At 39.8% G+C, this 57,671-nt stretch carries 56 protein-coding genes, 1 pseudogene and 2 riboswitches (2 of these 59 only partly in view); of the genes and pseudogenes, 42 read left to right on the forward strand and 15 right to left on the reverse strand.

Going from position 1 to position 57,671, the window contains the following annotated elements; all coding sequences use genetic code 11:
• The 8 genes from MHH87_RS01040 to MHH87_RS01075 all read left to right on the forward strand — a co-directional run.
• Window positions 1-466: the 3' portion of a putative hydro-lyase gene (locus MHH87_RS01040; protein ID WP_340747496.1), read on the forward strand. It extends 320 nt beyond the left edge of the window; only the last 466 of its 786 coding nucleotides appear in the window; its start codon lies beyond the left edge, outside the window; its stop codon occupies window positions 464-466.
• A 232-nt stretch (window positions 467-698) separates the two neighbouring features.
• Window positions 699-2,360, forward strand: coding sequence for a urocanate hydratase (gene hutU / locus MHH87_RS01045; protein ID WP_340747497.1), 1,662 nt, complete (start codon window positions 699-701; stop codon window positions 2,358-2,360).
• 5 nt (window positions 2,361-2,365) lie between these two features.
• Window positions 2,366-3,634, forward strand: a complete 1,269-nt coding sequence (hutI, locus tag MHH87_RS01050) for an imidazolonepropionase (protein WP_340747498.1) — start codon at window positions 2,366-2,368, stop codon at window positions 3,632-3,634.
• Window positions 3,631-4,596: an agmatinase family protein gene (locus tag MHH87_RS01055; protein ID WP_340747499.1), complete on the forward strand. Its 966-nt coding sequence runs from the start codon at window positions 3,631-3,633 to the stop codon at window positions 4,594-4,596. Before hutI ends, MHH87_RS01055 begins: the two co-directional genes overlap by 4 nt.
• Window positions 4,597-4,704: 108 nt before the next feature.
• Window positions 4,705-5,463: a hypothetical protein gene (locus MHH87_RS01060; RefSeq protein WP_340747500.1), complete on the forward strand. Its 759-nt coding sequence runs from the start codon at window positions 4,705-4,707 to the stop codon at window positions 5,461-5,463.
• Window positions 5,464-5,599: 136 nt separating this feature from the next.
• The gene (locus tag MHH87_RS01065; protein ID WP_340747501.1) at window positions 5,600-6,268 is read left to right on the forward strand and encodes a response regulator transcription factor; all 669 of its coding nucleotides are present in this window, start codon (window positions 5,600-5,602) and stop codon (window positions 6,266-6,268) included.
• Window positions 6,265-7,659, forward strand: a complete 1,395-nt coding sequence (locus tag MHH87_RS01070; protein ID WP_340747502.1) for a sensor histidine kinase — start codon at window positions 6,265-6,267, stop codon at window positions 7,657-7,659. The genes MHH87_RS01065 and MHH87_RS01070 overlap by 4 nt, the downstream gene beginning before the upstream one ends.
• Before the next feature lie 58 nt (window positions 7,660-7,717).
• Window positions 7,718-8,113 (forward strand): hypothetical protein, encoded by a 396-nt coding sequence (locus MHH87_RS01075; protein WP_340747503.1) that lies wholly within the window; start codon window positions 7,718-7,720, stop codon window positions 8,111-8,113.
• A gap of 403 nt (window positions 8,114-8,516) precedes the next feature.
• Here the strand turns inward: MHH87_RS01075 and MHH87_RS01080 are convergent, their stop codons facing one another.
• Window positions 8,517-8,885, reverse strand: a complete 369-nt coding sequence (locus tag MHH87_RS01080; protein ID WP_340747504.1) for a rhodanese-like domain-containing protein — start codon at window positions 8,883-8,885, stop codon at window positions 8,517-8,519.
• Window positions 8,886-8,993: 108 nt separating this feature from the next.
• Here MHH87_RS01080 and MHH87_RS01085 point away from each other — a divergent pair, with 108 nt between their 5' ends.
• From MHH87_RS01085 to MHH87_RS01135, 11 genes are all read left to right on the forward strand, one after another.
• Window positions 8,994-9,254 (forward strand): metal-sensitive transcriptional regulator, encoded by a 261-nt coding sequence (locus MHH87_RS01085; RefSeq protein ID WP_340747505.1) that lies wholly within the window; start codon window positions 8,994-8,996, stop codon window positions 9,252-9,254.
• A 60-nt stretch (window positions 9,255-9,314) separates the two neighbouring features.
• On the forward strand, window positions 9,315-9,791 hold the full coding sequence (locus tag MHH87_RS01090; RefSeq protein WP_340747506.1) for a DsrE/DsrF/DrsH-like family protein: 477 nt from the start codon (window positions 9,315-9,317) through the stop codon (window positions 9,789-9,791).
• A 10-nt stretch (window positions 9,792-9,801) separates the two neighbouring features.
• Entirely contained in the window at window positions 9,802-10,143 is a 342-nt protein-coding gene (locus MHH87_RS01095) for a rhodanese-like domain-containing protein (RefSeq protein WP_340747507.1), read from the forward strand.
• A gap of 14 nt (window positions 10,144-10,157) precedes the next feature.
• Window positions 10,158-10,454 carry a rhodanese-like domain-containing protein gene (locus tag MHH87_RS01100; RefSeq protein ID WP_340747508.1) on the forward strand — a complete coding sequence of 99 codons (297 nt, stop codon included), beginning with the start codon at window positions 10,158-10,160 and terminating at the stop codon, window positions 10,452-10,454.
• A 52-nt stretch (window positions 10,455-10,506) separates the two neighbouring features.
• Window positions 10,507-11,067 (forward strand): sulfurtransferase TusA family protein, encoded by a 561-nt coding sequence (locus MHH87_RS01105; RefSeq protein ID WP_340747509.1) that lies wholly within the window; start codon window positions 10,507-10,509, stop codon window positions 11,065-11,067.
• A gap of 25 nt (window positions 11,068-11,092) precedes the next feature.
• Complete coding sequence (locus MHH87_RS01110; RefSeq protein WP_340747510.1) at window positions 11,093-11,488, forward strand: DsrE/DsrF/DrsH-like family protein; 396 nt, start codon at window positions 11,093-11,095, stop codon at window positions 11,486-11,488.
• Window positions 11,489-11,576: 88 nt separating this feature from the next.
• A complete protein-coding gene (locus MHH87_RS01115) occupies window positions 11,577-12,704 on the forward strand; it encodes an MBL fold metallo-hydrolase (RefSeq protein WP_340747511.1) in 1,128 nt (375 codons plus the stop codon).
• Window positions 12,705-12,859: 155 nt separating this feature from the next.
• Complete coding sequence (locus tag MHH87_RS01120; RefSeq protein WP_340747512.1) at window positions 12,860-13,087, forward strand: sulfurtransferase TusA family protein; 228 nt, start codon at window positions 12,860-12,862, stop codon at window positions 13,085-13,087.
• A 210-nt stretch (window positions 13,088-13,297) separates the two neighbouring features.
• On the forward strand, window positions 13,298-14,077 hold the full coding sequence (locus MHH87_RS01125; protein WP_340747513.1) for a sulfite exporter TauE/SafE family protein: 780 nt from the start codon (window positions 13,298-13,300) through the stop codon (window positions 14,075-14,077).
• A 17-nt stretch (window positions 14,078-14,094) separates the two neighbouring features.
• Window positions 14,095-15,786, forward strand: a complete 1,692-nt coding sequence (locus tag MHH87_RS01130; protein WP_340747514.1) for an FAD-dependent oxidoreductase — start codon at window positions 14,095-14,097, stop codon at window positions 15,784-15,786.
• Between the two features lie 57 nt (window positions 15,787-15,843).
• The gene (locus tag MHH87_RS01135; RefSeq protein WP_340747515.1) at window positions 15,844-16,920 is read left to right on the forward strand and encodes a TlpA family protein disulfide reductase; all 1,077 of its coding nucleotides are present in this window, start codon (window positions 15,844-15,846) and stop codon (window positions 16,918-16,920) included.
• 402 nt (window positions 16,921-17,322) lie between these two features.
• Here MHH87_RS01135 and MHH87_RS01140 read toward each other — a convergent pair whose 3' ends face one another.
• Window positions 17,323-18,027: a DUF421 domain-containing protein gene (locus MHH87_RS01140; protein WP_445683067.1), complete on the reverse strand. Its 705-nt coding sequence runs from the start codon at window positions 18,025-18,027 to the stop codon at window positions 17,323-17,325.
• 1 nt (window position 18,028) lies between these two features.
• Here MHH87_RS01140 and MHH87_RS01145 point away from each other — a divergent pair, with 1 nt between their 5' ends.
• The 4 genes from MHH87_RS01145 (at window position 18,029) to MHH87_RS01160 (ending at window position 21,985) form a co-directional block, all read left to right on the forward strand.
• Window positions 18,029-18,451, forward strand: coding sequence for a hypothetical protein (locus MHH87_RS01145; protein ID WP_340747517.1), 423 nt, complete (start codon window positions 18,029-18,031; stop codon window positions 18,449-18,451).
• A 114-nt stretch (window positions 18,452-18,565) separates the two neighbouring features.
• A complete protein-coding gene (locus tag MHH87_RS01150; protein WP_340747518.1) occupies window positions 18,566-19,126 on the forward strand; it encodes an RNA polymerase sigma factor in 561 nt (186 codons plus the stop codon).
• Entirely contained in the window at window positions 19,104-20,708 is a 1,605-nt protein-coding gene (locus MHH87_RS01155) for a DUF4179 domain-containing protein (protein ID WP_340747519.1), read from the forward strand. Before MHH87_RS01150 ends, MHH87_RS01155 begins: the two co-directional genes overlap by 23 nt.
• Before the next feature lie 233 nt (window positions 20,709-20,941).
• Entirely contained in the window at window positions 20,942-21,985 is a 1,044-nt protein-coding gene (locus MHH87_RS01160) for a nitric oxide synthase oxygenase (RefSeq protein ID WP_340747520.1), read from the forward strand.
• Between the two features lie 210 nt (window positions 21,986-22,195).
• Here MHH87_RS01160 and MHH87_RS01165 read toward each other — a convergent pair whose 3' ends face one another.
• Both MHH87_RS01165 and MHH87_RS01170 read right to left on the reverse strand, forming a co-directional pair.
• Window positions 22,196-22,750, reverse strand: a complete 555-nt coding sequence (locus MHH87_RS01165; protein ID WP_340747521.1) for a restriction endonuclease — start codon at window positions 22,748-22,750, stop codon at window positions 22,196-22,198.
• A 126-nt stretch (window positions 22,751-22,876) separates the two neighbouring features.
• Window positions 22,877-24,079, reverse strand: coding sequence for a CynX/NimT family MFS transporter (locus MHH87_RS01170; RefSeq protein ID WP_340747522.1), 1,203 nt, complete (start codon window positions 24,077-24,079; stop codon window positions 22,877-22,879).
• A 154-nt stretch (window positions 24,080-24,233) separates the two neighbouring features.
• Window positions 24,234-24,415: riboswitch (Lysine riboswitch) on the forward strand.
• Between the two features lie 97 nt (window positions 24,416-24,512).
• On the opposite strand from MHH87_RS01170, the gene MHH87_RS01175 reads away from it, so the two are divergent.
• The 5 genes from MHH87_RS01175 to MHH87_RS01195 all read left to right on the forward strand — a co-directional run bounded on the left by MHH87_RS01175 (window position 24,513) and on the right by MHH87_RS01195 (window position 29,914).
• The gene (locus tag MHH87_RS01175) at window positions 24,513-25,970 is read left to right on the forward strand and encodes an amino acid permease (protein WP_340747523.1); all 1,458 of its coding nucleotides are present in this window, start codon (window positions 24,513-24,515) and stop codon (window positions 25,968-25,970) included.
• A gap of 203 nt (window positions 25,971-26,173) precedes the next feature.
• Window positions 26,174-26,737, forward strand: a complete 564-nt coding sequence (locus MHH87_RS01180; RefSeq protein ID WP_340747524.1) for an HD domain-containing protein — start codon at window positions 26,174-26,176, stop codon at window positions 26,735-26,737.
• Window positions 26,738-26,739: 2 nt separating this feature from the next.
• Window positions 26,740-27,441 (forward strand): RNA 2'-phosphotransferase, encoded by a 702-nt coding sequence (locus tag MHH87_RS01185; RefSeq protein ID WP_340747525.1) that lies wholly within the window; start codon window positions 26,740-26,742, stop codon window positions 27,439-27,441.
• Window positions 27,442-27,572: 131 nt separating this feature from the next.
• A riboswitch (purine riboswitch) is annotated at window positions 27,573-27,674 on the forward strand.
• 148 nt (window positions 27,675-27,822) lie between these two features.
• The gene (locus MHH87_RS01190; RefSeq protein ID WP_340747526.1) at window positions 27,823-28,395 is read left to right on the forward strand and encodes a xanthine phosphoribosyltransferase; all 573 of its coding nucleotides are present in this window, start codon (window positions 27,823-27,825) and stop codon (window positions 28,393-28,395) included.
• A gap of 232 nt (window positions 28,396-28,627) precedes the next feature.
• Window positions 28,628-29,914: a nucleobase:cation symporter-2 family protein gene (locus MHH87_RS01195; protein WP_340747527.1), complete on the forward strand. Its 1,287-nt coding sequence runs from the start codon at window positions 28,628-28,630 to the stop codon at window positions 29,912-29,914.
• 522 nt (window positions 29,915-30,436) lie between these two features.
• Here the strand turns inward: MHH87_RS01195 and MHH87_RS01200 are convergent.
• Window positions 30,437-30,655: a hypothetical protein gene (locus tag MHH87_RS01200; RefSeq protein ID WP_340747528.1), complete on the reverse strand. Its 219-nt coding sequence runs from the start codon at window positions 30,653-30,655 to the stop codon at window positions 30,437-30,439.
• Window positions 30,656-30,795: 140 nt separating this feature from the next.
• Here MHH87_RS01200 and MHH87_RS01205 point away from each other — a divergent pair, with 140 nt between their 5' ends.
• On the forward strand, window positions 30,796-30,987 hold the full coding sequence (locus tag MHH87_RS01205; protein ID WP_340747529.1) for an ABC transporter permease: 192 nt from the start codon (window positions 30,796-30,798) through the stop codon (window positions 30,985-30,987).
• A 227-nt stretch (window positions 30,988-31,214) separates the two neighbouring features.
• Here the strand turns inward: MHH87_RS01205 and fumC are convergent, their stop codons facing one another.
• On the reverse strand, window positions 31,215-32,606 hold the full coding sequence (gene fumC, locus MHH87_RS01210; protein WP_340747530.1) for a class II fumarate hydratase: 1,392 nt from the start codon (window positions 32,604-32,606) through the stop codon (window positions 31,215-31,217).
• 472 nt (window positions 32,607-33,078) lie between these two features.
• Here fumC and MHH87_RS01215 point away from each other — a divergent pair, with 472 nt between their 5' ends.
• Both MHH87_RS01215 and MHH87_RS01220 read left to right on the forward strand, forming a co-directional pair.
• Window positions 33,079-34,146, forward strand: coding sequence for a YeeE/YedE family protein (locus tag MHH87_RS01215; RefSeq protein ID WP_340747531.1), 1,068 nt, complete (start codon window positions 33,079-33,081; stop codon window positions 34,144-34,146).
• A gap of 18 nt (window positions 34,147-34,164) precedes the next feature.
• Window positions 34,165-34,389 carry a sulfurtransferase TusA family protein gene (locus MHH87_RS01220; protein WP_340747532.1) on the forward strand — a complete coding sequence of 75 codons (225 nt, stop codon included), beginning with the start codon at window positions 34,165-34,167 and terminating at the stop codon, window positions 34,387-34,389.
• Window positions 34,390-34,496: 107 nt separating this feature from the next.
• Here the strand turns inward: MHH87_RS01220 and MHH87_RS01225 are convergent, their stop codons facing one another.
• The 4 genes from MHH87_RS01225 to pruA all read right to left on the reverse strand — a co-directional run bounded on the left by MHH87_RS01225 (window position 34,497) and on the right by pruA (window position 38,699).
• The gene (locus tag MHH87_RS01225; RefSeq protein ID WP_340747533.1) at window positions 34,497-34,808 is read right to left on the reverse strand and encodes a hypothetical protein; all 312 of its coding nucleotides are present in this window, start codon (window positions 34,806-34,808) and stop codon (window positions 34,497-34,499) included.
• Between the two features lie 132 nt (window positions 34,809-34,940).
• Window positions 34,941-35,495: a DUF1273 domain-containing protein gene (locus MHH87_RS01230; protein WP_340747534.1), complete on the reverse strand. Its 555-nt coding sequence runs from the start codon at window positions 35,493-35,495 to the stop codon at window positions 34,941-34,943.
• A 425-nt stretch (window positions 35,496-35,920) separates the two neighbouring features.
• A complete protein-coding gene (locus MHH87_RS01235; protein WP_340747535.1) occupies window positions 35,921-37,123 on the reverse strand; it encodes an ornithine--oxo-acid transaminase in 1,203 nt (400 codons plus the stop codon).
• 25 nt (window positions 37,124-37,148) lie between these two features.
• Complete coding sequence (gene pruA / locus MHH87_RS01240; RefSeq protein WP_340747536.1) at window positions 37,149-38,699, reverse strand: L-glutamate gamma-semialdehyde dehydrogenase; 1,551 nt, start codon at window positions 38,697-38,699, stop codon at window positions 37,149-37,151.
• Window positions 38,700-38,897: 198 nt separating this feature from the next.
• Here pruA and MHH87_RS01245 point away from each other — a divergent pair, with 198 nt between their 5' ends.
• The 6 genes from MHH87_RS01245 (at window position 38,898) to MHH87_RS01270 (ending at window position 47,129) form a co-directional block, all read left to right on the forward strand.
• Window positions 38,898-40,253, forward strand: coding sequence for a sigma-54 interaction domain-containing protein (locus tag MHH87_RS01245; protein ID WP_340750844.1), 1,356 nt, complete (start codon window positions 38,898-38,900; stop codon window positions 40,251-40,253).
• Window positions 40,254-40,546: 293 nt separating this feature from the next.
• Window positions 40,547-41,884: an RNA polymerase factor sigma-54 gene (gene rpoN / locus MHH87_RS01250; protein ID WP_340747537.1), complete on the forward strand. Its 1,338-nt coding sequence runs from the start codon at window positions 40,547-40,549 to the stop codon at window positions 41,882-41,884.
• Window positions 41,884-43,257, forward strand: coding sequence for a sigma-54 interaction domain-containing protein (locus MHH87_RS01255; RefSeq protein ID WP_340747538.1), 1,374 nt, complete (start codon window positions 41,884-41,886; stop codon window positions 43,255-43,257). Before rpoN ends, MHH87_RS01255 begins: the two co-directional genes overlap by 1 nt.
• 421 nt (window positions 43,258-43,678) lie before the next feature.
• Complete coding sequence (locus tag MHH87_RS01260) at window positions 43,679-44,854, forward strand: amidohydrolase (RefSeq protein WP_340747539.1); 1,176 nt, start codon at window positions 43,679-43,681, stop codon at window positions 44,852-44,854.
• 118 nt (window positions 44,855-44,972) lie between these two features.
• Window positions 44,973-45,107, forward strand: a complete 135-nt coding sequence (locus tag MHH87_RS01265; protein ID WP_340747540.1) for a hypothetical protein — start codon at window positions 44,973-44,975, stop codon at window positions 45,105-45,107.
• A gap of 561 nt (window positions 45,108-45,668) precedes the next feature.
• Window positions 45,669-47,129: an IS1182 family transposase gene (locus MHH87_RS01270; protein ID WP_340747541.1), complete on the forward strand. Its 1,461-nt coding sequence runs from the start codon at window positions 45,669-45,671 to the stop codon at window positions 47,127-47,129.
• Between the two features lie 189 nt (window positions 47,130-47,318).
• On the opposite strand, the gene MHH87_RS01275 is transcribed toward MHH87_RS01270, so the two are convergent.
• A complete protein-coding gene (locus tag MHH87_RS01275; RefSeq protein ID WP_340747542.1) occupies window positions 47,319-48,488 on the reverse strand; it encodes an MFS transporter in 1,170 nt (389 codons plus the stop codon).
• 229 nt (window positions 48,489-48,717) lie between these two features.
• Window positions 48,718-49,548 carry a MerR family transcriptional regulator gene (locus MHH87_RS01280; protein WP_340747543.1) on the reverse strand — a complete coding sequence of 277 codons (831 nt, stop codon included), beginning with the start codon at window positions 49,546-49,548 and terminating at the stop codon, window positions 48,718-48,720.
• A 277-nt stretch (window positions 49,549-49,825) separates the two neighbouring features.
• Between MHH87_RS01280 and MHH87_RS01285 the strand changes: the two genes are divergently transcribed.
• Complete coding sequence (locus MHH87_RS01285) at window positions 49,826-50,251, forward strand: VOC family protein (protein ID WP_340747544.1); 426 nt, start codon at window positions 49,826-49,828, stop codon at window positions 50,249-50,251.
• A 325-nt stretch (window positions 50,252-50,576) separates the two neighbouring features.
• Here the strand turns inward: MHH87_RS01285 and MHH87_RS01290 are convergent, their stop codons facing one another.
• Window positions 50,577-51,764, reverse strand: coding sequence for a YbfB/YjiJ family MFS transporter (locus MHH87_RS01290; RefSeq protein WP_340747545.1), 1,188 nt, complete (start codon window positions 51,762-51,764; stop codon window positions 50,577-50,579).
• A 98-nt stretch (window positions 51,765-51,862) separates the two neighbouring features.
• Here MHH87_RS01290 and MHH87_RS01295 point away from each other — a divergent pair, with 98 nt between their 5' ends.
• On the forward strand, window positions 51,863-52,045 hold the full coding sequence (locus MHH87_RS01295; RefSeq protein ID WP_340747546.1) for a hypothetical protein: 183 nt from the start codon (window positions 51,863-51,865) through the stop codon (window positions 52,043-52,045).
• Between the two features lie 199 nt (window positions 52,046-52,244).
• Here MHH87_RS01295 and MHH87_RS01300 read toward each other — a convergent pair whose 3' ends face one another.
• Complete coding sequence (locus tag MHH87_RS01300) at window positions 52,245-52,682, reverse strand: DUF2269 family protein (RefSeq protein ID WP_340747547.1); 438 nt, start codon at window positions 52,680-52,682, stop codon at window positions 52,245-52,247.
• 376 nt (window positions 52,683-53,058) lie between these two features.
• On the reverse strand, window positions 53,059-54,333 hold the full coding sequence (locus MHH87_RS01305; protein WP_340747548.1) for an L-lactate MFS transporter: 1,275 nt from the start codon (window positions 54,331-54,333) through the stop codon (window positions 53,059-53,061).
• A 958-nt stretch (window positions 54,334-55,291) separates the two neighbouring features.
• Here MHH87_RS01305 and MHH87_RS01310 point away from each other — a divergent pair.
• The 3 genes and pseudogenes from MHH87_RS01310 to MHH87_RS01320 form a co-directional block, all read left to right on the forward strand.
• Complete coding sequence (locus tag MHH87_RS01310) at window positions 55,292-55,900, forward strand: flavin reductase family protein (protein WP_340747549.1); 609 nt, start codon at window positions 55,292-55,294, stop codon at window positions 55,898-55,900.
• Window positions 55,901-56,066: 166 nt separating this feature from the next.
• A pseudogene (locus tag MHH87_RS01315) lies at window positions 56,067-56,682 on the forward strand (transposase); the annotation flags it as partial.
• A gap of 267 nt (window positions 56,683-56,949) precedes the next feature.
• Window positions 56,950-57,671, forward strand: the 5' end (the start) of a protein-coding gene (locus MHH87_RS01320) for a methyl-accepting chemotaxis protein (RefSeq protein WP_340747550.1). The gene runs 1,384 nt beyond the window's last position; only the first 722 of its 2,106 coding nucleotides appear in the window; its start codon is at window positions 56,950-56,952; its stop codon lies off the right edge, out of view.

The raw sequence follows: 57,671 nt of genomic DNA on the forward strand, positions 1-57,671 counted from the left end.
TGATTTTGTCAGCTTCTTAATTGGCTGTAGTTTCACATTCGAAACGCCCTTATTAGAAAATGGTATTCCAATTCGTCATATTGAAGAAGGATGCAATGTCCCAATGTATAAAACATCGATTGAAACAACACCTGCTGGTAAGTTTTCTGGACCGCTTGTAGTCAGCATGCGTCCTATGACAGCAGAGGATGCGATTCGAGCGGTACAAATTACATCGCGCTATCCGGGTGTACACGGTGCACCGGTTCATATTGGTGACCCTGCACTAATCGGTATTCAAGATGTGCATAAGCCTGATTTTGGGGATGCCGTGACGATTAAAGATGGTGAAGTTCCTGTTTTCTGGGCATGTGGAGTAACACCGCAAGCAGTTGCTATGCAAAGTAAGCCGGCCATTATGATTACACACGCACCGGGACATATGTTTGTCAGTGATCAAAAGGATATTCAATTAAGCGTATTATAAATATGTTGTCTAAAAAAAACCTGTACCGCAAAATTGCGTTGCAGGTTTTTTTTGTGGATATGAAAGTATATCCTTCCCAACTAGATAAGTAAGGACATCAACTCGCCCTGTTATGGGCGAGTTGTGTCTTGTAATCTCTAAAATTAGTCGTAAATACATAAATTTACTATAATAAACGTAATAATTCTTTTTTTAGAAAAAAGATTATTCAAGAGGAAAAGGAGAGGGTCACATGGTTTTTAAAACAAATATTAAAGCACCAACAGGCAATAAACTTACGTGTAAAGGGTGGACACAGGAAGCTGCTATGCGTATGTTGATGAATAATTTAGACCCAGAAGTTGCAGAAAATCCAGATGAGCTTGTGGTATACGGCGGCATTGGCAAAGCAGCGCGTAACTGGGAAAGCTATGAAAAAATTATTGAAACGTTGAAAGTGCTAGAAAACGATGAAACAATGCTTGTGCAATCCGGTAAGCCGGTTGCTGTATTCCGCACACATGAACATGCACCGCGCATCCTCATTGCGAACTCCAACTTAGTACCAGCCTGGGCAAATTGGGACCATTTCTATGAATTAGAAGAACGCAATTTAATGATGTACGGTCAAATGACAGCGGGTAGCTGGATTTATATTGGCGCACAAGGCATTTTACAAGGGACATATTTAAGCTTTGTGGAAGCAGGGAAAAAAGTGTTCGGCTCACCAGACTTACGCGGCAAATTTATTTTAACTGGTGGTATGGGTGGTATGAGTGGTGCGCAGCCTCTTGCAGGAAAAATGGCCGGTGCGGTTATCCTTGTTGTGGAAGTAGACCGTGCGAAAATTGAACGCAAAATGAACGAAGGCTATTGTGATTATGTGTGTGACACTGTGGACGAGGCAATGGAGCTTGTCAATAAACTAACAGCAGCAAAAGAACCCGCATCAATTGGGGTTGTTGGCAACTGTGCGGACGTCAACCGCGAGCTGTTAAACCGCGGAATTACTCCAGATTTCGTGACAGACCAAACGAGTGCGCATGACCCGGTTAACGGCTATATTCCAAATGGCATGACACTTTCAGAAGCACTAGATTTGCGAAAATCAGATGTGAAAACATATGAGCGTCGTGCAAAAGAAACGATGGCTGAGCATGTGGGTACAATGCTAGAGTTCCAAGAGCGTGGAGCTGAAGTGTTCGATTACGGCAATAATATACGTGCTTATGCAAAAGAAATGGGCGTAGAAAATGCCTTTGATTTCCCGGGCTTTGTTCCAGCGTATATCCGACCATTATTCTGCGAGGGGAAAGGACCATTCCGCTGGGCAGCACTATCGGGGGACCCGGAGGATATTTATAAAACAGACGCACTAGCAAAGGAAATGTTTGCAGAAGATGTGAGTCTAGTAAACTGGATCGATATGGCGCAAAAAATGGTGAAGTGGCAAGGCTTACCGGCGCGTATTTGCTGGCTTGGCTACGGTGACCGTCACCGCTTTGCACATAAAGTTAACGAAATGGTTGCAAGCGGCCAACTAAAAGCACCCATCGTATTCGGGCGTGACCATTTAGATTCAGGCTCTGTTGCGTCACCAAATCGCGAAACAGAGGGCATGATGGATGGCTCGGATGCAGTATCAGATTGGCCATTACTCAATGCATTAGTCAATACGGCAGGCGGAGCGAGCTGGGTCAGTATTCATCACGGGGGCGGTGTCGGCATAGGATTCTCGCAGCATTCAGGTCAAGTTCTCGTTGCGGATGGCACACAGCTGGCGGCAGATAAAATTAATCGCGTCCTTATTTCAGATCCAGGGCTTGGCGTTGTTCGTCATGCGGATGCTGGCTATGATATTGCAATCCGCACAGCAAAAGAAAAAGGCGTTCATATGCCGATGCTAAAAGGATGAGTGCGATGACAATTTTAATTATTAACGCAAATGAAATCATTACGCTTAAAAGTGAAGTGAAAGGTCCGCGTATAAAAGAAGCGATGAGTGAGCTAGCCATTCTGAAGGGTGTGAGCGTTCTTTTAGAAGGTGACCGCATTGCCAGGATAGCTCCACTTGCAGACATTGAAGCGGAATGCCCAGAGTTAGTTGAACAGGCACAGGTCATTGATGCGACGGGTAAAATTGTGATGCCAGGGCTTGTTGATTGTCATACGCATTTAGTGCACGGCGGGACGCGGGAGCATGAGTTGAACATGCGCTTATCTGGTTTAACGTATATGGAAATTATGAACGCGGGTGGCGGCATTCACTACACCACAACGAAAACCCGCGAGGCGAGCTATGAAAAGCTGTACGAGAAAACATATGCGCATTTGAACGATTTTCTGCGCTACGGTGTGACAACAGTCGAAGCAAAATCCGGCTACGGCCTAGATTGGCAAACAGAGCGCAAGCAGCTAGAGGTGGCCAAAACTTTGCATAAAAATCATCACGTTGATATTGTTTCTACGTTTATGGGCGCTCATGCCGTTCCGAAAGAATACAAAGACAATGAAGATGCATTCGTGGATTTAGTTGTGGAGGAAATGTTGCCTAAAGTGGCGGAGCTAGGTCTTGCTGAATTTAATGATGTATTTTGTGAGCACGGCGTTTTTACACCGGAACAGTCGCGCCGCATTTTAGTTGCAGGCAAAAGACTTGGTTTAACACCCAAAATTCATGCAGATGAAATTGAGCCGTATGAAGGGGCAGAGTTAGCTGTAGAAGTGGGTGCTATTTCTGCAGAGCATTTACTTGTGGCATCTGATAAGGGCATTAAAGCAATGGCGAAAGCTGGAACAATTGCTGTGTTACTACCAGGAACCGCTTTCTTTTTACGCGCACCGTTTGCAAGAGGCCGTTTAATGGTCGATTCAGGCGTGCCTGTTGCCGTTTCAACGGACTTTAACCCAGGATCTTCGCCGACAATTAGCGTACCGTTCATACAAAATTTAGCGTGCATGAATATGGGCATGACAATGGAAGAAGTACTATGTGCCACAACAATTAATGCCGCTTACGCAATTAACCGCGGCGACGAAATTGGTTCGCTTGAGGTAGGGAAAAAAGCAGATATTCTTCTATTAAATGTACCGAACTATAAGCAACTGCAATATTTTTACGGCATGAATCATACAGACACCGTCATTAAAGCAGGCAAAGTTGTCGTGAGAGGTGGCATATTACTATGAGTGATTTTCTCGTAAAGCCTGCTACAACCTGGAACCGCGTGGAAGGGCAAGATCTAAAAGTGAAGGACTGGATTGTGCCAAGCTGGGAAGTGTCTGCGGCAACATGGGACGTGGTCATTACCGGCGTCCCACTTTCTCGTTCATCGATTAGTGCATCGGCCGCTTCGGAATTCCCGGAAGCATTTAGACGTAGTTGGTCGCTGTTTTCAACTTATTATTTTGATGAACATGTGGATTTCCGCTCACTTCGTGTAGCCGATTTAGGTGATGTGAAAATGCACGGTACCGATATTGTTCGATGCCATGCCAATATTGAAGCCGCCATGGTGGACGTGCTAAAGGCGCATCCCGATAGCTGTTATGTCAGTATTGGCGGCGATCATTCGATTACAGCGCCGGTTATTCGCGCGTTAGCTATGGAAACGGGTAAGCGTATCGGAATTTTGCAATTTGATACCCATTTAGATTTACGAGACGTCCAGGAGCATGGCCCGTCAAACGGCACGCCGATTCGTCAGCTTCTGGATGGGGGCATTGTGCGCGGTGAGGACGTGTACAACATTGGACTTCATGGTTTTTATAACGCACCAACCCTCATTGAGGCAGCGCGTCATTATGGAGTGAATATGATTTCATTGAAAGAATGTCGCCGCAATGGTGCAACGCGGCAAATTGCCGATGTAATGGCAGCGCTAGGTGAAAAAGTAGATTTTGTTTATGTCACAGTGGATATGGATGTGCTCGACATCGCATATGCACCGGGCGTTCCGGCATCCACTCCAGGCGGTATGCGCACCGATGAATTATTTGATCTTTTATTTGAGGTCGGCAAGTACGACTTTGTGCGCGCGGTGGACTTTGTGTGCATCGACCCACACCGAGATACTCAGGCGCAGACGACCGTAAAAGCCGTAACATACGCGTTTTTAACGATGATGGTTTCGAGGTATATACACTTATAATGAGGAAAGCTGCTGAATAATATTTTCAGTAGCTTTTTTTGTTGTGTTGATATAGTTTACTAATTCCTGCACAATTAATTAAAAGTATAGAGATTGGGGATACTCAAAATGGATCCATCAACACTAATTACAATGTTTTTCTTGGGGATTTTATTACTTATTATCCTTGCGATTGTATCGTATATATTTCGAAAGAATAAAAGAATCGCATTCAGTAGTGCAGCTTTTCTAGGTACTACCTACATACTTTTCTTTGCGTTACAGCCGATTGTTGAACGGCATGAACATGCAAATCGCTATGACACCTTAACGAGTTATTTGCAAAAAACATACCCCACATTGGAGTTTGAAATCCAGTCTAAAACATTAGAAGAAGGAATGTACCCATACGAATATTTCGTTTACGCAAACGATTATCGTTATCGTGGAGAAATATTTCGGGTTGATAGCGACGGAATAATCCATCAAAACTCTTACACGACGGAAAGTTATGCTGGCTATGATGAATTAGACACCCTTATCCAAATGCATGCAGCGAGTGAACCGTTTGATTATCTTTTAAACGTACCTGAATATAAACGAATCGCCTCTTATGAACAGGATGATTTTATTGCTTATGCGGTGGAAATGAATGGTGAAATAATGCTTTGGATAGTTGAAATTATCGACGGTCAATACTTTTTAGCGCAGGGCCTTACTGCGGATAATGGCAACAACTACATCAAAACGACTGTATCCACGAATCACGCCACACGGTATTCCGTTTTGTTGACTTTACCAGGTTTTGATGAAAATTCGTGGCAACAAGATTACGAAGCGGATCTTAATTTCACCCAACCGCCACCAAGTATATATGTTGTGGAATAAATATTCATTCTTATTGCAAATAACGTTGGAAATCAATTTCTCTCTACCTTAATGAAGCTCTAGTTATGTTTACTTTTCTTTTTCCTTTCTGTTGGTATAGGCTTATGAATAGATATTTAGGGAGTAGGTGATTTTTATGCGAACGATTTTAGTTGTCGATGATGATCTTCATATTTTGGAGTTAGTACGCTTACATTTAGTTTCTTGGAGTTATAAGGTGTTGACCGCAAATTCTGGTAAAGTGGCCTTAGCATTAATGGATGAGTCGATTGATTTAGCAATCGTGGATATGATGATGCCGGAATTAGATGGCTTGCAATTAACAACGGAATTAAAATCAGAGTGGGATTTACCGGTATTAATGCTGACGGCTAAAGGGGAATTAGATGATAAGCGAGAAGGGTTTATGGTAGGTGTTGATGATTACGTTGTAAAGCCGTTTGAACCTGAGGAGCTGTTATTTCGTGTACAGGCGATTTTGAGACGGTATGATAAACCAACAGAGCTGAAGATTGAGGTGGGAGATTTAAAGATTGATCGGAAAACGATGCAAATTGTTAAAGGTCAGATGAAATTACTTCTACCATTAAAGGAGTTTGAGTTACTCGCGATATTAGGGTCAAGACCAGGACAGGTTTTCGAACGAGGTTATTTAATGGAACAAGTATGGGGGTTTGAATATGAAAGGGATGAGACACTTAATACACATATTAAGCGTGTTCGAGAGCGTCTCTCTGCTTTACAGTCATCTGTTCAAATTCAAACAGTACGCGGGGTAGGATATCGATTAGAGGTTAAAGTATGAAAATAAAATCCTCTTTATATATAAAATATATTGTTGTTGCATTGTTTATCATGTTAATCAGCTCGATTATTGGATTTTTAGCAACGAATATGTATTACCATCGTATTGTGAAAGAGCAAAATGATTTAAAAAATGTCTCTATTGTAAGTGAAATGGCAGATTATATTACAAATCATTCGGAGCTCAATTTGCAGGAGCATCTAACAATGCTGGGGGATATGGGGTATCAGATCTATATAGTGAGTGAAAATGGGGATTCCAGTTTTTATGGTGGCGATTTTCGTTTAAAAGAGTTAGATAACCAAATAATTGAAGGTGTACTAGCTGGCGAGATTTTTCATGGTATGAGGGATTATCCAAGGCAGCTCTTTATTACAGGTTTTTTTGCGAATGATTTGCAAAACACAGCAGGAGTTTCTTTTTCATTTAAAGGTGTTCAATATGCGATGTTTATTCGACCGAATATTAGTTTCTTGTTTAGTGAAGCGCACATCCTCCTTGGAGGGGTTACGGTATTAGTGGCGATTATTAGTCTGCTTGCAATTTTAGTATCTGCATGGTATTTAGTTCGTCCGATTAAGGCATTAATAGTGGGGACTACTCGTATTGCTGCTGAAGACTATGATATAAGTATTCAAGTTAATCGTTCAGATGAGCTGGGTGCACTGGCGCATAGCTTTAATAAGATGGCGAAGCAACTTCAGGTGAATGAAGAGATACGTAAAACCTTTATTCGAAATGTGTCACATGATTTCCAATCTCCTTTACAAAATATTAGCGGATATGCATCTTTATTAAAAAATGAAAAGCTAGATATAGCCAGTCGTGAGCACTATGCTTCGATCATTGAAATTGAAACATTACGTTTATCTAGTTTAACAAAGCAACTATTATTATTAACTTCGCTCGATCAGTCGGCTACGCATGTCAAAAAGCAACCTGTCGTACTAAATGAGCAAATAGAAAACGCTGTCATGAAATACCAGTGGCTTCTTGAAAAAGAGGAGATTTCGATATGGCTTGATTTAGATGACATATCGGTTATGGGAGATGAGACGTTATTAGAGAATGTATGGGAAAACCTATTGACGAATGCCGTTAAATATAATAAAACTGGTGGCGAAATTCGATTATCCATTAAAACGAAACAAGATTATGTTGAAATAGTATTTGAGGATACTGGAATTGGGATTGCTGAAGAAGATTTATTACATGTATTTGAGCGATTTTATCGAGTAGATGCATCGCGTGCGACAAAAGGTACAGGGTTAGGTTTATCCATTGTAAAAGAAATTGTTACGCTTCATCATGGAGACGTACAAATAACAAGTAGACTTGGTCAGGGAACAAAAGTAATGGTGATGTTACCAAATTCGCCTCCCGTAGTTTAGATTGAGTTTAGATTTGTTTCATATACTGCCTTTATACAAAAGTATGGAGGTATTTTTTATGGAGAAAATTTGGAGTATTCGCCTTATTCGTTTGGCGGCTATCTTTGGTTTGTTAGGGGCAGTATTAGGTTCTGATATGTCGGGTTCAGGAAATTATCAATTTAAAGCAATTCACGCGCATATGTTAGTAGTTGGTTGGCTATCGGTATTTGCTTGGGGACTATTTTATAAAGTATATAAAGTAAAGATGAAAAAGCTTGTATCCTTCCATGGATGGACTGTTGTAATCGGCTCTATTGGTCTAACAGTGGGGATGCTTTTTTACAATATCAATCCATTTAACTTTAGTGAAGTAATAACACTTATTACGTTCATTGTCGGAGGCACTGTGTTACTGGTGAGCTTTGTGTTATTCATTGCCATCACGTTTTTATTAGAAAAGAGCGAGGCATAACGCGAATTGGTTGAAAGAGATAAAATTATGGCTAGGTAGTGTAGTTACCTAATTAGTTGTAACGAGTATTCAATTTGTTGTAGCGATCACATTAAAAGAACAAGCATCGTTAGTTACAAATATCAGTTTCCCACACAATGTACAATCAGTCGAAGGAGAGAAACTAGTTGGTATGTACTTCCCTTCAGATAAAGAAATACCTTTATTTGTCGTATTCTTCAAGGAGACGGCATGCATAAGACTAGTAGATTAAATTGATGTGATGCATTTCGGACTGGTGAAGCTTAAGCGTTTGGGCGAATTCATTTAACATCATTCTCTCAAAATATCCCTAAATTACTAGGCTTGATTCTACTTATTGTAGAGCCAAGCCTATTTTTATTTCCGATTAACTAAGTAAAGCCTAGTTAAAAGACAGCTCACCAGTCCAGGTTGACATACCTTCTGAAACATTCACAACTTTGTAGTCATTGGAGAAAAGGAGCGCGCTTGCTTGTTGGGAGCGATTACCGCTTTGGCAAATGACGAGATAAGGTTGTTCCTGATCGAGCTCGGTAAAATCAGTAGTCGTTAAGGAGGATAACGGTTTGTTTTGTGCGTTTGGAATATGACCTGCGTCAAATTCACTTGGCTCTCGCACATCTAACACAATATATCCTTGCTCTACGTAGTTTTCGATTTCACTAAGAGAAATCGTTTGAAAGGCTTCTTCCGATTGAGCGCAGCCCGTTAAAAATAGGAGTAGTGATAAAGCGATAATTAGGTTTTTCAAAAAAACACTTCCTTTCGAGATTTTTATGTTGACGTTTTACCCATGGGGGTATAATATGATGAGTGTAAGCAAGTTGTCAATGACTTGTGAATAAAGGAGTAAAAGAATATGAACTATGATGCAAAAGTGACGAATCGCTTAAAACGTATTGAGGGTCAACTACGTGCAGTCCTTCGCATGATGGAAGAAGATAAGGATTGTAAAGAGGTTATCACCCAGTTAAGCGCAATACGTTCAGGTGTCGATCGCACAATTGGTGTAATTGTAACAGACAATTTGCTCGAATGTATTAAAGAAGCAGATGGGGACGACCAGAAGATGAATCAAGTGGTTCAAGAAGCAATTAATTTAGTCGTGAAAAGTCGATAAGGCTTGCGACTATTTATTTTTAATTAAAATAATACCCATGCAGGTATAAAGGAGTTTGAAATGGAAAAGAAAAGAACAACGATTGTATTATTTAGTGGTGATTATGATAAGGCGATGGCAGCTTACATTATCGCAAATGGTGCAGCGGCATATGATCATGAGGTAACCATTTTTCATACGTTTTGGGGAATCAACGCATTACGTAAACAAGAGCAAGTACAAGTGAAAAAAGGCTTCCTAGAAAAAATGTTCGGTAAAATGATGCCTCGCGGTGCAGAACAGCTTGGCCTATCAAAAATGCAAATGATGGGCATGGGTCCGAAAATGATTAAGCATGTCATGAACAAGCATAATGCATTAACTTTAACACAGCTTATTGAAATGGCGCAGGAACAAGAAATTAAACTCGTTTCATGTACGATGACAATGGATTTACTTGGCCTTCAACAAGAAGAGTTACTAGACGGAGTTGAATACGCTGGCGTAGCTGCTTACTTAGCAGATGCGGAAAATGGTAACGTTAACTTATTCATATAAGGAGGACACTATGGAAACAGCAATCGTAATTGCGCTAGTCGCAGCATTCATCATTTGGCGCATGAAGCCATCAAAAGGAGTAAATCCTATTTCGACTGCACAACTAAAAAACGTTTTAAATGATAAAGATAAAGTATTTGTAGATGTTCGAACGCCAGGCGAATTCAAAGGGCGCAATATTAAGCAGTTTAAAAACATCCCCCTTGGCTCAGATTTTTCAAAGCTACCAAAGGATAAAGAAATTGTTGTTATTTGCCAAAGTGGTATGCGATCAAGTCAAGCGTGTAAACAATTAAAAAAATTGGGTTATGAAAAAGTGACAAATGTCCGTGGCGGCATGAGCGCGTATTAAAAGGAGAGAACATCATGAAGGAAGTTTCAACAACTGAAGTACAACAACGTCTTGAAAACGGCGAACAATTAAATTTAATTGATGTACGTGAAGTGGCTGAAGTGCAAGCGGGTCATATTCCAGGTATCACGAATATTCCACTAGGCTTAATCGAGTTCCGACTGCACGAATTAGATAAAAACAAACCATATACTATGGTTTGTCGCTCAGGCGGTCGTAGCGGTCAAGCAACAGCATTTCTACAAAGCCAAGGCTTCGACGCAACAAATATGGTTGGCGGTATGCTTGCTTGGGAAGGCGACGTACAGTAAGTCTATATTTTTTTGAATAAAATAATACCCTATACGGTATGGAGGTAAATACATGTTACAATCAGATGTTCAACTGGATGCAAAGGGGTTAGCTTGCCCGATGCCAATCGTGAAAACAAAAAAAGCAATGAATGACTTAGCAGATGGTCAAATTCTTGAAGTGCAAGCAACGGATAAAGGTTCAAAAGCAGATTTAGCTGCATGGGCAAGTACAGTGGGTCATCAATATATTGGCACAACAGAAGATGGGAATGTTCTATATCACTACATTCGTAAATGCGCGAATGATACACATGCGGAAAAAGTGTTTGAACAAACGATTGCTAATGAAGAAATTGCTGAACGCTTAGCGAAAGGTGGTTTACTTTTAGACGTTCGTGAAGCAGCAGAATTCGCTTTTGGTCATATTGAAGGTGCAAAATCGATTCCGATGGGTGATTTAGATGCACGGCTAGCAGAACTGAATAAAGAACAAGAAATCTATGTGGTTTGCCGCACAGGTAATCGTAGTGATTTAGCAGCACAAAAGCTAGCAAATGCTGGATTTACAAACATATATAACGTCCTACCCGGCATGACTGCATGGTCTGGCGAATTAACTAAACACGTATAATTTAAAACAATCGGAGGCAACAAGTATGTCTAATAAAGTAGCAATTATCGCAAGTAACGGTGGGGTATTTGACGCTTATAAAGTATTCAATATCGCAACGGCCGCAGCCGCTTCAGAAAAGGAAGTAGCAATCTTCTTCACATTTGAAGGCTTAAACTTAATTCACAAACAAGCAATGCAAGCATTACCAATGCCTGAAGGAAAAGAATTCATGGCTGAAGGTTTCGCGAAAGCAAACGTACCTGCAATTCCTCAATTAGTGGAAATGGCACAAGAATTAGGTGTGAAATTCATCGGTTGTCAAATGACAATGGACGTAATGGGCCTAACTACAGAGGATTTTGTAGATGGTATTGAAGTAGGTGGCGCTGTCACATTCTTGGAGTTTGCAAAAGATGCAGCGCCAACATTAACATTCTAATTTTTTTTCAAAATGTAAGTAAATGCAGTAGGAGAATTTCCTACTGCATAAAAAATCAAAAAAATAATACCTATGGGGGTAATTTTGTATGGCAATTAGCAAATGGACAGCAGCAGACGTTGCTCGTAAAGTAATCGACAATAAAGAATTATTCATTTTAGACGTACGTAATGCAGATGCATTTGAAGATTGGAAAATTGAAGGACATCAATTCCAGTACTTAAACATTCCGTACTTTGAATTACTTGATGGCGTAGAAGAAATTCTACCAAAAATCCCTACAGATAAAGACATATTAGTGGTCTGTGCTAAAGAAGGCTCATCAATTATGGTCGCAGAAATGCTTTCAGACGAGGGTCGTGAAGTTGGGTACCTTGCTGGTGGGATGAAATCTTGGAGCATGTACTTGGAGCCAATTAAAGTAGGGAACTTACCAGGTGGGGGAGAATTATACCAATTCGTACGTTTAGGTAAAGGTTGTCTTTCGTACATGGCGATTTCAGAAGGTGAGGCAGCACTCATTGATGCGGTTCGTTTCACAGAAGTATTCACAAACTTTGCGAAAGAAAAAGGCGTGGAAATTAAGCATGTATTTGATACACATTTACACGCAGATCATATTTCAGGTGGTCGTCACATTGCAGCAGCAACTGGGGCAACGTATTACTTACCAAAAGAAGATGCAGAAGAGGTTGTATTTGACTACACAGAACTTGCAGACGGTTTAACCGTTCAACTAGGCGCTTCTAAAATCGATGTCGGTGCTCTTTATTCACCAGGTCACACAATTGGTTCAACATCCTTTGTTATTGACGGCAAGTATTTATTAACAGGGGATATTCTTTTCATCGATTCCATTGGACGTCCGGACTTAGCTGGTCTTGCAAGTGACTGGGTTGGGGATTTACGTGAAACACTTTATAGCCGTTACCGCGAGCTTGCAGAAGATTTAATCGTTCTTCCTGCACACTTCATGATCATCGAAGAATTAAACGAAGATGGTACAGTGGCAAAACGTTTAGGTGATCTGTTAAAAGAAAACCACGGTCTAAATATCGAAGACGAAGAAGAATTCCGTTCACTTGTAACAGAAAACTTACCGCCACAGCCAAATGCATACCAAGAAATCCGTCAAGTAAACATGGGGAAAATTTCTCCAGATAATGATGAGCAGACGGAGATGGAGATTGGGCCGAACCGCTGTGCAGTACGCTAGTTAATTAATTGGCGGATAAATTCCTAAGTTTGGCGGATAACTCAATCAATCTGGCGGATATATTCCTAAAACGCGCGGATATATTACAAAATCTAGCGGATATCCCGACCCTAGACCCAGACACAAAAAACAAACATCAAAAGGAGAACAATCAAATGAACATTACAAAAACGTTAGATGCAAAAGGCTTAGCTTGCCCAATGCCAATCGTGAAAACAAAAAAAGCAATCGATACAATTAACTCAGGTGAAATACTGGAAGTTTTAGTAACTGATAAAGGTGCTTTAAATGACTTTAAAGCTTGGGCAAAGGCTGGCGGTCACGAAATTGTAGAACAAAAAGAAGATGCAGGTGTACTTAGCTTCTTTATCGAAAAAGCGTAACACGTAAAAAACGGGTACTCGAGCAATCGATGCTCGTTTTTTAAGATAGGAAAGTATTACTTTTTAAGATGTCTAGGCATTTGCGCCGCATGCTCGAGGTCGCTTCTACGCCTACCTACGTGTGCAAGCACACTTCTCAGGAGGCTCCAGCGCTTGTCGCATACAAACAGGCGCGAATGTGCTTTTCTTAACTAGAAAGAAGGAAAAAAAATGAGTTTATCATTCATCATTGTCTTACTACTAATTGGCTTTGTTGGCTCGTTTATTTCTGGCATGCTCGGCATTGGTGGGGCGATTATTAAGTTCCCGATGCTGTTATATATTCCGGCTTTACTTGGCCTCACAACATTTACTTCTCATCAGGTAGCAGGCATTAGTGCGGTTGAAATTATGGTGACGTCGATTGCCGGTGTATGGGCATATCGCAAAGGTGGTTATTTAAATAAGTCGCTCATTTTAACGATGGGGCTTTCGGTGTTAGCAGGGAGCTTACTTGGTAGTCTTGGTTCAAATGATTTGTCAGCAGAAAGTATTAATATTGTGTACGGCGTCTTTGCATTACTGGCAGCCATTATGATGTTTATCCCGCGTAAACAACTTGAAGATGTCCCAGCAGAGCAAGTTCACTTCAATAAACTACTAGCGGTTAGCTTAGCATTTATCGTCGGAATCGGCTCTGGCATTGTAGGAGCAGGCGGTGGCTTTATTTTAGTACCCATTATGCTCGTCATTTTACGTATTCCAACGCGCATGACAATTGCTTCGAGTTTAGCGATTACGTTTATTTCATCCATTGGCGGTTCAATTGGGAAAATTGCAACGGGTCAAGTAGAATGGGGACCCGTACTAGTATTAATCGTTGCTAGTGTAATCGCAGCGCCACTTGGGGCAAAAGCAGCAAAAGTGATGAATACAAAAGTTTTACAAATAATTTTAGCTGTTCTAATCGGTATAACGGCTGTAAAAATTTGGGTAGATATTTTACTATAAACGAAGGGGTGTCTTGAGTGAAGAAAATTCTAGTAGTAGGTGGCGTAGCAGGTGGAGCATCTGCAGCAGCGCGTATTCGTCGTATTGATGAACAAGCAGAAATAATTATGTTTGAAAAAGGGCCACATGTGTCGTTTTCAAATTGTTCACTCCCGTATCATTTAAGTAGTATCGTGGAAAATAGTAGCCGCTTAGTGTTAATGGATCCCGTCGCGTTTAAAACGAAATACAATATAGATGCTCGAACGAATGCCGAAGTTGTATGTATTAACCGTCAAGAAAAAACGGTAACCGTTCTTAATCATTTAACAAACGAACAATACAATGAACACTATGATGAATTAATTTTATCTCCAGGTGCAAGTCCGATTGTCCCGAATATTGAAGGGGTCAACTTACCACATGTCTTTACTGTGCGTAATGTAGTTGATATTGAAAAACTACAAGCGGCGATTACGACGAAGGATGCGCAAAACATTGCTGTTATCGGCGGTGGCTTTATCGGGGTAGAAGTTGCCGAAAACCTACGTTTAGCAGGGCGCAACGTTTCTCTTGTAGAATTTGCGCCGCAAGTATTAACACCTTTTGATGAAGACATGGTACAAATTTTACACAAGGAAATGCTGGATCACGAAGTAAACCTCATTGTTGGAGACGGCTTAGCGAAAGTGGAGGACACGCAAATTACGTTAAACTCAGGTACAACAGTAGCGGCGGATATTGTCGTTCTTGCGATTGGTGTGCGCCCAGAAACGAGCTTAGCGCGCGAGGTTGGTCTTGAAATTGGTGAGCTTGGTGGCATTAAAGTAAATCAGCATTACCAAACAAATGACCGTCATATCTATGCGGTTGGTGATGCAATCGAAGTGTATCACCGTCTTATGCATAAACCGACACGTCTAGCACTTGCTGGCCCAGCACAACGTCAAGCACGCGCAGTGGCGGACCATATTTACGGCATCCCACATCAAAATAAAGGGGTTATTGGTTCTTCAAGTATTCAGGTGTTTGATTATGCAGCAGCATCAACGGGCTTAAATGAACGTACAGCCAAACAAATCGGCATGGCAGTGGATTCGGTGTACGTTATTGCACTGGATAAAGTAGGATTAATGCCATCAAGTAATCCGCTTCATTTTAAATTAGTATTTGAAGTGCCAACAGGGCGTATTGTTGGGGCGCAAGCGATTGGGAAGGGCAATGCAGATAAACGTATTGATGTCATCGCGACACTTATTTCGATGAATGGTACGTTAGAGGATTTAAAAGAGCTTGAACTTTCGTATTCACCGATGTTTAGTACGGCAAAAGACGTGGTGAACTTAGCCGCACTTGTGGCACTCAATGTACTATATGGCCGTTTCAAACAAGTTCATGTATCAGAAGTACGCGCACTTGTTGAAGCAGACGCCATGATGATCGATGTACGTGAAGAAAATGAATTTGCGAACGGTCATATTGACGGGGCAAAAAACATTCCATTAAGCCAACTGCGTGAGCGTATGAATGAAATTCCGCGTGACGTACCGGTTTATGTACATTGTCGTTCTGCACAACGTAGCTATAATGCTGTCATGGCACTAGAAAACAATGGGTATGACAATGTGTGGAATGTGTCTGGTTCATTCCTTGGCATTTGCTTATACGAATATTTCACAGACGTAAAAACAGGTCGTAAACCAATTGTGACAAGTTATAATTTTAAATAACAGTTGCGCAGGATATGTAACCGTATCCTGCGTTTTTACATAGAACGGGGGAACTATATGGCATCCTTTTCAATTGGATCACTTACAATACCAACTATATGGGCAAGTGTCCTTTTGGCATACATGGTAACGAAATTAATCAATGAACGGATTTTGCATCAGAAAAATGACTGGCTAGGAGATTTTCTGTTTCTTTACATCGTCATTTGGAAACTGAGCTATATTGTAACGGATTGGGCTCAATTCATCCGAGCTCCTCTTTCGCTGTTATATTTTGATGGGGGCATTTTAGGGCATGTTTTAGCAGTAATCGTCGTAACGATCCAACTTTATCGGAAACGTAAAGTAAAACAATCAGAAGGTACAGCGGTTTTCGTGACGTGGTTCAGCTTTTACTTAGTGATGCTATTCAGCTATTTGTTGCTACAAGGAAATGTAGTAGAGGGTTTGGTCCTCGTTGGGCTATGGCTACTATTGTGGAAATCACAGAAAACAATGTCCATTATACTTGCGGTAGTCACGATTTCAAGTTGGTTTGTTTTCGGACAGGCAATAGGCAGCTTCACTTTCTTATGGGGGTTTGTCGTATTGGTGCTAGGTACAGCTCAATCTCACCTCGTTAAACAGTCAATCGGGAAGGCCATCATTGTTAGTATGGTGATGCTAGTCATCATCAATGTTGTAGAAAAGCCTATACGGGAAACAACAACGGACGGTAAAGCACCTTTATTTACTGCCACGACGTTAACGGATGAAGCATGGACGTTAGCCGATTATAAAGGAAAGACGGTCATCCTAAATTTTTGGGCGAGCTGGTGTCCACCCTGCAAAGCAGAAATCCCCCAATTACAGTCTTTTCATGAGGAAATACCAGAGGATATCGTGTTACTTGGCGTGAATTTAACACATAAAGAGCAAGATGAAGGCACGGTTCGCTCGTTCGTGAAAGGGAAAATGGATTTCCCGATTATTCTAGACCCGACAGGCGAAATTAGTAAGCGTTACGGCGTTGTTACAATTCCGACGACGGTCATTATTAACCCAATAGGCGAAATCATCTATGAACATACCGGACCGGTGAATCGCAAGCAACTTGAAAAATTAGTACAGGAAGCGAGGGAGATTGGGAGATAAAGCGTGGACGAAGGAGTTCGATTGCTAGTTTGTAGCTCCAGGAACCTTGTAATGGAGGGGAAAGTTAACACAGACTTCTTTTTTGAGACAAGGTTTCATCTTGAAACGCATAGTGAGGAGCAGTGTGCCCCTCATGACGACAGGTTTCTGAGACATGAACACGACGCCTCATCGAAATGACTTGTAATACTGGAGCGGGGCTGATAAATAGAGTTGAGACCGTTGTCAAAGTTGAATTTCAACCTTCCGATTGGGGCACCCAACTACAACTTACGCATGCTTTTCAGATGAGGAATCAAAAAACTGGCATGAACAGTCATGACCGTTTGTACTCAAACAGCTAAACATACGTATGATGAGACGTTGCTACAGAATGAATTCTTCAATTAACAAAGTGACCTCTTATTTGTACAGGAAAACCTGCAAGCTATCTTTTAAGTCGATTGTCGCTAATAGGACACCTTTAATGTCTACGTTATATGTTGACTGGATTTTATTTTTTAGCCACTCCTCATTAAACTTAGTATTGTTTAACTCATGGTAATCAATTTTCCCCTCTCTAATGAGAACAATAGGAAGAGAAAAAGGTTCAGGTGCTATCTTCATATCTGTTCGCGTTGGTGTTTGATGTTGTGGGTATAAAAAACTTGAAATAGATCCGTCTGCTTCCCATAATGCGAGCGCAATTTTTTGAACATCTTCTACCTTTTCTTTTCTTAATTCCGATATTAAAAAATCGACAGAAATTCTTGCCTTTCGTAAGTTTGCCGAAACAATCTCTCCATTTTTAATAAGTGGAATTGGAGGGGGCTCTATTAAACGTCGAAACGAAACCCATTTAAGGCTTAAGAGTACAACGACTGTATATAAAATAACTAAGGCGGACATGGTAATCATGGAACCCTTCATTCCTAAATTTTCATCTGACAAAGGATGGGCGATGATATTACCAATAGATATTGCCATAGCATAATCGAGTAATCTCAGTTGAGAAATAGAACGCCGCCCCAGAATTTTCGCCGCGAAGAGTAAAAAGAAAAAAGCGATAATTGCTCTTAGAATCCATTGAATTGTGGTAAGTGTTTCTTGTCCATGAAAGAAATCCACCATGACACGTCCTTTGCCCAAAAATGTTGTTATTTTATTGTCTCCAGTAACACCATTTTTATGTGAGCAGTGGGATTATGTCAGAGCGCAATTTAATTACAAAAAAGCGGTAATCGTAGGTGCACTTATAGATGAAATATTTCTCAATGGCAACATCTTGTTTTACATAGTGCGTGCCATCCGTGCATCGAGATTAATGAGTGTGTTGACACAAAAGATCATTATTTATAAAACAAGTAGTATTGGGGAAGAAGCAGAAGAATATTTTGAAGCTTACGAAGAGGTACACCTGATCATGATCGATGAAATTGACCGTTTTGAAACTATAGCTACGAATTCATTCGTTTTTGGCGGCGTAGTACATATTTTTAATGCAAAAGAAGCATGGGTAGAGTTAATCGCCCGTGCTTTTCATTTTATTTAAACACATATTCGCTATATTTTTAGAAAAGTGAGATTTTCCCTATACAACTCTCGTTATGATTAGTGAAGTAGAAAAAACGAACATGCGCATGACTGTTTGAGCGAGGAGGGCATGATGGACGAGCAAACGATTATTAAAGACATTCTTGCAGGGAATAAACAGGCATATGCACACATTATTAATGCCTATAAAAATCCGCTTTACGCCACAATTTTGCGAATGACGAGAAATCCGCAAATCGCACAGGATCTTGTGCAGGAGGCGTTTATTAAAATTTACGAGCAACTGCATAAATACGACGGAAAAGGCGCCTTTAAAAGCTGGCTATACCGCGTCGCAATCAATCATTGTATCGATGAATTCCGTAAAAAAGGCTACCAACTAAATATGACGGAATTACAAGAAGATCAGCTAGTTAACGAAACTCACCCAGAAGTCGTTTTTTTAAAAAAGGAAAAGAGTCGGCAGCTGGAGCGGCTCATTGCTACATTACCTGAAATTGAGCGCATGATTTTGCTATTGCGCTATGTAAATGAACTAAGCTATCTCGAAATAAGCGAGCTTCTGCAAATTCCATTATCCGACGTACGTAATAAACTTCACCGGTCGAAAAAGAAAATGAGAAATCAAGTACAACAGGGGGGCTATTTTGATGAAGTGTCCGAACGCCGATAAATTATCACAGGTACATGATCAATTACTGTCAAACGAGGAAATGGAGCAGCTCCAAGCACATGTGAACAATTGCGCTTCTTGTCAGGTAGTAATAGAGCTTTTTGAAGGTGAAACTGATTTTATGAAAGAAACACTCCAAACACCAACGTTACCAAATGAATTTGCAGGCCATGTACTCGAGCAATTAACGCCATACAAACCATTGAAAAGGCGGAAATCGTACTGGAAACGCGCTCTTTTATCAGCAGCAGGTGTGGCGCTTGCATTTGGCGTAACGGTAGCTGTTAGTCCAAGCTTCGCACAATTAATTGGGGGAATCTTTTCTACCGATAGTGTGGATGAAGGGCTACAAATGGCAATGGATGCAGGATTAGTGGAGCGCGTGGATTTATCCGTGGTGGATAAGGGGATTACATTAAAAGTGGAAGATGTCATGGTCGATTCTTCACGTCTGGTGATTTCATACCAAATCTTAAATTCTTCTGGAAAAGTATTAGACCCATATTTTGATATGCAGGATAAAGACAATCATATATTTTTAGTTGATGCACAAGGCAATGAGTTGGAGCCTTCAATTTCTTCTTGGGGGCGTACGGATGAAGACTACGGATTACTACAATATTCTTTGCGTGAGGGAATCGACGTGGAGAAGTTTACCGTACAAGTGCGCCTACATGAGCTTGCGCGTAAGAAAGGCATGTGGCATCTTGACATTCCAATTGAGTTAAGTGAAATTACCAAATTGACAACAAAAGTGGCACTAAATGATGCGACATTTGAGCATGAAGGTGTGACCGTTACTTTACAAGAAGCACAGTACGCGCCCTCATCAAATGAATTAATTTACACAACGAGTTTCACGAATGAAACGCGTACCGAATTACAAGAAAAGCGCGATGCCTTAACGGAGCAGTACGGTGAGCAATTTAACCCGCTCACAACAGGAGTTGGTTATTATATTGAAAACCAAAGTGGGGAAAGGGTTGCTGCCAATAATATTTTTACAGTCGACCGTGGCCATTCGGTAAGCAACGGAACTTTACAATCGCTCGGGAGCAGGACGGATATTGTTGGGCAGTCCTTATCGATCGATTCATTTGTTCCGCGAAAGGAAAACGATCAACTAACATTTGTCCTCGAGGGCATTTACAAAACAATTCAGTTAGATTACGCTGTTTCATTTCAACCAGATAAAATAGAAAACGAGTCGCCGAGCTTTGACTACGGTGGTAACTATTTAACAATCAAGTCAATTGAAAAGGAAACCGACTATTCCTTGAGAAAATCGTGGCTACCAATTCAAAAAGATTCGTATGTCGTAATTGTTTTAGAAGGTAGCCGTGAAGCAATGGCCGATGATCTGGAAAATTGGGTGCTGCAAGATGACAAAGGCAATTCATATATGGCTTACCGCAGCGGTGGCACATCGGATAATATTGACGAACACGGGCGATTTCTTATGACTGTTGAGTTACGTGTGTACGGTGTCGAAAAAATAACCGATACGATGACGCTACATCTAACACAAGTAAATCGTTATGAGCAGCTAACCGAACCTTGGAGAGTGCCACTATATCAATAAAATTGAAACGCCTACACTGTGAAATCGGTGTAGGTGTTTTTCTTATGGTGACTACTATCTACTTTGTTCTGTATAGAGTGTAAATTGTTACAAATAGAACTTAAATCGGAATAATAAAATAGATTTATGAACACTTTAAGTCATGTATGAAAAATACATCTTTGAATTGGTTAACCTTGCATTGCTTCCTACTAAAAAAAACTTCTACAATGAGATTATTGGGGGTAAGCATGATGAATTTACAAGAAATCGAATCATTTTTAATTTTATATAAAGAAGAGTGTGGCAAAAACGAAGAGTGGTTGGAGTCGCGCCTTGAGCAAGTCCAATGCGAGCAACAGTTTGAGCCAACAACTGAGGAATTAACATTTGCCGCACGTGTCGGCTGGCGCAACAGTAATAAATGCATCGGCCGCCTTTTTTGGCAAAGTTTAACCGTGTTTGATGAGCGTACGTTAACAGATGAAAAGGGAATTTTTGAAGCACTTTTACGTCACATTGAGTTTGCAACGAACGGTGGTAAAATTCGTCCTGCGATTACCGTTTTTGCGAATGACCTTGTGCGTATTTGGAATCACCAACTTATTCGTTATGCAGGGTATGAAACGGCCAACGGAATAATAGGTGATGCACATTCGATTACGTTTACGAAAGTTTGCGAGGATCTTGGCTGGAAGGGAGCGCGCACAAATTTTGATGTGCTACCGCTCGTTATTCAAGTAGGAGACAGAGCTCCGCAAGTGTTCGATATTCCGGGTGAATATGTACTTGAAGTGGACATTTCGCATCCAGAATATGATTTTGAGCGCCTCAATATAAAATGGTATGCCGTGCCAATTATTTCGAGTATGCGCTTTAATTGTGGGGGAATTGATTATCAGGCCGCACCATTTAACGGCTGGTATATGGGGACAGAAATCGGCGCGCGCAATTTAGCTGATACAGATCGCTACAATTGCTTACCAAAAATAGCTGAAATATTAGATTTGGATACGTCGCGGAATGCTTCGTTATGGAAGGACCGCGCGCTTATTGAATTAAACATTGCCGTGCTCCATTCCTACAAGGAAGCGGGTGTCAGCATTGTCGATCATCATACTGCCGCGCAGCAATTTAAATTATTCGAGCAGCAGGAAAGTGACGCCGCGCGTGAAGTAACAGGCAACTGGGCTTGGCTATTGCCACCTGTGTCACCCGCCACAACGCACATTTATCACCAACCGATTGCTAATATCATCAAAAAACCGAATTACTTTTATCAGAAACAGCCTTATTAATGGAGGGAGCTAGAACATGTTCTAGCTCTTTTTAACATGACAGGTATTGTGAACGCCCTAAACTAGTGGTTGAACGAACTAAAAGACATCTTGAACGCACTAAACAAACAGCCGAACGATTTAAAAAGCCCGCAGAACGCACTAAAATTCTCCATATAAAAACCCCCTTTTAAAAGCGATTTTCATCACTTCTAAAAGGGGGTTCCTACATTAGCGCTTATTCAAAATCATATCGATTAATTCATCACGTTCTATTAAATAAACATCGTTAATATCGGCAAGCTTTTCGGCTTGGCGTGTGAAATGGCTGTTTGTGACAACCCAGGCTTCCGTTGCATTATACATTTTGACGGCACCGATAATTTCCTGTACAGCCTTTACGCCAACTGTGCTGGAATAACGCTTTGCTTGTACGGCAATGACGTCCTGGCCATCCTTCAAAATTAAATCGGCTCCGTAGTCACCAGATGTTGCGGTGTAGGAAACTTTAAAGCCGCGGCGTTTAAATAGCTCGCCTAAAAAGCGTTCAAACTCCTCGCCCTTCATGATGTCAACTTCTCGAATACCAGATTTTCGTAATTTTGCAGTGCGGCGCGATTTACGCCAAATTTTGAAGCCGATTAATAAGATGTAGTAAAGAACAATTGATGCAATTACGCCCTCAAGCGACTCCAAGTAATACCAACCAATCGAGCCAGAGAGTGCGATAAAGAACAGTGGCATAAGTGGGATACGTTTTTTTCTTCTTCTGCTACGTTTGCGCAAACTCGATGTTCTCCTTTATACATGTAATCACCTAGTAGTATAACATAAAACGGGCACATACGTTTGGGTTGGACTACATGAATCTTCGCCAGTGCTTAAAAGATAGGTAATTTCTCACAAAACGTATTACACAAAACTGTTTTTGGCACTAAAGAAAGACATGATAAATAATAACAACGATACGATGACAAAGACGGAAATTGGTAAAAACCAGCTATTGGTTGCGTCATGTAGGTAGCCAAATAACACAGGTCCTGCTGCTGCAAGTAAATAGCCGACTGACTGAGCAAAGCCTGAAAGCTCCGCTGCCTCATATGCCGTTTTTGTACGTAGCGTGAAAAACATCATTATGAGGCCAAATGACGCCCCGCCAGCAAAGCCTAAAAACATCATCCACAAAACAGCAAGACTTGTCCATTCCATTAAAACGCCTGTAAAACCAATTAAATAACAAATGGTGAAGAATACTACAATTGGGCGCTGAGTAGGTAATTTACCCGCAATGATCGGGATTAAAAATGTCATCGGAATTTGAGACATTTGCATTATTGAGCCCATCCAGCCTGCAGAATGAGCACTCATACCTTGGGCGATGAAGATTTCAGGTAGCCACGCACTAGAGCAATAAAAGATAAGAGATTGCAGCCCCATGGAACCCGCAATGGCCCAGGCAAGTGGGGATTTCCATAATTGTTTTTTCGGTTGGTTGCCACTAATTGTCGCCATTTCAACCTTTTTGCCGCGAATTAGCGGAATCCACATCACAAGTGTAGCTACACTTAATATAATTGAAAACCCAAGTGCACCTTGCCAACCCCACCCAGAAGAAGCGATTGGATGACTAATCCCGGCTGCAAGTCCTGCAGAAGTATTCATGGAAACTGTATAAATTCCAGTCAATAGCCCGATGTGAAGTGGATATCTTAATTTAAAATAACTCGGAATTAATACATTCCCGAATGCAATGGCAATGCCAATTAATACTGTTCCCATTAGGAGAAGCGCTGTCATGCCAGACGAGCGTAACAATATCCCGATCGACAAAATAATAACTGAATAAAATAACGTCATTTCCATGCCGAATTTGCGTGCAATTCTTGGTGCAAAAGGTGAAATTACGGCAAAGCCCAGTAATGGAATAGTTGTTAAGAAGCCAGCTAGCACATTAGAAATACCAAGCCCTTCTCGAATAAATGAAATAATTGGTCCGACAACCGTCAGTGGTGTCCGCAGTGTTGTTGCAAATACGATAATTGCTAACACAAAAATAAGGGTCGATTTACTAAATTGTATTTTTTTGCTATGGTGCATTTGTTGTTCAGAATCCATGATGTCCCTCCTACAATTCTATAAAAGCAAGCGTATCATAATGGCACACTTACATAAATAGTTCGAAAAAACTGAATAATTGAATGTCGTTGCTAATGGAAAAATGATATGATACACTCGGGAAATAATAATTTAATAATACATTGCCTCATATAGATGAGGTAGAGGTCGCGATCATTAAAATTAGTATAGCGGAGATTGAGAGAATCTTTGAAGCTTTATGAAAGGAATGATTGCCGAAGTGTTCTATTTGTACTCTCACAAATGAATGCTGGGGCTGTCTCCGAAAGGAACAGAACTGTCACATGCGTAAGCATGTGTTGAGCTATCTTTCAAGTTTGGTGGGGTAATTAATTGGAAACCGTCACATAATCTTGTGTCGGTTTTTTGTTTTTACTGCACTGTGCTTGATAAACAAAGGAGAACTAACAACATGGATAACATAGAAAACAATCAGTTTGGCGGACAGCCACAGCTAAAAAGAGGATTAAAAAGTCGTCATATTACGATGATTTCACTAGGTGGGACGATTGGTACAGGGTTATTTTTAGCATCGGGTGCATCGATTTCGCAGGCGGGTCCAGGTGGTGCGCTACTTGCTTATGCATTAATCGGCGTAATGGTGTACTTTTTAATGACGAGTCTCGGAGAAATGGCGGCATTTATGCCAAATTCCGGTTCATTTAGTACGTATGCAACAAAATTTGTTGACCCGGCACTAGGGTTTGCACTTGGTTGGAACTATTGGTACAACTGGGCAATCACGATTGCTGCTGAAATTGCGGCTGTGTCATTAATTATGAAATACTGGTTCCCGGATAGTAATTCGATTATATGGACGATTCTTTTTATCATTATCGTCTTATCATTTAACTTATTATCTGTTAAAGCTTACGGAGAAAGTGAATACTGGTTTTCGATGATAAAAGTTGTCACAGTTATTGTGTTTATTATCGTCAGCTTCTTAATGATTTTTGGAATTTTAGGCGGGGAAGATCCTGTAGGCTTTGAAAATTTTGTTGTTGGGGATGCACCGTTTAACGGCGGTTTCCTAGCGATTTTTGGTATTTTCTTAGCGGCTGGTTTCTCATTCCAAGGGACAGAGCTTTTAGGGGTGACAGCTGGTGAAACAGAGGATCCAGCCAAAAATGTTCCAAAAGCCGTACGTTCAGTGTTCTGGCGAATTTTACTGTTTTATATTTTTGCAATCGGTGCAATCGGACTGCTCATTCCGTACACAGATTCACGTCTACTATCAGAAGATATTGCAGTGTCACCGTTCACATTAGTATTCGATAAACTAGGTGTCGCGTTTGCAGCATCTGTTATGAACGCCATCATATTAACAGCGATGCTTTCTGCTGGTAACTCGGGTCTTTATGCATCAAGTCGTATGTTATGGCAGCTTGCAGTAGATGGCAAAGCACCGAAAATTTTTATGAAGGTCAATAAACGCGGTATTCCGGTGTATTCTTTAATGGCTACACTTGCTGTTGGTTCACTTGCCTTCTTAGCATCCTTCTTCGGTGACGGCGTTGTGTATATGTGGTTACTAAACGCTTCAGGTATGTCTGGATTCATTGCTTGGCTAGGGATTGCGATTAGTCACTACCGCTTCCGTAAGGCATTTGTCGCACAAGGCAATGACGTCAATACACTGCCATACCGCGCGAAGCTCTACCCATTCGGTCCGTTATTTGCCTTTACGGTCTGTATGATTGTCGTACTTGGGCAAAACTATACAGCTTTCACAGGTGATGATATTGATTGGTACGGTGTGCTCGTATCGTATATTGGGTTACCGCTATTTGCGCTATTTTGGATTGGCTATAAAATCAAACATAAAACAAAGATTGTGCCTTTAACGGAATGTGATTTAACAAATAATTAATGAACGAACGGTAAAATCGAGGAAGTGGATTTTATCGTTTTTTTTAGTGGATAAGAAACCTTAACTTTCCCATCCACTTAAGTAAGGACATCAACTTGCCCGATTTTGGGGAAGTTGTGACTTTCTAATGCGATAAAATATGACAATATTTCACTTTTTTTATAGAGAGCGAATGCTATAATAAAAAAAAGGGGGCGATTTGTATGGATTTGGTCGACAAAGCAATCCAATTTATTGCGGAGAAACATGAGGGCCAGTACCGGAAAGGCTTAAATGTTCCCCATTCTACACATTTATTTGGTGTAGCACGGATATTGAAAATAGCTGGATACGCTGAGCCGGTAGTTATTGCAGGTTTATTACATGATGTGTTGGAAGATACAACTGCTACGGAGCAAGAGTTACAGGAAAAGTTTGGGGATTCTGTACTAGCACTCGTCAAAGCATCGACCGAACTAGAAAAATCGCTCAGTTGGAACGAACGGAAAGAATATGTAATTCAGCAAATTAAACATAAGACAGACGAACAATTGGCCATTATGCTTGCAGAAAAATTACATAATGTGAAATCAATAACGGTTGAGGTAGCGCAACTTGGGAACGAAACTTGGAATAATTTTAATGCTCCAAAAGAAAAACAAGAATGGTATTATCGAGCCATTATTAGTGAAGTGAAAAAATATCATCCGGGTGCCTTGCTCTTTCCTCAGCTTGAACTAGCAGTAGACAAGCTCTTTATTCGGGTAGAAAACTGTAAGAAGAGATGACGATGACTGTTTCATTAGGTTTTTATAAGATAATTTATAACTGGGTGACAGAAGAAGGGACAGAGCGTGCGTTATTCAAACCCTTTCAAATAAATGGGAATCCATACAAGTCACGTGTATTTTTAGTCGGCATGAACCCTAATCCTGTATTAATAGTAGAAGAAAACAGCACAGGTATTTTTGCAGATGCGTTAGTAGACATGGAGTTATTGCATGATTTATATCGTCCACAGCTTGCGCAGGCTCCACGTGAATTTAAAGGATCAATGCAATTTGCTGCATGGATGAAAGAGCAGTTCGGGGAAGATATTGTGTTAACTTCAGTCAATGCCTACCAGACAAATGTGGCAAAAGAGCTCAAGGTAATTAAAAATACAGATCCGACTAATTATGAAAGAGGCATGGACATCTTTAAAGAGGTTGTCGATGAATTTCAACCGGAAATTATCATTTTACAAGGTACAGCCGCATTAGAGCAATTTAAATCGTTATACTACGAAACTTTAATTGTGGATGATTCGTCGATTCCTTTAAAGGTACAAGAGCTAGAAAATGTAGGTGTTTTTGCTGAAATGTACTATAGTAATGGTAACAATGTGAAAATATTAGCAGTACGGAGCATGGCGTATTTCGGGAAGGATGGAACTTCCTTTGAGAAATTTAAGAAAAACCTGAGTGAATTGCTAAATAAGGATTCGGAATGAACCTAAAGACGAACGTTCGGAGTAAAATTGCGTGAAAAATGAATCGAATTCCGAAAAATAAGAATAATTTTATTATTTAAAACACCATTGCAATTAAAAAAGACGATGATTATAATTGGGACATTCAATTAATTTAACTAAATAACTTTACTCATATAATAGCGGGAATATGGCTCGCGAGTTTCTACCGGTTTACCTTAAATGAACCGCCTATGGGTGAAGCATTGTTTAACGAATGGATGTCCCAATTTTTTGTGTAATTCATTCGTTATTTCTTTCGATTCATCACTCGAAGGACTTGCTCCACTCATCACATGGAGACAAGTCTTTCGAGTTTTTTTGTTGTCTGTAAAATGAGCATATACAAGGAGGAGCTTTTTCATGAAGCTTTTAAAAGAAAAAATCGAGCAAGAAGGTAAAGTGTTATCAGATGTTGTCCTAAAAGTGGACTCATTCTTAAATCACCAAATCGATCCAATGTTAATGAAGGAAATTGGCGACGAATTTGCGAATCGCTATTCAGAAGAGATCATTACGAAAGTATTAACAATTGAATCTTCAGGAATCGCACCAGCGACATTCCTTGGTTTAACAATTGGTGCACCAGTAGTATTTGCGCGTAAACGTAAATCACTTACATTAACAGATAATCTATACTCTTCAAAGGTCCACTCATTCACAAAAGGTGAAACAAACGAAATTTCAGTTTCGAAAAATTTCTTATCAGCAGATGACAATGTCATTATTATTGATGATTTTCTAGCAAACGGTGAAGCATTAAAAGGTTTACTAGACATCGCTAAACAAGCAGGCGCAAATGTTGTAGGTGCTGGTATCGTAATTGAAAAAGGCTTCCAAGACGGCGGTAAAATCCTCCGCGAACAAGGACTTCGCATCGAATCATTAGCAAATATTAAATCATTAACAAACGGTAAAGTAGAGTTTTTCGATTAATTTTTTGATTACACGTAGCGTGCTTTTACAACATAGAGGTCTAGGCTAAAGCGCCACACCCTCGAGGTCGATGTAGGTAGTGTAGCCGTTGCTGCTTGGATGCGGCGTTCTTAGGTGGCCAAGATCCCTCGGGTGAAAGTAAGTTGAAAAGAGCACTTTCACGTCGGGCTCTCCAGTGCTTGTCGGGTGTAAGTATGGGCTTTAGCACTTTTCTTAGGAGGATTTACTTGTTATGAATAACTTTAAAGCAACAACGCTTGGGATTCAGCATTTACTTGCGATGTACGCAGGTGCCATCCTTGTCCCGCTAATTATTGGTGGAGCGTTAGGGTTCGATTCAGCTCAGATGACGTATTTAGTAGCCATCGACATTTTAATGTGTGGTGTGGCCACACTTCTACAAGTTTGGCAAGGTAAAGCAATTGGTATTGGTTTACCGGTAGTATTAGGTTGTACATTTACAGCATTAACACCGATTATTTCAATTGGTTCAACGCAAGGAATTGGCGCGATTTATGGTGCAGTTATTGCGTCAGGTGCTATTATTGTAATCATTTCAGGATTCTTCGGAAAGCTTGTAAAATTTTTCCCTCCGATTGTAACAGGTTGTGTTGTAACAATTATCGGGATTTCTCTACTACCTTCAGCGATGACAAATATGGGTGGTGGCGATGTAACAGCTGCTGACTTCGGTTCAACAGTAAACTTAACATTAGCTTTCGCAACCTTGTTAGTAATCGTATTAATTTATCGTTTTGCAACAGGCTTTATGCGTTCAATCTCAATTTTACTTGGTTTAGTAATTGGAACAGTGATAGCTATTGTAATGGGCAGAGTAGACTTCTCACCAGTAGCAGATGCATCTTGGTTCCATATGGTACAACCGTTCTACTTTGGTAAACCGGAGTTCCACCTAGAGCCAATCATTACAATGACATTAGTGGCGATGGTTTCGCTTGTTGAATCCACTGGTGTTTATCATGCACTAAGTGATATTTGTAAAAAGCCAATTAACTCAAAAGATTTAGCGCGCGGCTACCGTGCAGAAGGTTTAGCTTCAATTATCGGTGGTATTTTCAATGCCTTCCCGTACACAACGTATTCTCAAAACGTAGGTCTTGTCCAAATTACAGGCGTAAAAGAACGTAAAGTAATCTTCATCACAGGTGGTATGCTTGTGTTACTTGGTTTCTTACCAAAAGTAGCAGCCCTAACACAAATCATCCCAACACCAGTACTTGGTGCGGCGATGCTTGCGATGTTCGGTACAGTTATTACACAAGGGATGAAAATGCTAACGCCAGAAATCATAAAATCAACTGAAAATGCAATGATTGTGGCATGTGCAGTAGGTTTAGGTGTCGGCGTATCCGTTGTGCCATCAGTCTTTCAATTCTTACCGAACACATTATCGATTCTGTTTGCAAACGGAATCGTAACCGGTTCAGTAACAGCTATTCTGTTAAATATGTTATTCAATATGACTGGGTCGAAGAAAAAAGATCCGATGCATAATTAAACTATTTAATATCCGACATTTCATCGAGTATTCAATGGAATGAGAACATTGTCACCTACATTTATCTATTAACTTAGATATTTGGAGGTGACATTTTTTTAGTAGATAAGAAAGTATAACTTTCTTGTCTACATAAGTAAGGACATCATCTCGCCCTATTTTGGGCGAGATGTGTCTTTCTAATGTGTGGCTTTTTATAAACGGCGATTGTTTTGTTAAAAAGTATAAATAGACGAATTGCAGATACAACTTATCCGTAATTAAGTGCTAATGTCGCTTAATCTAAAATAAGTCGTATGTTAATCTCGCCGATTGCGGCAAATAGCGTTTTAAAATATTCAAAAAAAAAATACCGCGAGAGGTTGTCTGTTAGCTCTATTTTTAAATTACTAAAAAATCCCTCCAACTTACCAAATGAGTGTGTGCGAATGTGTAGTTTGAAACTAAATCATATATCCCGCCTAATTCTACATTAAATTAATTGATAAGATAAGAAGAGCTTCGTGTGAATGCCAGCCCTTATTAGCTCTCTCGGATAATTTTTTCGAACGGGTGATTCGTTAGTAGCTCCTGTGTGGCAAGCTTGACGACCTTTTCAGTTGTGTCAGCAAAGACTAAAATTCGGTACAACTCAAAATCCTTGTAATACGCATCTGCCTCCACAATCCCGTCATCGTTAACATTTTCTAAAATCGTCACGACAATTTCATAGCCATCCTTTTCTACTTCGATCGTTTCCATTTTTCCACGTCCTTCAAATTCCTTTAAGTGTAGTGTTATCAATTCTGTTTTACTTTATGAAAAAAAAAACGTTTTTTTTATGCGAATATTCTGCGGATATAGTAAAATAAAAGTGAATCTAATAAAAAGGGAGAGTTTTTATGTTTACAAGTGATTTGAAACGCGCATTTGAACTAGCGGAAAAGTATAGGATGGACGTCAGTACGGTGACGGAGCTACAAAAAATCGTCATGAAGGAATTGAATTCTTCATTGAAAGTAGAAGAAAACGTGCTGACGCAAATTTTACAGTTGCTTGAAAATAACAAAACATTTTTACGTGAGGCGCAATAAACTGAAAAGGAGAAGACAATGGAAGTAGTTGAAGCACAAGACACATTTGATTAAAGGCGCTGTTCTAATAAAAATTAGAGCAGCGCCTTTGTGTTTGTCTAGTTAATTTTGTGCTCGCCTGAAGTCTTTTAGAGTTGGCACGATGCCAATCAGTCAACCGTTGCTAGATGGATGGATGGAACACTATCGTCACTCGGGTGTATTCGGGCGCAAATACTATTTTCTTGTTATTCGGCATTCGGATAAATCATTGTTTTTGGATCCACATATTGATCAAATTCGGCTTCTGTTAACAAGCCGGATTTAATGGCCGCTTCTTTTAATGTTGAGCCTTCTTTATGAGCCGTCTTAGCAATTTTTGCTGCATTTTCATACCCGATATATGGATTCAATGCTGTCACCAGCATCAATGAATTGCGTAAATTTGCATCCAGCACTTCTGTATTTGGCTCGATTCCAATAGCGCAATTATCATTAAATGACTTCATTGCATCTGCAAGCAAGCGAGCTGATTGCAAGAAGTTATAAATAATGACCGGCTTAAAGACGTTAAGCTCGAAGTTTCCTTGAGAGGCGGCGAATGCAATCGTTGCGTCATTGCCGATTACTTGTGTGACAACCATCGTCATCGCTTCACTTTGTGTTGGGTTTACTTTTCCAGGCATAATGGATGAACCGGGCTCGTTTTCTGGAATTGTAATTTCGCCAATACCTGAACGCGGACCACTTGCTAGCCAACGTACATCGTTGGCAATTTTCATTAGATCTGCAGCGAGCGCTTTTAACGCGCCATGTGCCACGACGATTTCATCATGGCTTGTAAGTGCATGGAATTTATTTTCAGCTGTTACGAAGTTTTTACCTGTAAATGCGCTAATTTCCTCAGCTACGCGAGCGCCAAATTCAGGGTGTGCGTTGATCCCCGTACCTACTGCAGTACCGCCGATTGCTAGTTCCTTCATGAATTCTGTGTTTAAGCGAATCATTTTCTCTGATTTCACGAGCATGTGGTGCCAGCCACTAATTTCTTGGCCAAGTGTGAGTGGTGTTGCATCTTGCAGGTGCGTACGACCGATTTTAATAATGTCCTGGAATGCTTCCGATTTTTCTTTTAGTGTAGCCTTTAAAAGTTGGAGGCGCGGCAATAAATAATTTTCAACGATTTCCACAGCCGCGATATGCAGTGCTGTTGGGAAGGTATCATTGGAGCTTTGGGATTTATTGACGTCATCGTTAGGATGAATTTTTTCATCGCTTCCTAGCTCGGTTAAAATTTCGTTTGCACGGTACGCAATTGTTTCGTTGACGTTCATATTCGTTTGTGTGCCGCTCCCTGTTTGCCAGACGACAAGCGGGAAGTGATTGTCCCATTTTTCTGCAATGATTTCGTCCGCTGCAAGTACAATCGCATCCGATTTCGTAGGGGAGAGCTTGCCTAGTTTTTGATTGGCAATGGCCGCAGATTTTTTTAATAGAGCCATTGCGCGAATAATTTCAATCGGCATTGTTTCAGTGCCAATTTTGAAATTTTCCTTACTACGCTGTGTTTGTGCGCCCCAAATTTTATCGGCGGGCACACGTACCTCACCTAATGTGTCTTTTTCAATACGAAATTCCATAGAAAACCAGCTCCTTTAATTGTATGTATGAAAAAATGACAAACCTAATGTAGATTTGCCATTCTCTTCATATGAAAAAAGTGTTTAAGTGAGATTCGAAACTAACCTGGGGGGAACGCTTCGAAAGTGTTAAAAACTTAGATGTCTTACTTACAATGATAATGATAATCGTTATCACTTGAAAAGTCAACTAGTTTTCTGGGGATTTATTAGTGAGAGGGACATTGTGAAAGTAGTATGTGAATAAGTAGAAATTTTATAACATACTAAATAATCGGATGTTGCCTTTACACAAAGATTTACGGCATTGTAAATATGCGAAAAAATCTCAATTCAATGTAAAAAGCATTGCACACTCTTTACATTGAACAATAGCTATCCAAAAAAATAAAAAAATCATTGCTATTGCCCTAATTTATAATGTATTATAATCCTATAACTTTACTTGGTATTAAAAGGGGGATATCGCATTATGCTATATATGGTTTTAACAGGTTTACTTTGCGGGGTATTGCTTGGCTTTGTAATGCAACGTGGGCGTTTCTGTTTAACAGGTGGTTTCCGTGATATGTATATCGCGAAGGATAATCGTATGTTTTATGCACTATTACTTGCCATTGCCGTACAAAGTGTTGGTGTATACGCATTAATTAGTTTAGGTGTATTTGAATTCAATGCCGGTACATTGCCGATTGTGGCAGTCATTATCGGATCATTTATTTTTGGTATCGGAATTATTTTTGCTGGAGGCTGTGCAACAGGTACTTGGTATCGTGCAGGAGAAGGCTTAATTGGTAGCTGGATTGCGTTAGCCGGCTATATAGTAGTGGCTACAATGATGCGTACAGGTCCACTTGCTAGTGTGATGGAAGCGATGACAGGTGTTGCCCAAGTTGAGGACAACTCTATGGCGTCGACACTGGGGATTAGTCCTTGGGTGTTAATCGTACCGTTCGTTGCTTTAGTGGCGGTTATTATTTACCGTCAGCTACAAAAACCAAAAGTAAAAATCCCTGGATTAAAGCCAAAGAAATCGGGCCTAGCACATATTTTATTTGAAAAACGTTGGAATCCATTTATTACAGCAACGATTATTGGATTAATTGCGACAGCTGCTTGGCCATTATCTGTTGGTGCTGGCCGTATGTTTGGGCTTGGCGTAACAACACCGTCAGCAAACATTTTGCAGTATTTAGTGACAGGTGAAACAAGTTTTTTAAATTGGGGCGTATTTTTGGTGTTAGGTATTTTCCTAGGGTCACTTTTCGCTGCGAAGATGAGTGGGGAGTTCCGCTTCCGTATGCCGGATGTAAAAACAGGGCTTAATAGCTTTTCGGGTGGCCTAATGATGGGCTTCGGAGCAAGTTTAGCTGGGGGCTGTTCAATTGGGAACGGCTTAGTTATGACAGCGATGATGACATGGTCTGGTTGGATATCATTAGTATTTATGATTTTAGGAACATGGACAGCGTCGTATTTTGTATTTGTCCGTCCACGTAAAAAAGCACAAGTAGTACGTACACAAGCAGTGTCCGCGTAAAAAAGGAGAGTTATGATTTTGCAAAAACGATTACAAGTAATGGGGATGGTTTGTCCATTTCCACTAGAGGAAGCAAAAGTAGCCATTCAAGAAATTAACACAGGTGACGAACTAGTAGTAGAGTTCGATTGTACACAAGGGACAGAATCCATTCCTCGCTGGGCAGCAGAAGCAGGTCACGAAGTAACGGATTTCGAACAAGTTGGCGAAGCGGCTTGGACAATTACAATTAAAAAGAAATAATCTCCAATTCGTTGAACGAAACAACGCCTGTCTCTTAGCAATCTTCTATGCTAAAGGATCAGGCGTTGTTTATTTGTGAATTCAATTTAACAGTCACCTCGAATGATTTAAATGATTTTTACGTAAAAATCACGACCATTAGTAATATCGATTACTTCTGTATTCTTCACTTTTTTGTAGTAGTCAGCAATGTTTGTTGCAAGGCTAGAATAACCATTTAAATACGTTCCCTGCTCAATTTTTTTTCCTACGTTATGAAACTCGAAATACAGCTGTGTGTCTGGACACATAGTATCTAAAATTTGTAAGAAATCCCGCTTAGAAATATGAATCCCTCTTGTGTAGCGACATTCCCGACGATATGTGTCGTGTGAAACGTTAATTGGTTTTGGTTCATTTGTCATGGCGATTTGATTCATAATGCGCCAACTCCTCCCGTATGTTAGAAAAGCTAACTTACTACAATCAAATTATACCAAAAAAATCCTGTAAATTAATCAGAAAATTAAATAAATTAAAAATGATTTTTGAAAAAAGGAAAGGATGGGCAGTCACCAATCCTCCCGCTGCATCTCCTCGGCAATCATTTGCAAATCATACGCATTTATTTTTAATAATTCATACTTATGCGCGTCCATATATTTCTCTACAAGCTTTAATACGTATTTTGGTGACCCTTCGTTGTCCTCATCATACACAAGCAGCATCGCATCGGTATTATCAATAATAAATTTATCTTTTTCAATAAACTGCCACGGTGCCTCGTACGGTCGTCTCGTCACACTTGTAACGAAGTTCGCTTTACTGACGATTTGCATATATGTTTCCCGCTTTTGCTCATTCCAATTTTTCTCCTGCTCTAAAAAGGGTGTAATAAGGGAATATTTCAGCTCAGGGAATTCCTCCTGCAGCGCTAGTACTACTTGCGCTGTCCACGTTTCAACACCTTGCTGGCCACTAATAACAACCCACTCTAGACCAGCATCTACTAACATACGTAACTGATTTTCAATCGCTTTTTTTATAATGAGAACTCCGGGATGCTTGTCATTAAAGATGCCGAGCTCATGTGGACGATAGCCTGTTACAAAAACAGTTTTAATCATATGCGCTCTCCTTTTTAAAAAGATAAGAAAGTATAACTTGTTAGTAATGTTTAGGCATTCGCGCTGCACGCTCGAAGTCACGGTTTGTCCTCGGGTGAAAGTGGTGGAGCGTTTACTTTCGCTTCGGACTCGCAAGTAGCTTGTCGTGTGCAAACGGGTGCGAATGTGCTTTTCTTAAAATGATAAAGGTTATTTTGCTCCATCATAACAATTCATTTTGTATATAAGCAAGCACTTGCCACATAACACGAAAAGGTTCATCCTCACGTTGACGAGACGCGGGATGAACCTACTTTTTATATAGCATAGGGGTGTAGTTAATAAATGTTCCGTGGATGCCGCCTTGGGGAAGCGACTACCACTTGACGAAGGGGTCACGTCTTCACTTTGAGCAGAAAATGAAGGGTGCCTCCCTTTTAATCGATTTACTTATTGAATACAGCTTTAATTTGCTCGATTGCCCAGTCTAGATCTTCTTTTGAAATCACTAGAGGAGGAGCAAAACGAATAACTGTATCATGTGTTTCTTTACATAATAATTTTAACGCTGCTAATTTTTCGCAGTATGGGCGAGCTGCTTCTGTTAATTCAACACCAATGAATAATCCACGACCACGAATATCTTTGATCACTGGGTTATCGATTGTGCGTAATTGTTGTTGGAAGTATTCACCTAACTCAAGAGAGCGCTGCGTTAAGTTTTCTTCCTCAAGTACTTCAAGTGCAGCAATTGATACGGCACATGCAAGTGGGTTACCACCGAACGTTGAACCGTGAGAACCTGGGTTAAATACGCCAAGGATATCATCATTCGCAACAACAGCAGAAATAGGGAATACGCCGCCACCTAATGCTTTACCAAGGATTAAGATGTCTGGTGTAATGCCTTCCCATTGGTGTGCAAATACTTTACCCGTACGAGAAAGACCCGTTTGGATTTCATCTGCAATAAATAATACATTATTTTCTTTACAAAGCTCAGCCGCCGCTTGTAAGAAGCCAACTGGAGGCATGATGATACCTGCTTCACCTTGAATCGGTTCTACGATGAATGCAGCTGTGTTTGGTGTAATCGCTGCTTTCAGTGCATCGATATCACCGTAAGGAATTAATACGAAACCTGGTAGCATTGGGCCGAATCCGCGCTTGTATTCAGCATCTGAAGAAAGGGATACAGCACCCATTGTACGTCCATGGAAGTTCCCGTTACAGCCAATAATTTGTGCTTGGTTTTCAGCGATGCCTTTTACTTCATAGCCCCAACGACGCGCAGTTTTGATCGCAGTTTCGACTGCTTCAGCACCTGTGTTCATTGGTAAAACCATATTTTTTCCTGTTAGTTGGCAAAGCTTTTCATACCATTCACCTAATGTAACACTGTGGAATGCACGTGAAGTAAGTGTTACTAGGTCTGCTTGGTCTTTTAACGCTTGAATAATTTTTGGGTGACGGTGACCTTGGTTAAGGGCAGAATACGCTGAAAGCATATCCATATATTTATTGCCTTCTGGATCTGTTACCCAAACACCTTCTGCTTTTTCAATAACGATTGGCAGTGGATGATAGTTATGCGCACCGAATTTTTCAGTTTTTTCAATTAGTTGAGCTGACTTTGTATGTGTAGACATTTAAATTCCTCCTAGTTAAAAAATATTAAAACGTTTCTGAAATTGATTTTGCTTGTAAATGTAATTGTAAGTAGTCTGGAGAACCTGCTTTAGAGTCAGTACCAGACATGTTGAAGCCACCAAATGGTTGGTAACCAACAATAGCAGCAGTACAGCCGCGGTTGATGTATAGGTTACCTACATGGAATTCACGTTTTGCTTGTTCAATGTGAGCAGCGTTTTGTGAAATAACAGCACCAGTCAGACCGTAATCTGTGTTGTTCGCTACTTTAATTAAGTGATCGAAGTCAGTTGCTTTAGAAATCGCTAATACTGGACCGAATACTTCTTCTTTCATTAAACGAGCATCTTCGTGTACGTCAGCAATGATTGTTGGTTCAACGAAGTAACCAGTTGAATCATCCGAACCGCCACCAAGGACTAAGCGACCTTCGCCTTTACCAATTTCAATGTATTCTTTAATTTTGTTAAATGATTTATCGCTAATTACTGGACCTACGAACGTATCGCCATTCGTTGGATCACCCATTTTAAGCTCTGAAGCAAGTGCTACAACTTTTTCAAGTACTACGTCATACACATCTTGGTGGATAACAGCACGAGAACAAGCTGAACATTTTTGACCAGCATAACCGAATGCTGATTTTACGATGGATTGTGCAGCTAAATCTACATCCGCTTCGCTATCAACGATGATTGTATCTTTACCACCCATTTCAGCGATTACACGTTTTAACCAAATTTGGCCATCATGTACTTGTGCAGCGCGACCGTAAATACGGCAACCTACAGCACGAGAACCTGTGAATGAGATGAAACGAGTTTTGATATGATCTACTAAGTAGTCACCGATTTCAGCGCCGCTACCTGGTAAGTAGTTCACTACGCCATCAGGAAGACCAGCTTCTTTTAATACCTCCATGAATTTAGCAGCAATAACTGGAGCTGTTTCAGCAGGTTTTAATACAACTGTGTTACCAGTTACAACTGCACCTACTGTAGTACCAGCCATGATTGCTAATGAGAAGTTAAATGGTGGGATTACGATACCAACACCAAGTGGGAAGTATGTGAATTCATTATGCTCACCTGGGTTATGTTTAACTTCGCCGCCTTTAGCTAATTCAAACATTTGACGACCATAGTATTCTAGGAAATCGATACATTCAGCTGTTTCGCCATCCGCTTCAGCCCATGGTTTACCGACTTCTTTTACTAACCAAGCATTGAATTCGTGTTTACGACGGCGGATGATCGCAGCAGCACGGAATAAAACGCCAGCGCGTAATTCAACTGAAGTGTTTTTCCACGTTTCAAAGCTAGCTAGAGCAGCTTGGATCGCTTGTTCAGCAATTTCAACAGTTGCGTAATATACGCGACCAATGATTTCTGATTTATTAGCAGGGTTAATTGATTCAATAACGTTTGAGCTTTCAACTGTTTGGCCATTAATGATGATTGGGTAAGTTTGACCAAGTTCACTTTCAACTTTTTTAATAGCCGCTGTAATTTCAGCAGTAGCTTTCGCGTCTTCTTGGAATTTTGTTAGTGGCTCATGTTTGTATGGATTAGGCAAGAATAACACTCCTTTTATTGTTGTACTTTTCTATAAGCAATTTGTGTGCCAACTTTGAAAAGGCGGAAAATTAACATTTCATTCGTAATGGTGGAATATTTTGCGCAAAAAAAATTGTCATTACCTCTTTTTCGCCAAATAATTTTGCGATATGATAAGAGAGAGGTGATTTTTTTGAAAAAAGAGAAAATTATTTTAATGAATAAGCTATATGAAGAAATAATTGAACGGGTGGACGTCGGCATTCATGCGGTGGATGAGGCGGGGCGCACCGTTATTTATAATAAAAAAATGCGGGAAATGGAATCGATGGAAAAAGAAGATGTGCTGTATAAAGATATGCGGGATGTTTTTCAGTTCCAGGAAAACCAAAGCAGTACACTATTGCATTCGTTGCATGAGGGCGAAGAAGTAATTAATGTAAAGCAAACGTATTTTAATAATCGCGGCGTAGAAATTACAACCGTCAACCAAACCTTCCCGATTAGTTTGGACGAAAAAATTTGTGCAGCAGTTGAGATCGCGACAGATGTAACGAAAATGGAAAGGCTTATGCGAACGAAAATTCGCCAGGTGGAGTCAAAAATCACATTTGACCAAATTATTGGGAGTAGTCAGCCGCTACGAGAAGTAATTGAAGTAGCAAGAAGGGCCACGCGAACGAATTCCAATGTCCTCGTTATTGGGGAAACCGGAACAGGGAAGGAATTATTTGCTCAGAGCATTCATTCGGAAAGTCAGCGAGCAAACGCCCCTTTTATTTCGCAAAACTGTGCGGCATTGCCAGATACATTAATAGAAGGCATTCTTTTTGGAACGACAAAAGGTGCGTTTACTGGAGCGATTGATAGTCCAGGGCTTTTTGAACAGGCGCATGGGGGTACGCTCCTGCTAGATGAGCTGAATTCACTTAATATTACGTTACAGGCAAAGCTTCTGCGGGTGCTTCAGGAGAAAAAAATAAGACGTGTTGGCGGCTCAAAGGAAATTCCGATAGATGTTCGCATCATCGCAACAATTAATGAGGACCCAATTGATGTCATCGCTACGAATCGCTTGCGAAAAGATTTATACTACCGCCTAGCCGTGATTACGGTATTTATCCCACCGCTGCGCGAGCGAATTGAAGATATCGAGGTGCTCGTAAGGCAGTTTATTGCAAAATATAATCATTTATTTGAAATGAGTGTACAGACGGTATCGGATGAAGTGATGGCGCTTTTTACGACGCATCCATGGCCGGGAAATGTACGAGAGCTTGAGCATGCAATTGAAGCGGCGATGAATTTAATACACCATGAAAAGTTTATCGAATATCACCATTTACCTTATCAATACCGGAAAGCAGTCGGGCAACAAGCTCAACCGACAGTAAAAGTATTGCCCCGTATTGAAACGCATCAATTAACAGAGCAACTAGCTGTATTTGAGAAGTTAGTTATTGAACAGACGCTTGTAGAAAATGCGGGTCATATTACTAACGCAGCACAGAAGCTTGGACTTAGCCGTCAAAGCCTACAATACCGGATGAAGCGGTTAAATATTAAGGTTTAATAAAGGGACTTTACCAAAACATGTACTTTACTTTAAAAGAAGGTGCACTACTTTATAGGCACATGAAACGGAAAGCGACCGCCTGGAATGGAATGTGCTGTCAAGTTCAGATTTTGGTGTAGAGCCTTAATAAAAAATACTCATTTTGCATAAAAATATTTGAAAATATTTAATTTTCAGCATACTATTTTAGTAGATAAGAAAGTATAACTTTCTTATCTACCTAAGTAAGGACATCATCTCGCCCTATTTTGGGCGAGATGTGTCTTTCTAAGTAGAGAAGGAGGGGTTGTATGGAATTGTCGATGCAGTTGCAACAAAAACAACAATTAAATCTAGCGCTTACGCCGCAGCTAAAGCAATCGCTCGATATTTTATCGTATTCCATGAATGACCTCATTACGCATATAAAAGAGCAGGCTGAGGCCAATCCATTAATGGAGCTTGAACCTTCCCCATTGCTTGAAACGACGCTAGATTTAGCACGTATACCGGTGCAAGGAACAACCTTTGCAGAATCAAATGAACTGCCGTTTCAAATCACGGCAAATGAACAGTCGTTGGAGCTTGTTCTAATGGAACAACTCGCTATGCAAAAGCAGCTGACACAGCTTGAGAAACAAGTCGTCCTGTATTTCATTCAAAACTTAAATGATTCCGGTTATTTGCAATGTGAATTGGAGGAAGTGGCCGATGAATTTACACTTCCATTAACAGCCTGTGAGGAACTACTTAAGGTGCTGCAAAGCTTTGAGCCAGCAGGGATTGGTGCACGTACGGTACAGGAATGTCTGTTACTCCAGCTACGAAATCAAAAAAATATCCCGCATTATACAAACCAAATTATTGTCGATCATCTAGACGAGCTAGCAGGCAAGGAGTTTGATCAGCTTGCTGCCATATATGAGATTTCACTAAATGAAGTGGCTCAAGTGCTCGCTTTTATTCAAACGCTCAACCCGCGTCCTGTATACGAAGTAGCGCCTCGTGAAATTCAATACATCGTGCCGGATATTATTGTAGAGTCTTTTGGGGATGAATTTGTTATTCGCATTAACGATCTATATATGCCGCAAATTTCGGTGAATCATTATTATGAGGAGCTGTTACAAGAAAATGCACAGGTTGCGGATTATTTAAAAGGGAAGTTATCCGAGGTGCTATTACTAAAAAAAGGAATTGAGCAGCGCCACGAGACATTATATAATGTTACAAAAATTATTTTAGACTACCAACAAGCTTTTTTAACAGAAGGAAAGAAGGCGTTAAAGCCACTGCGTCTTAAAGATGTGGCACAAGTTACTGGACTTCATGAATCGACGATTAGTCGCACAACGCGCAGTAAATTTATTCAAACGCCACATGGGACATTTGCGTTAAAAATATTTTTCGTTCGCGGTCTCCCAACAGAAGACGGGACACAAAATTCTGTTTTACACATTAAAGAAATGATTAAGCAGATTATTGCACAGGAAAATCCGCTAAAGCCCTATTCAGATCAAAAAATAACGAGTCTTCTTGTGGAACAAGGCATTGTCATTGCTCGGAGGACAGTCGCGAAATATCGGGAACAACTCGGTATTGCTCAGTCAACAAAACGAGAAAAAAATAATTCGAAGGGGGTGTATTAATGATTCAGACAATCCCGAATTTCCAATTATTATCAGATTATGACGATGTACTAGTAGCCGATGAGCATGGAAAGGTGATTTTCTTTGACCTTGCCGATGCCCATATTTTAAAGCTAATCGGCGTACGCCCGGAAGATTTTTTAGGGAAAAAAGTGACGGCACTCTATCCAAATTTACCAGCAGAAAAAAGTACTATTATGCATGTGTTACGTTCAGGAGAACCGCTGCCTGCGGTAAAACAACATGTCGAGACTTTTAGTGGACAGGAAGTAGCGATACATAGTGCCACTTACCCAATTTGTGTAGATGGAAAAATCATTGGCGCCATTGAGTTTTCGAAGCACTACTATGAGTTAGGGGATATTGATTACGTTAATCAAAAAGCAAAGCATCCTATATACCGAAATAATAATACGCTTTACACGGTAGAGGATATTATGACACATAATCCGAAAATGCAGCTCATCAAGGAAAAAGTGATACAAATGGCAAAATCACATTCTGCTGTTTTAATTTATGGGAAAACAGGGACGGGTAAAGAAATGGTTGCTCAAGCAATCCATAACGCAAGTAATCGTTTTGATAAGCCATTTGTTGCACTTAACTGTGGGGCAGTTCCGGTAGGATTAATGGAAAGCACACTATTTGGAACAGTTAAAGGAAGCTTTACAGGTGCAAATGACTCTTCTGGGATTTTTGAGCAAGCAAAAGGTGGTACGGTATTTTTAGATGAATTAAACTCTCTTCCGTTAGATATGCAAGTAAAACTGTTAAAAGTAGTGGAAGAAAAACGTGTGCGTCGCCTTGGTGGACAAGAAGATATGCAACTCGACTTTCGGATTATTGCCGCAACGAATGAACATCCCTTTGAACTCATAGAGGGAGGTAAGTTACGTGAGGACTTATATTACCGCCTAAGTATTTTGCAAATCGATTTACCTACATTAAAAGAGCGTCCTGAAGATATTGAACTTCTCACGAAATATTATATAAATCGCTATAACGATATCATGCATATTCGAATTTTAGATATTGAAGAAGATGTATTGGATTGCTTTAAAGCGTATCATTGGCCTGGGAATATTCGTCAGTTAAAAAACTCGATTGAAACAGCGTATCATAATGTTCAGTCGACGCTGTTGACGCTTGAGGACGTACCTGACACGATTAAAAATAGTCACTTATTACAAAATAAGAATGATATTAAGAGAAATGATGCACTTTCATTAAAAGAACAATTGGAGCAAATAGAAATCGCCATCATTCAGGAAAGTTACGTAAAATGTGGTGAGAATATATCACAAACAGCGAGGTCATTGAATATTTCCAAGCAAACGCTACATTATAAAATGCAAAAATATAAATTGATATAAACAAACGTAAATTTTTTTTGACGAATTTGTCTGAGAAATTTTACGTTTTTTTATTTTGTTCTAAGAATATTCTAATAAACTAAAGAATTCGTTCATTATTTTTGTAGCATAAAATTGGCACGGAAATTGCTTAAAATAAATTAACAGAAAGTACTCTTAAAAAAGAGCCTAGCAGAAAAAGAGGGCACTGAAAAAAACCGAAACGGAATTTCTACATAGTATTTTTATGCTTCTGCTTTATTTTATTCAGAAAGCATAGGTGAGGAGGCTCACCACCACACGCGAAAAAGCGAGTGCCAGCGCACCAATGACCTATCACTATGTTGCTGATGCTTCGTAGAAATTTTAGTAGGAATCAACTTTATCAGTGCCTTCATTAAAGGTGAGTTAGTTTTTGATAAGAGTGGAAAGGGTGAATAATATGCAGGCAGTCACAGATAGAGTGTCAGAAGTATTTAAAGAGGTGGTTGAATGGAGACGTCATCTTCACGCAAACCCAGAGCTATCTTACCATGAGGGGAAAACCTCACAATTTATTTATGACACACTAGTTTCAATAGGCGGGCTAGAAGTTACACGACCAACAAAATATAGTGTAATGGCAAAATTAAAAGGCGGTCAGCCAGGTCCAGTTTTGGGGATTCATGCACATATGAATGCACTGCCGATTAAGGAAGATACGGGTCTAGATTATAAGTCAACCGTAGATGGTGTTATGCATGCTTGTGGTCATGACGGGCATACAGCCATGCTTCTAGGGACAGTGAAAATATTACTTTCCATGCGAGAACAAATTAAAGGAGAAGTGCGCTTCTTTTTCCAACATGCAGAGGGATTTTTTTCAGGTGGTGCCCCTGAAGTGGTCGAGGAAGGGGGCATGGAAGGTGTCGATACAGTCATTGCCGCGCATCTAATAATAACGCAAGAAGTGGGCACATTTGGTATTGCTTATGGTCCTACAATGGCAGCTCCAGACGGCTTTTATTTAACGGTAAAAGGGAAGTGCGACGCTGGAATTGGAATGCCTCACGATACAATAGACAGCATTGCCATTGGTGCGCAGGTCGTAACGAATTTACAACAGGTAATTTCAAATACTACGAATCCACTTGAACCCGCTATGCTATCAATTGGAAAATTTATTGGCGGAGAAGCAATGAATGTTATTGTGAACTCCGTAGAAATCTCAGCAACAATTCGTACATTTAATAAAGAAGTTCGTGAAGAAATGCCAACTTTAATAGAGCGGGTTGTAAAAGATATTACTGAAGCACACGGCGCAACTTACGAACTTGAATATTTAACAGGCTATGAACCAGTCATTAATGATTACAAAAAAGCAGCCGTTATGGAAAATGTCATCATTGGGCTTTACGGCGAGGAATGTTTCGCACGCTTTGCACCAAATATGTGGGCTCAGGATTTCTCGGCATTTATGCGAAACACCCCGGGATGCTATTTCTTTATTGGCGCAGGGAACAAAGAAAAAGGCATAGTGTATCCACATCATCATCCTAAATTTGATATTGATGAAGAGGGTATGCGCTATGCTATGGAGATTTTGGTTGAGGCAGTTTTCGCATACAACAATGTTTAACTAGAAATACATATAGGAAGATAGGGGAGACTGTATGAAAAAGGTACTAGAGCAAGGGATGATTACGTCAGTAGAGCAGGAAGAAGTAAAGGTTGCGTAAAATAAAGGTAAATTCACGATGCCGCATATTTATGTTATTTTAGTAGGATTAATGGTTATTGCCTATATCGCAACAATTATTATTCCTAAGGGTTCATTTGAGCGTGTAGAGGGACCAAGCGGCTCAAATATTGTTGTGCCAGGATCCTTTTAATTTGTTGAAGCAACTTATTTAACGCCAGACCGTATGACAGCAACGGGAATGGTGCTATTCAGTTTCATTATGCTACCGGTGTTCATCCCTGCGATGTACGGACTTGGAGATTAGTAAAAAAATAAAAAAAGCGACTCCATAAGCAGCATTAAAATCTGCGATGGAGTCGTTTTTTAAGAGATAAGAAAGTATAACTTTTTGATAATGTCTAGGCATTCGCGCCGCACGCTCGAGGTCGCTTCGATCCCTCGGGCGAAAGGAGGGCACTGAAAAAGTCCTTCAGCTATAAGTAAGAGCGTCCAAGAACGGAAATTCGTTACTGGACGCTTTTTTTCTTCGATGCCGTTGATTTCCATTCCGGCGGACGCTTTTCGCGGGCACGGCTCCAGCCTTCTCCCTCGCTTCGCTCAGTCCGGGTGCTTCCGCTCGTGCTGTTCCCGCAGAAGTCGCCGCCTCCATTCCAATCAACTGGAACTACTTTCATCACAAGAAGGGCTCTTCCCTCGTATAATCGCACACATTTCTTGTATAATTAAAGTACTAATAAAAGGTGGTGCGACCATGATTTCTAAACAGGAAACATTCAATTTGAGCCCGTACATGGCGTTGTACGATTTAATTATCCCAAAGGACAATATGCTTCGCCAAATTAATGAACTTGTGGATTTCTCATTTATTCTAGACGAACTAAAATCGAAATACTGTTTAGATAATGGCCGTAACGCGATTCCACCGATTCGTATGTTTAAATATTTACTATTAAAAGTGATTCATGATCTATCGGATGCCGACCTTGTCGAGCGTTCAAAATACGATATGTCCTTTAAATATTTTTTAGAGATGGCACCAGAAGATGATGTAATCGATTCAAGTTCACTGACAAAATTCCGTCGACTTCGTCTCCAAGATGTGAATTTAATAGATTTACTGATTCAGAAAACAGTTGAAATTGCCTTAGAAAAAGGGCTACTACTAAGTAAAATGGTCATCGTTGACGCTACCCATACAAAGGCTCGTTATAATCAAAAATCGCCAAAAGAATTTTTACAGGAAAAATCTAAAAATGTACGTAAAGCCGTGTATCAACTCGACGAAAACATGGTTGGAAAATTCCCTGAGAAGCCTACGTCAAATGAAGTCACAGAAGAATTAGATTACTGTCGTCAAGTAGTTGAAGTGGTGGAAACGCAATCAAAGGTTGCACAAATCCCGGCTGTGAAAGAAAAATTAAATGTTTTAAAAGAAGTGATTGATGATTATGAGAATCAGTTAAGCTATTCAAATGATCCCGATGCGCGGGTTGGACATAAGTCGGCTGACTCGGCTTTCTTTGGTTTCAAAACGCATATTGCGATGAGTGATGAACGAATTATTACGGCTGCGGTTGTGACAACAGGTGAAAAAAGTGATGGTCATTATCTTCAAGAACTAGTTGAAAAAAGTAAAGAGGCAGGTATGGAAATTGAAACGGTGATTGGTGACGCCGCTTATTCTGCGAAAGATAACTTACAATATGCTAAATCAAAAGAGCTCCAATTAATTTCAAAGTTAAATTCAGTCATTACAAACGGTAGCGGACAACGAAAAATCGAATTTGATTACAATAAAGATGCTGGTATGTTTGTCTGTCCAGCTGGGCATCTAGCTATTCGAAAGGCACTTTCTAAGAATAAAAATAAGAATAAAAATCCGAAAATGGCATTTTATTTTGATATTGAAAAATGTAAAGTCTGCCAGATGCGTGAGGGCTGTTATAAGGATGAGGCAAAAAGTAAAACCTATAATGTGACCATTAAATCAATTGAACATGAAGAACAAGCTGCTTTCCAAGAAACTGATGCATTTAAACAGCTTGCGAAAAACCGTTATAAAATAGAGGCGAAAAATAGTGAATTAAAAAATCCGCATGGCTATAAAACAGCCATATCAGCGGGTTTATTTGGCATGCAAATCCAAGGTGCCACAACGATATTTGCGGTGAATCTCAAACGAATATTGAAACTGCTAAATGAAAAAGTGTAAGTAATAGACAAAGAAATAAGGCACTTTCCGTTCGATTCGAACAGAAAGTGCCTTATTCTTATTTGAAAAACGAAACCATCATAAAAAACGTAAGTTTTTCAGTGCCCTCGGCGAAAGTGGTGGAGCGTTTACTTTCGCTTCGGGCTCGCAAGCAGCTGTCGCGTGCAAACGGGCGCGAATGCGCTTTTCTTAATGACCTATATTGTCTGGTTGTTTCCAAACAAACGTAATACCCACACCAATCACGAGCACAAAGGTTGCGAAATAGTACGGATAGTTCAAATCAATATCAAACAAAATTCCGCCTAAAATGGGTCCGAAAATATTTGCAAGACTCGTAAACATGGAGTTCATGCCTCCTACAAAGCCTTGTTCTCTCCCTGCAATTTTTGATAAATACGACGTAACGGCAGGGCGGAATAAATCAAAGCCGACAAATAACACAAATGTCGTCAGTAAAATCGCCAAATACGAATCAACTAGCGTCATCACAAACACAAATACTGCCGATAAAATTAAACTATAACGAATTATCGCAATTTCCCCGATACGTGTTGCGAGGCGGTCAAATAATAGCACCTGTGCCACCGCACCGACAATCGCACTACCTGTAATAACAATCGCAATATCTTTTGGTGTAAAGCTAAACTTGCGATCCACAAATAGGCTAAAGAATGATTCGAATGCAGCCAGACCAAAAGACGATACAAAAATTAATATAAACGCGATAAAATACATCGGTACAAAAATGCGGCGGAATCCAGACGCTTGCTGTTGGATACCGGATTCCTCTTCATTGCGCTCAGGTTCTTTTAGAAAAACAAGCGATAAAATAGCCGCTACCGTACCAAGAACGGCAGCAAAGAAAAATGGCACACGCGTACCCAACTCTGCTAAAAATCCGCCAATTCCAGGACCAATAATAAAGCCTGTACTAATGGCGGCAGACATAAAGCCAAGTGCTTTTGGACGAGTTGCCAACGTTGTTATATCGGCAATAAATGCTGTAACTGCAGGCATAATAAATGCGGCACTTATACCACCTAAAATTCGCGAAAGAAACAATATTTCGATTGTTTCTCCTAATCCGAATAATAACTCTGAAAAGCCGAAAATAAATAAGCCAATAACAATCATAATTTTACGGCCAAATTTATCAGTTGCCTTCCCTGCAAAGGGCGACAAAATTAATTGTGTAATTGCAAACGCTGCTGTTAAATAGCCAATAGTGGCACCACTAATTTGCAGCTCGTTCATAATGGTTGGTAAAACCGGTATAACAAGTCCAATCCCTAAAAATGCGATGAATAAATTTGTTAGTAAAATTGTTAAGGTGACCTTTTGTTCCTTTAAACCCATATAGTATTTCTCCTTAATCGAATCGTTTCATTTAAGTACTCAATACTAAAGTAAACCCTATAGCGACTATAGAGTCAACGTTTTAACTTTACATTCTATTTTTAGTAGGAAAAAGACACGAATCACCGCAAAATAGGGTGTTATGCTGTCCTTTTTTATGTGGATATGCTTACGTTGCACTTACCTATTCAATAAGAAAAGAAGGATGTCTCTTAACAAGACATCCTTCTTATAGAAGTTTTACCTTTAACTCTACAATAAATTCATCTGCCCGAGTTGGCGAAAAATTGGTTGGCATAAAGATTTCATAGACGATTGGGTGGACTGCTAATTTATTTTCTTCAATATAGTGATGCAACTTTTTGTATTGTTCGAAATACGGTTCCAATGAGAACATAAATGCTATGCAAATATAGCGCCCAGCAGGAACGACATCTTCTGCCATATCCACTGTTAAATTGATAATGGCACGATCTGTAATAAGCGGTGTAAATACATTTTCGTACAAAATGTCATCGATTGTTTCATAGGATTTCAGTTCAAACATACATCCGTATCGACTAATCATCGCACTACCTTGTTTTTCTAAAATTTTTTTAAGGGAGTTATAGTAAGTATTTGGAAGATGGCTAGGTGTTAAATTAGTTGTTGCGATTTTCAATATGTGCGTAGCTTCTTCCTCTTTTTCGTGTACTTCATTAAAAATGGTCATTTCAATTTGATCCTTCATTTGCTTCTTCGTTTTTAGAAGACTAAGTTGAATTTCAGTTAACCGGTGTAACCGTTCCTCGATGACCGCTTCATGCTGTTCTAGAAAGGTAAGGAGCTCGCTTGGCGTAAATCGCTGCGCCTCTTTTATTTCTTCCAGCGATGTCCCCAGGTGTTTCAACGATTTAATAAAATCCAAATAAAAAAGTTGCGAGTCTTTATAGTAACGATAATTCGTTTGTGGATCGACATGGGAAGGCTTAAATAATTCAATTTGATCGTAATAACGAAGTGTCTGAATCGATATATTCGTCAATTTCGCCACTTCGCCAATGGAATAATATTTCTCCATAGGTAAGCCTCCTTTTTAACTCAATTGTAAAATGCGGTGGATTAAAAGTGCAAGTAGGGGATGTATATAATAAAAAACACTTGGTCAATTAGGCTTTTCCATACATTTTTTTGACTTAAGAATAATAAAGTGTGTTTGTAAAACGCGAATTGGGGAATATACAGTTGAGGAGCATCAATAGTTGCAGGAAAGGAACGAATGTTCTATTATAGGAATGTAGTAGTTTTTACATTCTAAGGCAGCTAAAATTTAAATGAGCAAAAGGAGTGTATTTCAAATGGCTATCAACCCTTATTTAATTTTCGATGGTGAAGGCAAAGAAGCGGTGACTTTTTATGCACAGGTATTCGGCATTGAGCAATATCCGCTTATGACGTTCGGTGATTCTCCACAAGATCCTAGCTATACACTTCCAGAAGAAGCGAAAAATCTTGTGATGCACGCAATGTTAGAAATTAACGGTGCGAAGCTAATGTTTTCAGATACATTCCCAGGCCAACCTTTTCTGAAGGGCAACAATATTTCACTGGCGTATGTATCCTCTGATGAAGCGGAGAATGTACAAATTTTCGAGGCACTTGCCAAAGGTGGCGACATTATTATGCCACTACAAAAGACATTTTGGAGCAAATCGTACGGAAGTCTGAAGGATCGCTATGGAATTGAATGGCAAGTCAGTTTAGAAGATTCAACTGAAGCCTAATCAAAGGAGGATTTCCCAGCTAAGTGCGGGGAAATCCCTTTTTGGTACATAAGTAAGCACATCATCTCGCCCCATATTGGGCGAGTTGTGTCTTTCTAATATTCCGATTGCCCTCTCAGTTTAGCCACTTCACTAAGACGAATACAAAGTGATTAAAAACGCCTTTGGAAGTCGTGGTTGAGAGTTAAGTAGTTAAATGCCAGGACATTTGCATGTGGTAAAAGTTCGTTTGACGTAAAATATCCGATGTTATCGAATGAAATTACATTAACTTCTAGTGCTGTGATATTAGCAGATTGCATGGATAAAAAATCGTTGTCTTCTGTTAAACAATCTCCCCAGCTTCCATTTCTTTTTCCGCTGCGCGGCTACTCCACCAATACCCAACAAGTAAAATGACTAGCGCCAACGCCACAATAGATCCTGCAAAAATTAGGGGCGCCTTGAAGCTTGCGAAGTGAGTTTCTAATTTACTTGCAATAACGGGTCCGACAATTTGTCCAAACGCATAAAAGGTTGTCAGCATGGATACGACAAAGACACTTTGCTTCGGAAACAGCTGACGCCCGTAGCCGGTTGACATGGTCACAAGTCCAACGAACGTAAAGCCGAATAAAAAGGCAGAAAGTAGTACGCTCCACACCGTTTGTGAAAGCACCGGAAGTAAAATTCCAAATACTTGTAGCGCATATGCAATTGCCATCATCGTAATTGTTGAAAAGCGCGACATTAAATGCATCCATAGCGGGGCAGAGGGGATGGCGGCAAGTCCTACAACAACCCAACTGTAGCCTGCGAATGCCCGCAAATCTTCAATGTTGTAAATAATGTCAACTAAAAACGTTCCGGTAATAATATAGCCGAGCCCCTCTAGTCCATATGCTGCGATTAGCCACGGCATAAATCCGCGCCAAATGTTCGTATCATCTGTTTTCATGACCTTTTCAGCATCTCGCACATGAATATTTCGCCATAAAAATAGCGTCGTACATAAAAATAATGCTGATAAAATCCCGAGCCCGATCCACGTACCTTCCCATGAGACAATTGCCTCAAGAAACGGAACAAATAATCCAGAAATCGCAATGCCAAGTCCGATGCCACTAAACACATAGCCGCTCCAACGTGTGAGCAGGTTCGCCGCTAAATAATCCATGACAATGCTCGATGTTAGCACAAAAATAATGCCACCTGTTGCGCCCGCGATGAAACGCAGGATGATCCACAGTGCAAAGGAATGCGTGAGCCCCATAATGATAATCGATGTCACATTGATTAGGACATTTGCAATAACAAGTTGTTTCTTTTTCCTATAAATAAAGCCCGCCCAAAGAGCGCCAACAAAATAGCCAACATAATTACTTGAAGCGAGCCACCCCGCTACTTCAAATGATAGGCCTTCATCCACCCGCATAAACGGAAGAATTGGCGTAAATGCAAAGCGGCTAATGCCCATTGCCACAACTAGAAATAAAATCCCCCCGAAAATCACACCCGCATGTTGCCGTGTCATATCATTTCCCCTTTGTCGAACGTTAGTATGTATCTATAATTATTTTAACATTCCGAAAGTTTCGGGGGTATAGTATTTATTTACTGCTAAAAGCATGTTTGAAATTCGATGACAAGCATTATTTAGCTGTTACGAATTCTTTAATGAAGGCAATGGATATTCAGCAGGAGGATTGGATTTGTGAAAACGGTGATATTTGGTATCGAATTGCGACGGATTACACTTATAAAGGCGGGGATTTTAAGCATCTAGCGCTGGAGGATTTAATTATTTCATATTAGCTTTGGGCACAAATAGATGGAATAAAATTGCCGTTACTCGATAGTTTCATCACATCAAAAGCATGTTTTTTATTAAATGAAAACGTAGGCTAGACAACGGATTAATAAGCGGGGGTACTTGCAGAAAGGGCGGGAAGAATTAAAAGATGCTATATGAAAACCAAGCGCAAAGCAATTAACTCTGCTTTGCGCTTATTCCCTACCAAAAATGAGGTTTTGCCACCATCAACCACAGTAAAATGCTCATTAGTGAAATATATTTCCACGTGGCTGTGGTCATCATCGAAATAAATTTTTCCTTTGTGAATTCCGTTGTATCCACTAAATTCATTGCAGGCTTAAAGGCGCGCGCTAAAAATAACAACGTACACATCATAATGATGAACGTTAAAACAACCCATGAAGTCGTCCATGACCAGCCACCGAGCCAGATGAGGATAAGCCCTGATGGTACGAGCACACGTCCACCATTGGAGATTGCCTTCAATATGCCCTGCAATGATAAAATAAAGCCTTCCGTTTGCGAAGTGTCTGTTTTTTTCATGCGATTTAGTAGAGGGAAAATCCCGAATAGGGGACCAATCGAGATAATCGCACTTAAAATATGTATGAATAAAAATAGTTTGTAAAATGACAAGCTACTCAAAACCTTTCAAATAATTCTATTCATAATTGTAACAACGATAAGCATTATTTTAAATAGAGGCTTTCAATTAAATTAAGTAATAAAGGCACCTAGCAAAGTAGAGAGGGCACTGAAAAACATGCATTTTTATAATGACGAATCTTTTTCAGTTAAAGACAAGGCGCTACTTGTTCATTTTTGAACAGGAAGTGACTTATTTCTTTCTCTATTTCATTTCTTTTGTTGCCTGAAGTGGCACAAGGCTCGCCCCCAAAAAAAGCGTTCGCCGCAACGGATATTCAACGACATCGAAGAAAAAAGCCAGTTCTTGAACGATGTCTCGTTCAAGGACTGGCTAAAATACTTTATAGACTTTTTTAGTACCTTATTAGTGAACTGGTGTTGCACTTTCTCCATTTGCAGAAGCTTTTGCTTTTGCAGCGGCATGTTTTTTGCGAAGTTTCGCTACATCTGCGCGTAGCCAAATCGAAATACCAAATGAAATAGCAATTAAGAAGCTAAATAAATAGAACACTGGAATATAGCTGTTTGTTGCTTCTTTAATTGTAGAAACGATGATCGGACCAAAGATACCACCAAGTGACCATGTTGTTAATAAATAACCATGAATGACACCAAGTTGTTTTGTACCGAATAAGTCAGATGCAAATGCTGGTAAATTCGAGAAACCACCGCCGTAACAACTAACTACTAGGAAAATGAATAATTGGAATAGAATAACGTTCGTTGTAAATGGCAGCGTTAAGAATGCCACTAATTGAATTGTAAAGAAGATAACGAATACGTTTGAACGGCCGATATAATCCGATGAAGCTGCCCAAAAAAGGCGACCACCACCATTGAATAAGCCCATTAAACCAACCATTGCGGCAGCAGATGCTACGGATAAACCAACAACTTCTTGTGCCATTGGAGACGCAACTGAAATCATCATTAAACCAGATGTTACATTAATTAAATGCATAGCCCAAAGCATCCAGAACTGTTTTGTTTTCACTGCTTCACGTGCTGACATTTGCGCAATTTCTTGTGATTTTGTACCTTTTGTTGATGCTTTTGCTTCTTCTACATCCCCCGGTTTCGGCGGTGCAATATAAAGGGCGCCTAAAATCATTAATACAAAATAACTAATACCTAAAATAAAGTATGTAGTTGAAATACCAACAGAAGCCATTAAATTAGTGGCAACTGGCGCTGTAATCAGTGAGCCAGATCCAAATCCAAGTACAGCCATCCCTGTTGCAAGACCACGACGATTAGGGAACCATTTAACAAGCGTTGAAACCGGTGCAATATAACCAATCCCCATCCCTAAGCCACTAAGTAAACCATACGTCAACCAATATAAAACAACCGAATCCATTGAGATGGCTAACCCTGCGCCACCTTGTCCAAGGCCGAACAATACGGCAGCAACCATTGCTGATTTACGAGGCCCAAGTTTTTCAACGAGACTACCGAACATTGCTGCGGCAAATCCAGCAAGCCCCATCATAATTGAAAAGGCGATAGTAATTTGTGATGGTTCCCAACCAAGTTCAGTAGCAATTGGATTTTTATACACACTATATGCATAGGCTCCACCGATTGATAAGTGAATTGCTATCGCGGATAATGCTATAAGCCAACGATTTTTTTTCATCATTTTCTCCCCTATCTCTAGAAAATTGTCACTTAATCTATAATTTTCTGTTATTAGTGTTTGTGACTAATTTTTGAACGTTCTTGAGTCTAACTTACCACCAACTTATTATGTTAGGCAAGTGAAATTTTGGAGATTCATTATTTCGCTAAAGTAAATAAATTTTGTTTAAATAAGGATTTTCGCTATTTTTGTAGCGAATGTTGTTTTGATTTGGAGTGTGAAAACGTTATTATATCAAGGTTTTTCTAGATTTTAGATGAATTGAATTATTATTGGAATGTCATGTATGTTAGAAAAAGGAAAGTTATTGTTTAAAGGTAAAATAACACATTATATCTACTTATTGTATTGAAATAACTGTTTTATTTCTAAATTTTCTCTATCGGAAATTATTTGATTTTTACGATTTTACTTTTGTCTAAATAATATAACAGATAGTAGTACAACGAAATGGAAGTTGATTTATTATTTATACATGAAGAAAGATTGGTATTATGCAGTTTTTGAAATGGATATTGATGTTTAAAATGGTAATTATTAATAGTGGAGTAGCAATTGTATCATCTGTTTATAACAGTTTTTTGTAAAGAAATAAAAAAAGCTGAAAAAAGGGTTTTCGAATAGATAAATTACCTGAAATACTATTTTTACTAATTCTAGATTTTTATTAAAGAGGAGAGAGCGCGTATTTTCGTTGTATTAAAGTGTATTATTACACTCGTTAAATGCACCCTATTTACTGAAAATTGTGATGTATAAAAATACGAAGGGGGTTTAATAAGAAGTAAAGGGCTTGTATACTAAAAAAGAACAGTCTCTTTTTAAAATTACACAATGGTGGAAGCTTCCAGAATAAATAAATACCGATAAAATAACTACTATATAATGAAACAAGGCGTACATAATAGATTTTTGGCGAGGCGCCATTACTTTAACAGAGGAAGGACGGGACTTAATGATTGCCATTGACCCAAAGCAACTAACTGAACGTGAAAACTATAAATTTTTAATTGGCTCGATTATACCAAGACCAATCGCATTTGTGACGACACAATCGCAGGAGGGAGTGGTGAACGGCGCACCGTTTAGCTTTTTTAATATTGTTTCATCTAATCCACCGATGATTTCTGTTAGTATCCAGCGCCCAGGTGGACATGTGAAGGATACAGCGCGAAATATTTTAGCGGGGAAGGAATTTGTCGTGCATATTGTGGATACAGACAATGTTGAAAAAATTAACGAAACGGCAGCGAATTTACCACCAGAGGAAAGTGAGATTTTGCGTGCGGGGCTAACACTTGTAAACAGTACGCATGTAAAGGTGCCGGGGGTGAAGGAATCGAAAGTACGTATTGAATGTGTACTCGAACAGGCACTAGAGTTAGGCGGGGACACGGAGCCGGGCTGTGACTTCATTATTGGGAAGGTTGTGCAGTTCCATATTGACGAAGCAATTTGTGAAGAGGGGCGTATTGATCCGCACGAGCTAGGGGCGGTAAGCCGTTTAGCTGGCAATGATTACGCAGAAATAGGCAAGGTATTTACAATGGAACGACCGCAGTAAAAGGAGCAGCTCGTTCAGGGATTTTTTCTGAATGAGCTGTTTTTTAATTTAAGAATAAGAAGCCTGAATTATTCACCGATTTATCTAGATAAGCTACTAAAGCCGAGTTCCTCATCTTTTTCACCAAATGTTTATGCATAAAATAAAATGAAAAAAGAATCCTAACAACGAAAACTTTCCAGAGACGACTCCGTTTATTTGTAGAGATAGTGGTTTTGCGTTACCTGCTTTGTATGACATTTGTAAAAAGGAAACGGTTTATTACGTCATTTGTTTAAAATCAAATGCCGTTTTACCACGACTTGCAGAGGAGTATCAGCCTTTCACTGCGCCTTCTGATAGCAAAAAGAACGAATACTATTTTGAGGAAACGATCTATCAAACAAAAATATGGTCTAAACCAAGAAAAGTAATGATCCAATCCCTTCGTCCGGCGCGTTACCTGCTCTTTACCCATACGTTTTTTGTGACTAATTTAGTAGAGGCTTGCACTCCGGAGGCAATTATTCGTACGTACTAAAAAAAGAGGTACAATGGAGAACTATATCAAAGAAGCAAAAAATGGTTTTGGGTTAGATAAAATTACTAGCCATTCTTTCCAAGTAAACAGGGCTAAGGCAATGCTGAGTCTCCTTGCTTATAATTTCACTAATTGGTTATGTACCATGTATTTTCCAAAATGACAAAAGCAGATGTAAATTCAGACCATTCGTACACGCCTTGTGAAAGTCGCTAGTAAATTAGTGAAGTCAGGACGATCTCTTTACTTCAAGTTATCTTCCTGTCTCTAAAGGTGATGTAAACTGTGTGGTTTTGCTTTTTTACAGTGGTCGTCTAAAGAAGGTGAAAGAAGTGAAGGCCTCTGACGGATGTAACCGATTTACGCTAAGGCATAGTCAGTCAATAGTTCAGTGCGCTCAAAAGCTTCGTTATGTTTTAAATTTTCTTTTAATTGATCCGATATTTATGCTGATTGAGATAAATCTATTATTGTGGTACATATACCTATACCGTATGATTAATTTAAAAGAAAAGTGGGGGTGTTTGTAATGAAAAAATCCAAAAGTATTGCTTTTAAACTATCTTCTTTAATCATAGGATTGTTTTTAGTGTTATTTATTACCTATACTTTTTTCACGAGTTTCATTCTTTATAATCAGAGTGTAGATGATTCGGAAAACGCAACACTTCTAAATGCTCAATTTTCTGCTGCGAAGATGAGCAAACGTTTTAAGGAAGCAAATGACACATTACAGACAACTAAGCATATAATTGAAACGATGCAAAACGATAGGAAACTCTCTGCTGAAGAAGTTTTGCATATACTTGAAACTAATTTAGCGAAGAATGATGATTTGCTTGCTGTAGCAGCTGTTTTAGAAAAGGATACTGCAACAGTTGAGCCAACTATTGATGCAAATTTAATAGATGCGAATAATCGCTTTGTACCTTATTTAGTAAAAGAGAATAATCAAATATTAACAACTCCTTTAGAAGAAGGATTTGAAGAATCGGAAAGTGCGGAATGGTACTCAGTGCCAAAGAATGAGGAGCGATCGGTACTAACGGAGCCTTATGATTATGAGGTAAATGGTAAAATGATTTCCATGACAACAATCTCAGTACCGCTAGTAAATTCTTCAGGAACATTCTTTGGGGTGTTAACGGCTGATTTATCCATCGATTTTTTAAAGGGTTTGGTTGATTCCATTAAACCGGATGGCGGATATGCAGGAATAATAACTGACAAAGGCATATTAACAGCTAATAG

Origin of the sequence: Solibacillus sp. FSL H8-0538 (genome assembly GCF_038003525.1) — a bacterium.
Taxonomy (GTDB): Bacteria; Bacillota; Bacilli; order Bacillales_A; family Planococcaceae; genus JBBOPI01.

What these genes read in the sequence shown, in the direction of transcription:
- hutU (WP_340747497.1), top strand. Translation starts at nt 699, where the DNA reads ATGGTTTTTAAAACAAATATTAAAGCACCAACAGGCAATAAACTTACG.
- hutI (WP_340747498.1), top strand. Translation starts at nt 2,366, where the DNA reads ATGACAATTTTAATTATTAACGCAAATGAAATCATTACGCTTAAAAGT.
- MHH87_RS01055 (WP_340747499.1), top strand. Translation starts at nt 3,631, where the DNA reads ATGAGTGATTTTCTCGTAAAGCCTGCTACAACCTGGAACCGCGTGGAA.
- MHH87_RS01060 (WP_340747500.1), top strand. Translation starts at nt 4,705, where the DNA reads ATGGATCCATCAACACTAATTACAATGTTTTTCTTGGGGATTTTATTA.
- MHH87_RS01065 (WP_340747501.1), top strand. Translation starts at nt 5,600, where the DNA reads ATGCGAACGATTTTAGTTGTCGATGATGATCTTCATATTTTGGAGTTA.
- MHH87_RS01070 (WP_340747502.1), top strand. Translation starts at nt 6,265, where the DNA reads ATGAAAATAAAATCCTCTTTATATATAAAATATATTGTTGTTGCATTG.
- MHH87_RS01075 (WP_340747503.1), top strand. Translation starts at nt 7,718, where the DNA reads ATGGAGAAAATTTGGAGTATTCGCCTTATTCGTTTGGCGGCTATCTTT.
- MHH87_RS01085 (WP_340747505.1), top strand. Translation starts at nt 8,994, where the DNA reads ATGAACTATGATGCAAAAGTGACGAATCGCTTAAAACGTATTGAGGGT.
- MHH87_RS01090 (WP_340747506.1), top strand. Translation starts at nt 9,315, where the DNA reads ATGGAAAAGAAAAGAACAACGATTGTATTATTTAGTGGTGATTATGAT.
- MHH87_RS01095 (WP_340747507.1), top strand. Translation starts at nt 9,802, where the DNA reads ATGGAAACAGCAATCGTAATTGCGCTAGTCGCAGCATTCATCATTTGG.
- MHH87_RS01100 (WP_340747508.1), top strand. Translation starts at nt 10,158, where the DNA reads ATGAAGGAAGTTTCAACAACTGAAGTACAACAACGTCTTGAAAACGGC.
- MHH87_RS01105 (WP_340747509.1), top strand. Translation starts at nt 10,507, where the DNA reads ATGTTACAATCAGATGTTCAACTGGATGCAAAGGGGTTAGCTTGCCCG.
- MHH87_RS01110 (WP_340747510.1), top strand. Translation starts at nt 11,093, where the DNA reads ATGTCTAATAAAGTAGCAATTATCGCAAGTAACGGTGGGGTATTTGAC.
- MHH87_RS01115 (WP_340747511.1), top strand. Translation starts at nt 11,577, where the DNA reads ATGGCAATTAGCAAATGGACAGCAGCAGACGTTGCTCGTAAAGTAATC.
- MHH87_RS01120 (WP_340747512.1), top strand. Translation starts at nt 12,860, where the DNA reads ATGAACATTACAAAAACGTTAGATGCAAAAGGCTTAGCTTGCCCAATG.
- MHH87_RS01125 (WP_340747513.1), top strand. Translation starts at nt 13,298, where the DNA reads ATGAGTTTATCATTCATCATTGTCTTACTACTAATTGGCTTTGTTGGC.
- MHH87_RS01135 (WP_340747515.1), top strand. Translation starts at nt 15,844, where the DNA reads ATGGCATCCTTTTCAATTGGATCACTTACAATACCAACTATATGGGCA.
- MHH87_RS01145 (WP_340747517.1), top strand. Translation starts at nt 18,029, where the DNA reads ATGACACGTCCTTTGCCCAAAAATGTTGTTATTTTATTGTCTCCAGTA.
- MHH87_RS01150 (WP_340747518.1), top strand. Translation starts at nt 18,566, where the DNA reads ATGGACGAGCAAACGATTATTAAAGACATTCTTGCAGGGAATAAACAG.
- MHH87_RS01155 (WP_340747519.1), top strand. Translation starts at nt 19,104, where the DNA reads ATGAAGTGTCCGAACGCCGATAAATTATCACAGGTACATGATCAATTA.
- MHH87_RS01160 (WP_340747520.1), top strand. Translation starts at nt 20,942, where the DNA reads ATGAATTTACAAGAAATCGAATCATTTTTAATTTTATATAAAGAAGAG.
- MHH87_RS01170 (WP_340747522.1), bottom strand. Translation starts at nt 24,079, where the DNA reads ATGGATTCTGAACAACAAATGCACCATAGCAAAAAAATACAATTTAGT.
- MHH87_RS01175 (WP_340747523.1), top strand. Translation starts at nt 24,513, where the DNA reads ATGGATAACATAGAAAACAATCAGTTTGGCGGACAGCCACAGCTAAAA.
- MHH87_RS01180 (WP_340747524.1), top strand. Translation starts at nt 26,174, where the DNA reads ATGGATTTGGTCGACAAAGCAATCCAATTTATTGCGGAGAAACATGAG.
- MHH87_RS01185 (WP_340747525.1), top strand. Translation starts at nt 26,740, where the DNA reads ATGACTGTTTCATTAGGTTTTTATAAGATAATTTATAACTGGGTGACA.
- MHH87_RS01190 (WP_340747526.1), top strand. Translation starts at nt 27,823, where the DNA reads ATGAAGCTTTTAAAAGAAAAAATCGAGCAAGAAGGTAAAGTGTTATCA.
- MHH87_RS01195 (WP_340747527.1), top strand. Translation starts at nt 28,628, where the DNA reads ATGAATAACTTTAAAGCAACAACGCTTGGGATTCAGCATTTACTTGCG.
- MHH87_RS01200 (WP_340747528.1), bottom strand. Translation starts at nt 30,655, where the DNA reads ATGGAAACGATCGAAGTAGAAAAGGATGGCTATGAAATTGTCGTGACG.
- MHH87_RS01205 (WP_340747529.1), top strand. Translation starts at nt 30,796, where the DNA reads ATGTTTACAAGTGATTTGAAACGCGCATTTGAACTAGCGGAAAAGTAT.
- fumC (WP_340747530.1), bottom strand. Translation starts at nt 32,606, where the DNA reads ATGGAATTTCGTATTGAAAAAGACACATTAGGTGAGGTACGTGTGCCC.
- MHH87_RS01215 (WP_340747531.1), top strand. Translation starts at nt 33,079, where the DNA reads ATGCTATATATGGTTTTAACAGGTTTACTTTGCGGGGTATTGCTTGGC.
- MHH87_RS01225 (WP_340747533.1), bottom strand. Translation starts at nt 34,808, where the DNA reads ATGAATCAAATCGCCATGACAAATGAACCAAAACCAATTAACGTTTCA.
- MHH87_RS01230 (WP_340747534.1), bottom strand. Translation starts at nt 35,495, where the DNA reads ATGATTAAAACTGTTTTTGTAACAGGCTATCGTCCACATGAGCTCGGC.
- MHH87_RS01235 (WP_340747535.1), bottom strand. Translation starts at nt 37,123, where the DNA reads ATGTCTACACATACAAAGTCAGCTCAACTAATTGAAAAAACTGAAAAA.
- MHH87_RS01245 (WP_340750844.1), top strand. Translation starts at nt 38,898, where the DNA reads ATGAATAAGCTATATGAAGAAATAATTGAACGGGTGGACGTCGGCATT.
- rpoN (WP_340747537.1), top strand. Translation starts at nt 40,547, where the DNA reads ATGGAATTGTCGATGCAGTTGCAACAAAAACAACAATTAAATCTAGCG.
- MHH87_RS01255 (WP_340747538.1), top strand. Translation starts at nt 41,884, where the DNA reads ATGATTCAGACAATCCCGAATTTCCAATTATTATCAGATTATGACGAT.
- MHH87_RS01260 (WP_340747539.1), top strand. Translation starts at nt 43,679, where the DNA reads ATGCAGGCAGTCACAGATAGAGTGTCAGAAGTATTTAAAGAGGTGGTT.
- MHH87_RS01265 (WP_340747540.1), top strand. Translation starts at nt 44,973, where the DNA reads ATGCCGCATATTTATGTTATTTTAGTAGGATTAATGGTTATTGCCTAT.
- MHH87_RS01270 (WP_340747541.1), top strand. Translation starts at nt 45,669, where the DNA reads ATGATTTCTAAACAGGAAACATTCAATTTGAGCCCGTACATGGCGTTG.
- MHH87_RS01275 (WP_340747542.1), bottom strand. Translation starts at nt 48,488, where the DNA reads ATGGGTTTAAAGGAACAAAAGGTCACCTTAACAATTTTACTAACAAAT.
- MHH87_RS01280 (WP_340747543.1), bottom strand. Translation starts at nt 49,548, where the DNA reads ATGGAGAAATATTATTCCATTGGCGAAGTGGCGAAATTGACGAATATA.
- MHH87_RS01285 (WP_340747544.1), top strand. Translation starts at nt 49,826, where the DNA reads ATGGCTATCAACCCTTATTTAATTTTCGATGGTGAAGGCAAAGAAGCG.
- MHH87_RS01290 (WP_340747545.1), bottom strand. Translation starts at nt 51,764, where the DNA reads ATGACACGGCAACATGCGGGTGTGATTTTCGGGGGGATTTTATTTCTA.
- MHH87_RS01305 (WP_340747548.1), bottom strand. Translation starts at nt 54,333, where the DNA reads ATGAAAAAAAATCGTTGGCTTATAGCATTATCCGCGATAGCAATTCAC.
- MHH87_RS01310 (WP_340747549.1), top strand. Translation starts at nt 55,292, where the DNA reads ATGATTGCCATTGACCCAAAGCAACTAACTGAACGTGAAAACTATAAA.